Raw genomic sequence first — 53,482 nt, 5'->3', positions numbered from 1 at the left:
CGGTCTCGAACCACTCGACCAGCGTACCGGTCTGACGCACCGGGGCGCCGGCGTTGACGTCCCGGACCAGCCAGTCGCGTTCGGCAGGTGCAAGCCAGGGCAACTCGGCGATCGGCAGATCCGGCTGTTCCACCGCCGCCGCGACGATCCGGTGGAAGCGTTCGACCAGTGCCTTAGCGGCTTCCGGCTGGAAGAAACTTTCGTTGAAGTCGAAATCGACGGCGATGTCTTCGTGATCGTCGTAATCGCGGACGAATACCTGGAGCGGCTGGTTCTGGTGTCCGCTGGTCAGAACGGTCGTGCGGTTGGACCCTGTCTCGACCTGTTCGCCGTAATGATGGCGCTCATAGGACAGGCTGACTTCATGCAGCCGGTTGCGGGCGGAAGCCTCCGGCAAGCCGGGCAACTTCAGCTCCGACGTGGGAAAACGCTGATACCGGTAATCCCGGCGCAACTGACTGCGAAGATTTCCCGCCAGTTCACGCATGGTGGTGGCGTCGTCCGGGCGAAGCCTGACGGGAGACACGCTGGCATAGAGGCCGATGGTGCGCTTGTCGGCGGCGGTGCGCCGGTTCAGGATGGGGACCGCGACGATCAGGTCGCGCGTCGAGCATAGACGCGACAGGACGATCCCGAGCGCCCCCAGCAGAAAATGGAACGGCGAGGCCTTCTCGCGGTGGGCGAGTTCCCGGACGCGGCCGTACAGGGCGCCGTTCAGATGAAGCGTATGGCGAAATGCCCGTGTCGTATAGGTCCCGGTCTGGGCGAAGAGCGGCTCCGGCAGGGCCGGGAAGCGCTCCTGCCAATAGGCGCGGCCCGCTTCGAAAGCCGGTGACGCGCGGTATTGCTTCTCGTCTTCGAGCTGCTGAGCGACGCTGCCGAGATCCAGGGGCGGGAAGCTCCCGTCCGGCGATACGGCGTTGAAGCTCTTGATCAGGGCCGCATGGAAGAGGGACGTTCCCCAGCCGTCGGCGACGATATGATGGAACTTGCCGTACCAGAACAGGACGTTCGAAGCGCATTGGACAACGGCGAAGCGGGCGAGCGGCCCGGCTGGCCCGAACGGCAGCGGCACCGCCATGTCGCTCTCCATGAAGCGCTTTGCCGCAGCCTCCGGATCGTCCACTCCCCTGAGATCGATGTAGTCTGCCGCGCCGATGAACCGGTCGAGTGTCTTCTGGCGGGGACCTGCGTCCGTATCGATCATGACGGTCCGGAAAGCGGCTGCGCCATCGGCGACGTGCCGGATCACCGAAACCATCCGCCGAGGATCGGTTGTTCCTGCGATCCGGACGAAGGCCCCGATGTTGAAGAGGGGGCTGTCGGGGTTCAGCTTCTGCTCGATATAGATTTCCAGTTGTCCGCGCGTCAGCGGCAAAGCCGGACCACTGCCTTCGGTAAAGAACCGGGCATCTTCGCCGCATACGTCAGAATGATTCTCTTCAATCATGACCGGACTCTTCAAGCATAAATATTCCGATATTAATTAACCAAGCTTGTTTTGGGCAGATATTGGTAATCATGTGAACAAGTTGGTCTATTCTATTCCAATATCGATTAACCAACCATGCCTACAAATTTGTGGAATGGTCGATAATCAAGAAATAAAATAGGTGCGACGATCTGTCATCCGCTCGACATGGAACACTTAGTGTGTTAGCACAGTGAAAATCGACACACAATAGCGTCCTGCACTTAACTGTCAGTGATACGATGGTAATGCATCGCTATGTTCCATACACAAGTATGAACAAGATTTGAGGTACGTAATGTTCGATGATGATTCTGTCATATTTTTGGTTGTCATTAACGAAGAGGAACAGTATTCGGTCTGGCCTGAATTCAAGGCAATCCCGGACGGCTGGCGTGCCGCCGGTAAAACGGGCACTAAAACGGAATGCCTTGCCCATATCCGTGAGGTCTGGACCGACATGCGCCCCGCAAGTCTACGCCGGCAGCTCGACGGTACCGCCGCCTGACGGCCGGCCGTCGTCATCAGCTTGGCGGCTGACGTTCAAGCCTTAAGGGAATGGCGGCCCCGAATTTCCGGACGCCCGCGCGTTAACGGTGCTGCCCCCCGGGCAGCGCCGGCTTCCGGGACTCGCCGGATGCGTCGGACGGAGTGGGCCAACCCTCCACCGGGACGGGCGGAAGAGATCGCGCCGCGGGCGCTTGCGGACTCGGCGCGGTTTCATCCGGTGGTGTCGTCAGCCGCAGGGGCGGCGGCATCAATTCCGTCAGTCCGCTCGGCCGGGACGTGGCGCCGGTCGGCGCATTCAGGCTCACGCTCCCCGATCCGCCTTGGCCGGACGCACTGTCGAGGTTCCCCAGGATCAACGGCATGCCGGAACTGCCGGACCCGATTATCACGACCTTCGCGTTGTTCGATTGCGCTAGTTGCAGAGTGGCGTCGATGCCTTTCCACTGAAGATAGGCCTGGGTGATGCCTTCGCCGATGATCTCCTGGAACTGCCGGATGCCGTTCGCCTCGATTATCCGCCGCTCGGCTTCACTTCGCTCGCGGTTCAGCCGGTGCGTATATTCCAGCGACAGATGGTACTGCTCGACCTTGCGGACTATCGATGCCTGGATCTCGGGCGGAAGCCGGATCGACCTTATCAGCACGTCCTCGAGCTGGATGTATTCCACGTTGATCAGCGAATCGGGATTGAACTCGTTCGTCAGCGAGTCACGGACGGCGAACTCGATCTTCTCCTGTATTTCATCGCGTTTCGTATAGATCTGATCCGGCAAGTATTGTGAGAAGACGTTCCGCGCCTGCGAGCCGATTTCAGGCAGCATAAGGATTTCGGTATAGTTCATACCGACGTACTTATGCAGTATCGGCGTATTCTCCTTTATGATCCGGAAGCGGAAAGCGATGTTGACCGTCATGGTCAGGCCGTCGCTCGACAGAACGTCGAAGTCGTGCTCGACCTGGAGCAGTCTGGCGTCATAGATGACCAGTTCGTCGAAGGGTGCTATCAGGTGAATGCCTTCGTCCGATACCGTTGTCAGGTCGGTGCCGCCGGCGAACCGGCGCCACAGGACGCCGACGTTACCCGCAGGTATGGTTATCACCGACATGGGATAGAGCAAACCGGCTAGGAAAGTCGCGATCAAAAGAACCAGCGTCATCGTCATCAAGTGACGGGCAAAAAAAGCCTTGATGCTGTTAAGGACGACCCTCACGAATGCTCTCCTTCACTGGAAGAAAACCGGCCTTCCTCCATATGCAGCCGACGATCGGCGAGATGGAAATAGCGGTCGTCATGGGTGACGGCGACGACCGTCTTGCCCATCGCCTTGAATGCAGGCAGTAGTTCCTCATAAAATTTACGTCTGAAGATCGGGTCCTGATCCGCGGCCCATTCGTCCAGCACGATGATCGGACGGTCCTCCAGCAAGGCCACGATCAGCGCCACGCGCTTCTTCTGACCGGCGGAGAATTCCAGGCTATCGAAATCTCGGCCGGTCAGGCTGACCTTGTGATCGATTTCCATGGTCCGCAGAAGGGCCGAAAGGTCCGCCGCCGGCAGGCCGTAGAGCCGCCTGAACAAGTGGTAGTCGGTGAACACGGCGGCGATCAGGCTGCGGTAGGCGCCCTGGCGCCGCCGGTCGAGCAGTTTGCCGTCCAACAGGATGCGCCCGCCATCGGGCGTGTAGAGACCCGTGAAGAGCTTGAGGAAGGTCGATTTGCCGGCGCCGTTGCCGCCGGTGATGAAGATCAATTCGCCGGCCTCGAGCGTGATGTTGAAAGGCCCGACCGAGAACTTGTTGCCGAACTGCTGATCGACATAGGAGAAGGTGACGTCCTGGAACTCGATCTTCGAGAATTGGCCCAGGGTCTCTTCCGTGGCGCCGGGGTCGATCCGCTCGGACAGAAGCCGCGACAGCCGCTCGATATTGTCGGTGGCGGCATTGGCCATCGTGACGGCCGGAATCGACTGCACGAGGCTGGTGATCGGACCGATCAGGAACAGCACAGCGGCACTGGTCTTTAGCGCCACGTCGCTGAAGGTCGGGCTGAGCGCGGGGACCACGAACACCATCGCGGCCAGCATCAGGTAGAAGATCGACTGTGCGAACAGGAACTCGTTGCTGATGCCGAACTGGGTCGTGATCTTTGCCTGGGTCGTGGCGGTCGACACTTCGTCGAAATGATCCTGAAGCTCCCGGCTGCGCGCGATGTTCAGCTTGACTTCCTTGTAGCCGGAAAGAAGGTCGGTCAGCCGTTCGTAAAGCTGGTTTTCCAGCCGGAACGATAGTTCGACCTCCTGCCGGAGCTGGCCGATCCTCATCAGGTGGGCGGATGCCGCGATCGCCGTGATGGCGATGGTCAGCATGAAGGCCGTCGATGACAGGATGTAGATGTATCCCAGGGTGAACACCAGCAGGATGCCGGACTGGCAGCCGTTGACCAGCATCGGGACGCTGGAGGAAATCTGCTGGGTTTCCTTGGTGATCATCGCGTAGATCTCGGCCCGCCCGATACCCTCGAGCGACGCCAGGTCGGTCTGGCGGATCAGCGATATCAGCCGCACCCGCAGGCGGTGGATGATTTCCTCCACCTCCCGCGTGCTGGTGCGGGAGACGTATCGCTGCGAGATGACCTGGATGCCCATTGTCGCGGCGAACATGACCATGTCGGCGATGCGCACGCCGCCGGAACTGGCCATGTCGGCGGACCGGTTGATGATCGCCAGGATCATGGCGTTCCCCATGCCGGCAAGCATCGCCATCACGGCGACCTTGTACGGAGAGGTGCGGCTTTCCCGGAATACCAGCTTGATGAAAGTCATTCAGTCAAAATCCCGGCCCTGTCCCGGCCATAATCCTCATCGATCCAGCGTTCAGACCCGGTTCGCCAGCAATGCGGCGATCCTGGCGATCACGTCTGTCCTGGCCGCGGGAAGGTAGAAATGGCCTCCCGGAAAGAGGCTGACGGTACAGCCGCGCACGGTGTGCCGCTGCCAGTCGCCAAGCCGCTCCACGAGCACGTGGTCGTCATCCGCCCCGCTGAACACATGGATCGGGATGTCGAGCTGGAAGCCTGCCGTGGGCTGCCACGTCTCGCAGGCACGGAAATCGGCCCGCAGGATCGGCAGGAGAAGTTCCACCAGCTCCGGATGGTCCCAGACCTCCGCCGGCGTGCCGCCCATCGCCGCCATTTCCCGGACCAGCGCCGCGTCGTCCAGATGGGACACGGCGACCAGCCTGCTGGGATGATGCGGCGGTTGCCGCCCCGACACGATGAGAGCGGCGGGCTGGGGCATATCCCTGACCCGGATGCGGTGGGCCAGTTCGTAGGCCACCATCGCGCCCATGCTGTGGCCGAACAGCGCGTAGCGGCCGTCGATCCGGGAAATCACCTCGGTCTCGGCGAGACCGGCAAGCCTGGAAATATCCGGCACGGGGGCTTCGCCAAGGCGTTCCTCCCGTCCCGGATATTGGACCGGCACGACCCGGAACGGCGCCGAAGCGGTCCAGGGGCGATAGGCCGAGGCACCGGCCCCGGCATGGGCGAAGCAGAATAGAGTGATGGGAGCCTGATCGCTTGCGCGGCCCCCGATGGTCCCGTTCGTCATCGCCTGCCCAAGTAGCTGTTGGCCAGCGCCACCGAATACCAGGCGCCGAGCGCCGCCCCCAGTCCGATCATCACCAGTCCGCCACCGGCTAAGGCGGCAAGGCCGAATCCCCCGGCGACGCTGCCGAGAAGGCTTGCAGAAGCGAAAACGGCATCGTCGAGCCCCGCCGGGACGGCGGTGTTCGGGAGCGCCGGGACGGCGGTGTTCGGGAGCGCCGGGACGGCGGTGTTCGGGAGCGCCGGGACGGCGGCGTTCGGGAGCGCTGGAAGGACGGTCGCGGCGGCAGGCGCCTCGGCGGCCGGTTCGCACCGCGACTCGAGCTCGGGCTCGGGTTCGGTGGTTGCGATCGCGTCCGGAACCTGCTGTTGCGGAACGCCGATCCGCTCGTTGAAGGAAACGTCGCCCTCGGATTGCCCGCCGTCAGCTTCCTCGGCACGGGGCGTGTCCTGTGGGCGCCCGGCCGGCCGCCCTTGCTCGGACCGGGCAGGCTTGATGTAACCTATGCCTGCCGGCTCCGCCGGTCCTCCACGCCTTTTCGGGGCCATCGCGTACCTCGCGTCAATCGTGATGGACGAAGCCCGAACGGAGTCGTCACGGAAGTATCGTCCCTACCTCAATGCGCATAGACCCATGGATATATAACTACAATCAAAAAAGTTCTTCATGATAGCGTTTTCGCGGTTTTCGAGGAGACTGTTCTCGACGCGAACGTCGAATTGGGCCGGAGTGCCTGTGTCGGGATGGCATCGCAAGCAGTCGCCCCACGATACGGCTGATGCCGTTCAGTGGTATTCAACCCCGCGATCCTGTGCTTCATTGGCCGGCTCGCGTTCAGGCATCCGGCGATGTTCGCCAGCCGGTCCGTAGAGTAGAAGTTTACTCACGGTTTCTGTTTCACTTTTAATATACGCTTATACGTTACATAACATACCTGAATAAGCTTTTATGCAATAAGTTTCTCCAAATACGGGAAGAATCCGGAGTTTGCGCTTGCAGTCGCATTGGATTCGTTTATAGACTCCCGTCAGTTGCATTAGCGCATGGCGTGGCGCACGCCTGTTGAGTGCTACCCTGGGTTCTGCGCTGAAGCTTTTTACCATGCCACGGAGAATTTCATGAGCGACGCGCGTATTTCTGATGCCAACAAGCTTGTTTCCCGTTACGCGCTTTATGCGGCCGGCGGCGGTCTGATCCCGGTCCCGACGCTCGACATCGCCGCCATCGTCGGCGTGCAGATCAAGCTGGTCGCCGACCTTTCCAAGCTCTACGGAGTTCCCTTCAGCCAGGACCGTGCCAAGACCGTCGTGACCGCCCTGATCGGCGGCGTCCTGCCGGGTGCGCTCGCCGGCGGTTCGCTCGCCGCCCTCGGCACGGTGATCAAGCTGGTCCCGATCATCGGCACCGCCATCGGCGCCGTCACCACTTCGGCCTTCGCCTACGCGCTGACGCTGGCGATCGGCAAGGTCTTCACCCTGCACTTCGAGACCGGCGGTTCGCTGCTGAACTTCGAGCCGGAGAAGGTCCGCGGCCACTTCGAGAAGGAATTCAAAGGCGCCAAGACCGAGACCCCGGTTGCGGCTCCGGTCGAGACCCCCGCCGCCGCCTGATCCGCGACGCGTTCCGGACGGAAGCGGCGATGGGAATTCCCATCGCCGCTTCAGCCGTTTCCGCACCGATAACGCGATGCATCTTCCAGCTTACCAGGGCCAGGCATGCCAGCTCTTCTCTTTACCCTGATCTATCTATTGCTGTCGGTACTCGTCGGCTTCCTCGGAAGCTCGCGGCGCCTTCGCTTCTTCGGCACGTTCGCCCTTAGCATCCTGTTCACGCCACTGGCCGTCTTCGCCGTGCTTTATCTCACCGAACCGGTCCGGCAGGCACGCTCCAAAACACCCTGAAGCAGCGCTCCACCTGGATGCTTCGGAACTGCCGCGAACGACGACGCGGCCCGCGATGCGTGAAATAGGCGTGCCCATCCGAGCCAGTGTTTCGGCATTGTCGATGTCGAGGCGGGCCAGGACGGTGGCCGCCGGCTGATCCAGCCAGATTTTTCCCTGAAGACGCTTCTTGAAGCCCGATTCCGCGACGGGATCGGCGAAGGTAACCCCGGCTGTGGTTTCCAGCCGGGTGAAGGTCGGCTCGTTCAGCGCGACCTCCACGTCGATCACGAAGGGACCGGACGGTCCCGACGACGGCATCGTCGCGATCCGCAGGCGCCTGACGCGCCAGGGATGGCCGATACGTTCCTCGATGGCCGAGCTTATGTCCGCCCGGAGACGCGCGGGGTCTGCCGCTTTCCCGCCCGACAGCAGGAATGCCGTACCGATCGCGGAAATGGCGGCCGCTCCGATGCCGTACCGCGCCAGCCGCCCCACCAGCCTTGCCATGGGTATCCCGCCTCCGATAGCTCCCGCGCACGATAGCAGGCAAGGCGGCGGTCCCCATCGACGGTAAAGGCATTACTCTCGCGGCGCACCTTTCTCAGAAACTGGCTTGCAGGCCGAAGAAGTATTGCGGCCTCTTGGTCGCGACGTTCCCGGAAGTGTAATAGGCGCGCGTCAGGGGCTGCGCGAAAACCAGTTCGCCCGACAGCCACTCGGTCAGGAGCATCCTCACCCCTGCCACGACGGAAGCGGCGTCGTCCATCGGCTTCTCGCCCGGCAGCAGGTCGCGCTTCCACGCACGGCCGAAGTCGTAGCCGGTGTAAAGCTGGTAGCCCTGGAAATAGGGCAGGCCTACGGCGCCGCTGAACTGCAACTCGGTCTTGGTGGCGACCCCGTGGTCGCCCATGACGATCGTGTTGTTGTATCCCCTGCCATATTCCTTGCCGCCCACGCTGAACTGCTCCGGGCCCAGCAGTGGGTCGAGAGCGTACTGGCCGGTAACGCCGACGACCAGCGCCAAGCCCGATGCCCCCAGCGGCTGGGTGCGCGTCAACTCGGCATTGAACTTCTGGTAATCGCTGACGCCGTTCACCCGTGTCGAGTAGTCGGCGCCGGTGTCGCGGCTGCCGAAGATGTCGAGCCCCTGGCTGAACCGGGCCGTGAAGGCCGTTAGACCGTGAAGGCTGTCGATGAAGTTGTAGCGGCCGCTCAGACGCAGGCTGCGCGTCCGGCTGTTGGACAGGATGAAGGTCTGGCTGCCGAAGAAGGGATCCGTCAGCGGCGTCGCCTGCGCCAGACTGTTCAGATAATCGAACTGGGCGGTGACGCTGAAGTTCCGGATCGAGGAGCGGATCACCGGATATGTCAGGCCCGCCGTGAAGACGGAGCCGAAGCTTTCGCCCTGCTGCTCCTTCAGGTTGGCGCCGGGATGGCTGATCGTCCGGCTGAAATAGGTCGACAGCTTCAGCCCGTCCGATGTCAGCGGCTGATCGTAGCCCAGGCCCAGGATCCTTACTTCCTTGGGATCGATCATGGTGATATGCGACGCGGTCAACCGTTCGTTGAACCCGAGGACGCCGGCTTCCGCGATGCTTGCCATCCCTTCGAGGATGCCGGTCGGCTGGGAGCCGCGGTTGTCGATGCCGACGCTGCCGCTGAAGGTCTTCCGCGAGAGTTCGACGGTGGCGACTCCGCCGGGTTCCTTGGGCGGCGTGATCGACTGGATGCGGATACCGGGAATGTCGCCCAGCAGCAGCGCGTATCTGTTGAGCACGGCTATCGTCAGCGGGTGGATGTTGGCGACGCGGTTGGCGGTCCGGTAGATCAGGTCGCCCGGCGGCACTTCAGCGCCATCCAGCCGCACTGCGACGCGGGAGGCCCAGACTTCCGCGACGTCGAGGCGGACGACGCCGTCGGCGACCGACTGGCCCGGCACGACCACTTCGGGCGGAACGTAGCCCTCGGCCGCATAAAGCTCCCGCACCTTGGCGGTGACGGCGTAGAGATCGGCGACCGAGACCTCCTGCCCGATCAGTCCGCCGTAAACCGTCTCCAGCCTGTCTGCCGGAAAGGCCGAGGCGCCGGCGATCTCCAGGCGATCGAGCCGGAAGCGGATATGCTCGGCACCCGGCGGCGGCTTGTCTTCGGACAGGCTTGGGGGAACGTGGATAGCGGCGCGGTCGACCGGCGCCGGAGCATGCCGGCTCAACCCGACCTTGACCGTGATGCTGTGGTCGGGCTCCAGATCGCTATCCAGGGCCACGACGGAAAGCCCAAGCTCCCGCGTCAAACGGTCACGGGCACTCTCATAAACGGCGTAGGAGAGCGGGCGCTCGGCCTTGATGTCAGAGATGATGCGGTCGAGCACCGGGTCGGCGGGCGCCGCCTTGCCATCGATGGTGACCTCCAGACGGTCCACCACGAACTCGTCCACACGCAGGGTCACGGTACCGCCGGTGATCCGCTGTGGCGGCACGCTCACCTTCGGCCGAAAATAGCCTTGCGCCTCATAGCGCCGTGCCAGGTCCGCCGCCGCGCCGAACACTTCGGCCAGGGAAACCGTCTTGCCGGCCAAGGGCTTGGCGATCTCGTCCAGGTCGGACTGGGCAAGCGGCCGCGCCTCGTCCAGCTTGAAGCCGCTGAACGCGAAACGGATGGCGCCCGCATTCGGCGGCGGCTTGGTCTGGTCGAGCAGAACCGGCACTTCCGGTTCGGTCGTGGTCAGCGGCATATCCGGCTTGGCGAACCTGTCGTTGATCTTGTCGGTATCCGTTTCCCGGAGAAGGGTCGGGTTGTTGGTCAGGAACGATGGCGTGTTGACCTGTGCCAGGACCGGCGCCGCAAGCGCGGGGACGATCAGCGCCACTGCGGCGGAACCGCGCAGCAGTTCCCGCCAGTTCTGAATCTGGTTGTATTTATTGTTTGTTTTGCAAACCTCGATAGCTAACCTTTGGAATAAAAACGTCATGACGACCAGCTCCGGCCCAACAATTCAATTTATAGATCTTTTGTACTAACTCTTTCGGTCGAGAGGAACTGGTTTCTGGGTGAAGCGCAGCGCGATGACCGGATCTCGCGATGCACAAATCATTAACCAATATTTGGCATGCTCCGAGGACAAACAGGGCTTAGCCTCGCCATTGGGCATGGCCGGGCCGATCCAGGAAAATCCGCATGGCCAATTCGCAGCAGACCGAAGAAAAGCGCGAGTCCCTTTGGACGCTCGCCGCCGCCCTGGGCTTCATGGTCGGTGTCCTTGGCGTCGCCATGGCCCTGGACCACTCCGGCCTCCGTCTCGGCAAGCCGGCACGCGGTTCCACGGTTCACGATCCGTCGTTCCAGACGGCCCTGACGAACTTCGATTATGAAATGACCAGACCGCGGCCCGAGTTGTTCGGCAATTTCTCCGACGGCGATGTCCGCATCCGGAACTGCCTCGGTTTCCTGACCGCCACGATGCGGCCGGATCGCCGCCGTCACTTCTCCGAGCTTGCGGGAGGGGAGGATTACTCGGACTGCCTGCCTCTCCGGACCGCGAAGCTCAGCCCCGAGCCGGAATACCATCTGGCTCCGGCCTCCGGCCTTGGCCGGGTGCTGGCCGAACGGCTGGACCCGTCGGCCCTCAAGGGGGTGCTGCCGGCCTGGATGGCGCAGTCCCGCCGACTGGTGGACGCGAAGATCCAGGAAACGACCGTTTCGGCGCATTCCGTGACGCTGAACCACGGCGGACAGCGGATTGCCCTGGATATCCTGGCCTCCGCCGACGTCGTCGGCAGGAACCTGGAAGACCTGCTCGTCCGGGTCACCGGCACCGGGACACCTCGCTACGTCGTCCTGACCCAGGGCGCCGACGGCGCGCTACGGCCGATCGCCGAGCAGACCCTGATGGCGATGACCAATCCGACCTCCATGCCGACCGACTGACTTGGAACCGGCCTACCAGATCGACGACGTGGTCGTTCGGCGGAGAAGGCGCGGCAACCGTTCCGTTCCGACCGCGGCCCGGATGCGGTTCGAAGCGATCCATGCGGAGATCAGGGAACGCATCTGCTTGCTGCGCTACCCGCCCGGCCACAGGCTCGTCGAGTCCGAACTCGCGCGTGAATTCGGCATGAGCCGGACGCCTATGCGGCGCGTCCTTCAGCGGCTGGAATACGAAGGACTGGTCGAGAGCCGTCACGGCGTCGGCACCATCGTCACCCTGATCGACCGGCAGGCACTGCTGGAGATCGATACCCTGCGCATGAAGCTGGCCGAAATCAGCGGTGAGATGACCCTGCTGCCGTGCGACGGCGATGCGATCGGCCGGATGAGGCAACTGGCGGAGCGCTGCCGCTCGCTCGGCGAGCGGACCGGCACGAATGCGCAAATCGACACGGAAAAGTTCGACACGGAGAAGTTCGATGTGGAGCAGTTCGGGCTGCTCAGCATCGCGGTCCAGAAGGAGGTTTCCCGCTCGATCGGCAATGTGCCCCTGCGGGATATCAGCGACCGTCTGTTCTTCCAGACATCCCGGATGTGGCTGCAACTGCTGTCCCGGAAGAACTGGGCGGAAGAGGTGGAAGCCTTCGCGGGCGAGATCGGCGACCTGATCGAGGCATTGGAGCTCAACGACCTTAACAGCCTCCACTTCGTACGCCGCAACCACATCTCGATGAGCCGGCTGCGGATGCAGGGCTATTTCGCGAAATAGGGGAACGATGCGTCCCGGTCGTGGTTGCGGTCACTGTAAGTCCAGCAATCCCCAAGGTGGCGGACGTGGATTTCCCGACACGGAACCCGAAGTCCGGCGGCGTCGCGGTCGAATATTGCCATGCTTCCCGTGGCGATAGCGGCGGCCACGAAGCACTCACGCGCAGCGCGATCTCCCGCAAGCTCGGGATGCTCAGGGGATATGCCTTTTCCGGTCAGTACGATGCCGCCGCCGACTACGGCGGTCCCCTCTACTTCATTCCAGACGACACGATCGCCGGCCTGGACCATGCCCGGTCGCTCGGCATCTCCAGCGAGCACGACCTGTTCGGGGGCGTGGTGCCCCAGCCTTTCGTGGCGACCAAGGCGATCTCGCATTCGCTGGTCCATCCCGGCGCAGGCGCTCCCCAGGGCTGGTCGGCAGAGTTCGGCGACATGGTCAGGGACGCCGTTCTGCCGGGATACACCGTCTTCACCGCAGAAGATGCGCGGCAAGCCTGTTCCCGGCTGCTCGCGCGTGGTCCGGCGCGGCTGAAAGCGGTCCGCGCCAAGGGAGGGCACGGCCAGACCGTGGTATCCGGCATGGCGGAACTGGAAGCGGCGCTGGCCGATGTCGAGCCGGCGGAACTCGCCGGCCATGGCTTGGTCCTGGAGGAGAACCTGAGGGACGTGACGACCCACAGCGTCGGGCAGGTCCGGGTCGGCGATCTTGTTGCGACCTATTACGGTACACAGCGCCTCACCCGCGACAACGACGGCAAGCAGGTATACGGCGGCACCGATCTGGTTGCCGTGCCCGGCGGGTTCGACCGGCTGCTGACGCTTGGCCTGCCGCGGGCGGTCCATGACGCCGTCGTGCAGGCTTGCCATTTCGACGCGGCGGCGGAAGCCTGCTTTCCCGGCATCATCCTGTCGCGCCGGAACTACGACGTGGCGCAGGGCACCGGCCCCGACGGTCTCCGCCGCTCGGGCGTGTTGGAGCAGTCCTGGCGTCTTGGCGGCGCCACCGGCGCGGAAGTCGCCGCCCTGGAGATCTTCCGGACGGACCCAGGCGTGAAGACGGTCCACGCGGCCTGCTTCGAGATTTATGGCGACGGGTGCGAACCGCCTCCGGACGCCACCGTGTACTTCCAGGGGCATGATCCCAAGATCGGCCCCCTGACCAAATACACCGTGGCGAGGATCGACAGGAATGGCCGGGAGGGTCCATGACGACGCGTGAGGAACAGGTCTGCATCCAGGTCGACGAAGAAACCATCTCCGGCACCTTCGTCACGCCCGCCTCCGCCATGCCGGGCGTCCTGTTCGTCCATGGATGGGGCGGCACCCAGGAGCAATACCTGAACCGCGCGCGTGAGATCGCGGCGCTCGGCTGCGTCTGCCTGACCATCGACCTGCGCGGCCATGGACTGACCGAGGAACAGTACGAAACGGTCACCCGCGAGGATAACCTGCGCGACATGCTGGCCGCCTACGACAGGCTGGCAAGCCGACCGTCCGTCGACAAATCGGCCATCGCGGTGGTCGGCAGCAGCTATGGCGGCTATCTGGCGACGATCCTGAGCAGTCTGCGGCCGGTGCGATGGCTGGCCCTGCGGGCACCGGCGCTGTACCGGGACGAGGACTGGCACCTGCCGAAATGGCAGCTCAACAAGAAGGAGCTGGCGGCCTACCGCCAGACGCGCGTGACGCCCGGGCACAACAGGGCACTCGGCGCGTGCGACGCGTTCAGGGGCGACGCCCTGGTGGTCGAGTGCGAGCACGACAGCATCGTGCCGCATCCGGTCATCGCCAACTACCGCGCCGCCTTCGACAATGCCCATTCCCTGACCTACCGCGTCATCCAGGGGGCCGACCACGCGCTGTCGGAAGAGCAGTGGCAGCAGTCCTATACTTCCCTGCTGGTAAAATGGGCGACGGAGATGGTGATAGTAGCGCGGGAAAGCGAAAAGGCCTCCGGCGTCCAGACCCAGTCCGCTCCTTCGCCGCGGCGCCGGCCACCCGATCCGGCCTAGGACAAGCGCCATAAGAAATCTCTATCCCTGTCGGCTTTGACAGGATGGTGACAGGTTTCGCTGGTAAGGTCCCTGTCAAGCAAGGGACCGCCCACGGGCCGGTCCGACAATGAACGAGCCGGAGGAACCACCGATGAGCGCCTTTCAAAAGCCCCTCTGACCTTTTCTCCGGCATTCGGGACACCACGGCCATGACAGGGTCGCGGCAGGCGAAAGGCTTGTCCGCGCGGCGGGCCGAACATCCATAACCAACAAACTTCGACAGGGATCGAACGTCATGCTGCTGAACAAGCTGGGCTCCTTCCGCTACATGCTCGCCGCCGTGGCGCTGGCCACGGGCACGATGACAGCACTGCCGGCTCCCGCCCAGGTCAAGGGCCTGGAGCTGATCGCTCCGGCCAGCCCGGGCGGCGGCTGGGACCAGCACGCCCGCGCCGTGCAGCAGGTCCTCCAGAAGCTCGATCTCGCCAGCGGTGTCCAGGTCGCCAACATTCCAGGCGCCGGCGGCACCATCGGCCTCGCCCAGTTCGTCACCGCCAAGAAGCGCGCCCCGTCGATGCTGGTCGGCGGCCAGATCATGGTCGGCGCCATCGTCACCAACAAGTCGCCCGTGACGCTGGATCAGGTGACCCCGCTGGCCCGCCTGACCGGCGAGTACACCGCCATCGTCGTCCCGACCGACAGCCCGCTGACCTCGTTCGAACAGCTCGTCGAGAAGTTCAAGGCGGATCCCGGTTCGGTGTCGTGGGGCGGCGGTTCGGCCGGCGGCAGCGACCAGATCCTCGCGGGGCTGATCGCCAAGCAGCTCAAGATCGAGCCTTCCAAGATCAACTACGTCGCGACGGCCGGCGGCGGCGAGCTGATGTCGTCGATCCTCGGCGGCCATATCACGCTGGCGATGGGCGGCTACAACGAGTTCGCGCCGCAGATCCAGACCGGCAAGCTGCGTGCCCTCGCCGTCTCCGCGCCGGAGCGTCTGGCCGGCGTCGAGACCCCGACGCTGAAGGAACAGGGCGTCGATCTGGAATTCGTCAACTGGCGCGGGATCTTCGCCCAGAGCGGCATCAAGGCTTCCGAGAAGAAGCAGCTCGACGAGATGATCGGCAAGATGGCGAAGAGCGCCGAGTGGCAGGAAATCCTGACCCAGCGTGGCTGGATCGACCAGTACCAGCCGGCCGACCAGTTCGCCGGTTTCCTGAAGGAAGAGCGCGCCCAGATCGAAACCACGCTGACGGAACTCGGTCTCGTGAAGTAAGCTGGGCGTCGAGGTATAGAGAAGAACAAGATGGGAGCCGCTCCCAGAGCGGCTCCCCCTCAGGGAGGAAGACAATCCATGTGGGCAAAGTCCCTAGACATTTCCCGCCGCTTCGCCGCGGCGGCAGCTCTCGCCGCTTTGGCGGTGACGGCTTCGCCGGCCCTGGCCCAGTTGAAGAGCGTCGAGATCATGGCGCCGGCCAACCCAGGCGGCGGCTATGACCAGCACGCGCGGGCCATGCAGCAGGTCATGCAGGAACTCAATCTGGCCACGGGCGTCCAGGTGGTGAACGTCCCCGGCGCGGGCGGAACCATCGGGCTCAGCCAGTTCGTAACCGGTAAGAAGCGTGGCAACGGCCTGATGATCACCGGCCTCGGCATGATCGGCGCCACCCTGATCAATAAGTCGCCGGTCAGCCTGGAGCAGGTGACGCCGCTGGCCCGCCTGACCGGCGAGTATCAGCCGATCATCGTCTCGGCGGAATCGCCGTTGAAGACGATGGACGACCTGGTCGCCAAGTTCAAGGCGGACCCCGGATCGGTGTCGTGGGGTGGCTTCGCCGTCGGCAGTCCGGACCACATCCTCTACGCCCTGATCGTCAAGGCGGTCGGCGGGGACGTCAGCAAGATGAACTACATCGCCGCCGGCGCCGGCGGGGAAATGCTCGCCGCCGTGATGGGCGGCCACATCACCGTCGTAACCGGCGGCTACAACGAGTTCGCGGCTCAGCTCAAGGAAGGCAAGCTGCGGGCTCTCGCCATCTCCTCGCCGGAGCGTCTGCCGGGGATCGACGTCCCGACGCTGAAGGAACAGGGCGTCGATGTCGAGCTGGTCAACTGGCGCGCCGTCGTGGCTTCGGGCGACATCAAGCAGGCCGACCTGAAGACGCTGGACGGGGCCATGGGCAAGATGGTCGCAAGCCCGCAATGGAAAGCCATAGCGGCCGAACGCGGCTGGGTCGACAGCTACCTGCCCGCCAAGGACTTCGCCGGCTTCCTCCAGGACGAGCAGACGCGGATCAAGTCTGTGCTCGACGAACTGGGCCTGCTGAAGAAATAGCGCGCATTCCCTGAAGACCGCCCCCTGAAGACCGCCCTCTGAAGACCGCCCCCTGAAGACCGGGAGAACGACAGATGACAACCGGACGCAGCCTTAAGATCGGCGAAGCGGGACTGGGCGCCGCCGTGCTTGCCTTGGGAGCCTTCATCGCCTTCGAGACCTCGCAAGCCCCCGGTGCGGCCAATGCCGTGGTCGGGCCGGCCCTGTTCCCCTACCTGATCTCCGCCGGCTTGATCCTGGTCGGCCTGGCATTGCTGCGCGAAGCGGTCACCGGCCATATCGCCCATGCGCAGGGGTTGGAGCTGGACGGCACCGCCGTCGTGCTGGTGGCGGTCGGGCTGATAATCCAGATGCTTCTGCTGGAAACGCTGGGCTGGATACCGGCCAGCACCATCCTGTTCATGGTGGTGGCGCGCGCCTTCGGCAGCCGGAGGATCGTCATGGACGCGATCCTCGGACTGGCGCTGACCGCGGCGTCCTTCGGTCTCTTCAACTATGGTCTCGACCTCAACCTGCCGGTCGGCTCCGTCTTCGAGGAGTTGATGGCCGAGCCTGACGATGCGGCCGAGTAACGATCGCGCCGCCCAGGAACGCCTCATCTAGGAACGCGTCGTGCAGAAACGCGCCAGATATCTCAGCCGGCCAGCCGGAAAGGTACCAGATACATGGAAACTCTAGTCGCTCTCTCCAGTGGCTTCGCCGTCGCGATGACACCCTACAACCTGATGTGGTCGGCGCTTGGCGTGACCATCGGGACGGCCATCGGCGTTCTGCCCGGCATCGGTCCGGCGCTGACCTTGGCGCTGCTGCTGCCGGTGACCTACGGGCTGGAGCCGGTCTCGGCCTTCATCATGTTCGCCGGCATCTATTACGGGGCGATGTACGGTGGTTCGACCACGGCGATCCTGCTGAACACGCCGGGCGAGTCCGGCAGCATCGTCACCGCCATCGACGGTCACGCCATGGCGCGGCAGGGCAGGGGCGCGCAGGCGCTCGCCACCGCCGCCATCGGGTCCTTCATCGCGGGCACCATCGCGACGCTGGCCCTGACCTTCGTCGCTCCGCTGATGGTCAAGCTGGCGCTGCTGTTCGGCCCGGCCGAGTATTTCGCGCTGATGGTGCTGGCGCTGACCACGGTGACGGCCGTGCTGGGAGCCTCGCTGTCGCGCGGCCTCGCCAGCCTTTTCTTCGGACTTGCGCTGGGGCTGGTCGGCATCGACCTCCAGACGGGTCAGGCACGCCTGACCTTCGGCATCCTCGAATTGCTGGACGGCATCGACACCGTCATCGTCGCGGTCGGGCTGTTCGCGATCGGCGAGACGCTTTACAACGCCGCCCGCTACCGCTTCGAGAAAGAAGAGATCTATGCCCTCAAGGGTTCGAAGTGGATGGGCAAGGAGGACTGGAAGCGGTCGTGGAAGCCGTGGCTGCGCGGCACGGCGCTTGGCTTCCCGATCGGCGCCTTGCCGGCCGGCGGCAGCGAGATCCCGACCTTCCTGTCGTATCTGGTCGAGAAGCGCCTGAGCAAGCATCCGGAGGAATTCGGCAAGGGCGCCATCGAGGCCGTCGCCGGTCCCGAAGCCGCCAACAACGCGTCCGCCGCCGGCACGCTGGCCCCGCTGCTTTCGCTGGGCCTGCCGACCTCCGCCACCGCCGCGATCATGCTGGCCGCCTTCCAGCAGTACGGCCTGCAACCAGGCCCGCTGCTGTTCGACAACAACCCCGATCTCGTCTGGGGCATGATCGCCAGCCTCTATATCGGCAATGCCCTGCTGCTGCTGCTCAACTTGCCGCTGGTCGGATTGTGGGTGAAGCTGCTGGTCATCCCGCGCCCCTGGCTCTATGCCGGTATCCTGGTGTTCGCGACGCTCGGCGCCTATACGCTGAACAACAACGTCGTGGATCTTATCATCCTCTGGATCATCGGGCTGATCGGCTTCGGCATGCGCGTGCTCGACGTACCCGTGGCTCCCTGCGTCGTCGGTCTGATCCTCGGGCCGCTGGCCGAACAGCAATTCCGCCGGGCGCTGGCGATCAGCCAGGGCGATCCGACGGTGTTCTTCACCCATCCGCTTTCCCTTGGACTACTGATCACGGCCGCATTGCTTGTTCTGGTGCCGGTGGTATTAAAGGCCCGGCAAAATCGTCGGGAACAAGACGCTCAAGCGCAAATCTGAACTATCGGCGGCGTATGTCATTGATGAACATGCGCCGCGATCCAGGACACGGGGACATACGGGGACAATGGAAAACTTCGATTTATGGCCACAGCTCATAGCACTGGGGCAGGTCATCGCGATCGACCTGGTGCTGGCGGGGGACAACGCCATCGTGGTCGGCATGGCCGCCGCCGGAGTTCCGGTGGAACAGCGCCGCAAGGTGATTTTCTGGGGTATCGGCGCCGCCATCGTGCTGCGTATCTTCTTCGCGCTGATCACGACCCAGCTGCTGGCGATCATCGGGCTCACCCTGGCCGGCGGCGTGCTGCTGCTGTGGGTGTGCTGGAAGATGTACCGCGAACTGCGCTCCCACGGCCAGGACGAGGTGGCACCCGACGAGGCCATCGCCCAGGCTCAGGCAAATCCGGGGCAGACCAAAAGCTTCGGCGCCGCCGTCTGGCAGATCCTGGTCGCCGACGTTTCGATGTCGCTCGACAACGTGCTGGCGGTAGCCGGCGCCGCCAAGGACCATCCGAACATCCTGATCATCGGCCTGCTGCTGTCGGTCGTCCTGATGGGCGTCGCCGCCAACATGGTGGCCCACCTGCTGCACAAGCATCGGTGGATCGGCTGGGTCGGCCTTCTGATCATCACCTACGTGGCGCTCGACATGATCTGGCGCGGCGGCGAGGAAGTCCTCAAGCACACGGCGGGGCTCGGAGTATTCTAAACCGGGATCGTCTTTCAGGTACGTCGAAAGGGCCGCAGCCGGAACGCTGCGGTCCTTTTCTCATTTCCGGGCCACGAACGGCGTAGAAGCGGCTTCCAGCAGCTTTCAGCGTCCTGAACGGCAACTACCGGGAATAGGAAAGCGGCTGGAAGCCGCTTCTACGCGACCTCAGGTATACCGCACCAGCAGCACCAGACGCGGGCTGGAGATCGGCTGCATGGCGCGGTGGAAGGTGTTGGGGTCCTCGGCGAAGCCGTCGCCCGGTTCGCCGGTCGCGATGACGACCTGCCCCGGACCGTAATAGCTGATCAGTTCGGCTTCGCTGATCGTCGTGCTGGGCCGGAACAGCATCGAGATCTTCTTCTTGCGGTGCGATTTGAGGATCGTCGCATGGGCGCCGTCGAGATCGCTGTCGCCTTTCAGGATATAAAAGAACAGCGACATCGAGTTCTTGCCGATCACGTCGTAGTGCCAGCGGCTCGCCAGATCGACGTTGCAGTGTTCCGTCAGCGACAGATGGGTCGGGAACGACCAGCGCAGCGACACTTCGATGTTGCGCGGGTTGTAGCCGAGCACCCGCTTGGCCAGCAGGAGCATCTTGGGATCGCGGATGACCTTGGCCGCTTCCGGGCAGCCGTCGATGCCGGCCGATTCGGCGACCGCGACCGGCTCGCCGGTCGGCAGCTTGCCGCCCATGACGGCTTCGAGCGGCAGGGGCTCCTTGGCGCCCCAGGGCTTGACCGGCGCGGTGGTCCCGAATTGGGCCATGCCCTGGCGTAGGGATTCCGGCAGTCTCAGTCCCAGCGCAAGACCGTCCGTCCTGATCTGGTGAGCCATCTTTTCGACATCCAGGCTGCCGAACACGGAAGATGCCTGACCCTTGGGGTCAAGGTGGTCCTGGTCGTTCGACGCGATCTGATGAAGCGTCGATACCAGCCCATGAAGCCGCCTGACGGAGCTGAAGCGCCCCAGCGTCCGCTGGAGTCGCTTTTCCTTGATGACGGAGTTCAATCTCAAAGGTTTCACTGTCTACACCAGAGTATTGCGGTTTCAGATGAAAGTACGGGAACTGACTGGCACCGATAAGTGGCGCTAACGCGCTACACCAATAAATTTTTAGCTAAATACAAATTTGGAACCTATGTGGCTTGCGGCCGTGACTCCATGGTCCCGCCGCATCTTCCGGTACGCATCGACGACGATCCCGGACGGTCCGTCGCCCGCCATGTCGCTCAAGGCATCGCCGGCCGCTTTTTCCGCTTCCCTGACTGCTTCCGCCGGCACGTCCACCAGCAGGCCCGCCTGGGCCAGGGCGTCCGTCCACAACGCCTCTTCCTGTGCCGCTTCCAGGGTGAAGACACCGGCTTCCTCGGCACAGGCTTCGGCGACGGCCGCCGCTTGCGCCGCCGGCAGATCGGCCATGGCCTCGGCCTTTATCAGCAGCTCGGTCGCCAGACCGGGCGTGAAGCCGCCGAACCGCGCATAGCCGAGACCGGCGTTGGCCAGACGCCGCACCGGCCCCGCCAACAGCGGCGGCACCTCCGCCGCGACGGCTCTGCCGCTTGTCAGGGCATGGAATCCAAGGTCGGGTTCGGTCGTCGCAACGTCGAACCCGACGTTCTCCCACATCGGCGCCGATCCAGGAGCGCAGGCCATCTTCCCCGAGGACGACCAGACGCCGTCGCATACCAGCACGCCGCCCGCTCCTATGTCGCCGGTGAACCACGACGCCAGCCCGGCCTTGCGGGCCAACTCGTCGCGCAGGTTCATGCCCGGCGACGTGTTGCGCCATACCCGCAGTTCGCGTGCCGTCATGCCGAACATCTGCATGCCGAATAGCGACCAAACCGGCGGCGCGTCCGGCCACATGTGGGCCGAAGCGTGCCATCCGTCGAGCGGCGCCGTGTGGATGTCATCGAGCGACGGCAACGCCATCGCACTGGTGTCCGTCAGCTCGACGCTGAGCGCGCCTCCCGTCCGCCACCGAATTCTTTGCGCCAGCCGCCGGCTCGACAGGCCGAGCAGGTTGCCGTGCAGCGGCCAGGCCGTACCGACGCGCAGGCGTCGTTGCGGCTCCAGTTGCGACGCGTACGACACGACGGGGCCGAAGCAGGCGAGACCGCCGCCGAACCTGAGGAAGGCCCGGCGGCCGATCCCCGGCGAACGGATATCCTGGGACATCAGGAACCGACCGCGACCGGCTGGCCGCCGACGCTTCGCAGGCTCCGCCAGCTTCGGTAACCCTCGATCCTGCCGCGCAGGGTCGCTCGCCAGCGATCCGCCGCCAACCCGGGATTGGCGCGCGCTTCCAGCGCCAGCCCGACGAGGCCGGGTGCCGCCCGTGTCCCGCAGGCCAGCGACCACGCCATCATCGCCAAGCGGCGCGGCGCCGTCAGGTGCCGGAGCAGCAGGACCGTCTCGTTATGGACGGCATCGCTGACCGCCCGCGGGTTGAAGCTGTTGCGCTTGTCGTAGTCCTGCCGGGGAGCGGGAAAGTGATCGACCAGGATGGCCGGATCGTAGACCAGCGACCAGCCACGCGCGATCAGGTCGAGTCCGATGCCGAGTTCGAAATGGACCTGCGCGCCCGCGCCCTTCAGGCCGCGGCCGAAGCCGACCTGACGCAGCAGAGCCGTGCGGTAGGCACAGTTTACGCCCTTCAGGACATGGACCTTGCGCGGGCCGCCGCATCCCAGATGATGGTTGCCGACGACGCGGCCCCACCACTGGACGACGCCGACGCGCTCGTGCAGTTCACCCGGACCGCCCAGCTCGCCGGGGATCAGGTCGCGCCCGCCGACGCCTGCGGTCTTCAGGGAGCCGGCGAAAGCCGCCTCGATCCGCTCCAGCCAGTCGGCATGGGGTATGGCGTCGTCGTCGGTGATCGCGACCACCTCGCCGGTGACGCGGTCCAGGCCGGACGACATGGCATGGATCACGCCGGGCCGGTCGACCAGCACGATGTCGGGCGCTTTGCCGGGAGAGAACAGCGGGGCGAAGCGCTTGACGGTGTCGATGGTGTCGGCATCGGTCCGCCGTGCCACGACGACGACCTGATCGGCCGCCCTCTTCTGGCGCGCCAGCCCGGCGAGGCAGCGGGCAAGGTCCTGCGGCCGCTTATAGGAAGGAACCAGGACGCTCATTCTCATCGGGAAGGTACCCCCCTGGCGGAACCGGAAACTCGGTCGGCCCTATCGGCCTGATCGGCCTTGTCGGCCCAATGGCGCTCGGCGGCGATGGCGAAGCCGATGAAGCTCCAGAACATCGTTCCGATGAAGCCGGTCAGCGTGTTGGTGAAGATCATCTGGACCAGGACCGACAGCGCCACGGCGTTGGCGACCGTCGCGAAGCCGTCGTGCTTGCTCCACTTCCTTGTGAAAGCCGACCGCACCAGCAAGGCGACGCCGGAGATGTAGAGGATGCCACCCAGCCAGCCGAGGACGAAGGGAACCTCCAGCAACCCGCTGTCGACGACGCCGTGTTCGCCCATCTGGCCGTTGTTGGCGAACTTGGTGGCGACGCCGGTGGCCCCGATCCCCATGCCGAAGGGATTGGACAGGGCGTCCACGATGAAGGTCTGGAAGAAGTGGACGCGGTCCTTGTAGCTCTGGTCCTCCTTGGCCTCGGAACCGACCATGGTTTCGAGCCGGGTGGTGACCGTGTTCGAGACCTGTTCGATCGACAGCAGGGGCAATGCCGACACGATGGTCAGCACGACGGCGGCGACAAGCTTGGCGCGCTTCGACATGTCCATCTTGGCGAGCAGCAGGAACAGGCCCGCGGCGAAACCGACCCAGGCGGCGCGCACCAGCGACAGCAGCAGCGCCACGACAGCCGGCATCCCCGCAAGCCACGGCAGGCGGCCGGCTGCTCCAAGGGCCACCAGCAGCGATGCCGCCAGCATGTCGGCATAGGGACCGGGCGAGTTGAGCGTGCCGAAGATGCGGACTTCATAGGGAGCCGGCTTGCCGATGCTGTCCATCTGGACGACGCGCATCCAGAAGGCGTCCCAGGGGGCCAGGAAGAAGAACTGGTAGATGCCGTAGCCGCCGACCACGGCGGCGCCCAGCAGGAACACCTGCTCGGTCGAGATCTTCAGCTTCTCGTAGCTTCTCCAGCTGAAGGCGACATGGATGCCCATGATGACCGGCAGGAACCAGTTCAGCGCGTCGAAGGTCGCCGGACTGAAACCGGCGTTCATGATGCCGATCGGGTAGGCCAGTCCCAGGCCGACCAGGATGGGCGCGAAGGGAAACATGTCGCGTTGGTTCAGCCTGGGCAGGAACCGGATCAGCGTCACGATCATCAGCAGGCTCGCCACATAGGGCGCCAGCATGATCGGACTGAATTCGGTCCAGCCGGAATGGAAATCGACGACGCGGCGGACGAACGGCGTGAGGAACCAAAGCCACCAGACATGCACCAGATAGGCCGCCGGGAACCGGACGAAAAGCACGGCCGCCACCATGAAAGCCAGCGGCGTATAGAAATAGCGTGCCGGCCCCGTCAATCCGGCCGAGCACGACAGCAGCACGATAGCCCAGAACCCGCCGACGAAGAAAAGACTGACCGGAACGGCCAGCTTGATCTGTCGGCGGCGTCCGGCAATAGGGTGATCCATACTATGCGCCGTCATCAAATGCTTCCTGATCTGTTATCCGGAACCAATTGGCTCGCCGACGCCAGTTGCCCGTGGCGGAGCCGTTCCTGGACTTGGTGTTACCACAGCCTGGAACTATTCAAATAACCGGCAAGCAGGTTAGTCCAAAGAAGAACCGGATTTAGAAAGTCCTACCGTCTTCGGGACGCGGCTTTGAAACAGGGTGAGCACTTCGAAATTCTTGACAGCTGAAGAACTCGGATACGACGGTCTGGCCATCCGCCAAAAAATAGATACCCTTTCGCTCCGCTCGAAGCCCCGAAGAGCGCGGCATGGCATCCACGAATCTCCCTCCAATGAGGATCTTCCGGCATTTTACGCGATTGCCGTAGCATCCGCGCCCGGTGCCTGGGCCCAGTGTTTGGGATTGGGATTGGGGTTGGCCTGGAGCGATCGATGTCGGGCTGAAGAGGCCCGACCTACGAGAGCGTGCTTTTTGTAGGTCGGGCCTCTTCAGCCCGACATGGCGGCAGAAGCGCCGGTCAAGGTCTTCGGCTTCGGATACTTCCCTACCAGCTCGCCTCACCAGTTTGATTGAACCGCACTGCGAAAACCGGGTGATATTCTTTATGACCTTGCCGAAACAAGTAGCCCGCGCGCCGCAAAACCGGCCGCCGCTTTCCCTGGTTTCTTCCAGGCGCATCACCGCCCTCCAGATCGGTATCGGCTGGTTCCCCGAAACGCCCGGTGGACTGGACTGCGTCTATTATAACCTGACGCGGCACCTGCCGGAGAAGGGCGTCGACGTCGTCGGTCTGGTTGCCGGATCGGATAAGGTGATCCTGGACAGCCAGGGATGCGTCGCCAGCTTCGCCCGGCACGAGGACGGCTGGAAATCGAGGCTCCGCGCCATCCGGCGCTATGCGACGGAAGAACTCAACTCCGGCCGGGTCGATCTGATCGCCAGCCATTTCGGCCTCTACAGCCTGCCGCTGCTCGATCACCTGCGCAAACGCCCTTTCGTGTTCCACTTCCATGGTCCATGGGCGTTCGAATGCGAAGCCGAAGGGGGCGACTTCCTTGCCACCCGCAGCCGGTGGCTGGTCGAGAAGGCCGTCTACCACCATGCCGACCGCTTCGTCGTGCTGTCGGACGCCTTCGCCACTTTGCTGGAAACCCGCTACGGCGTCGCGCGCGACCGGATCGACATCGTCCCCGGCGGCGTCGCTGACAGCTTCTTCAAGGCGTCGGCGTCGCCCGAAGACGCCCGCCTGGCCCTGGGGCTGCCGGAAGACAGACCGATCCTGCTGACGGTCCGGCGGCTGTGCCGGCGCATGGGGCTGGAAAGCCTGATCGACTCCATTGCCGAAGTTCGTAGGCATGTCCCCGACGTGCTTCTCCTGATCGGCGGCAAGGGACCGATCGAGGCGGACCTGAAGCGCCAGATCGACGAGCGCGGCCTGGGGCGGCATGTCCGCATGCTGGGCTTCATTCCCGACGACGACCTGCCGCTCTACTACAGGGCCGCCGACCTGTCGGTCGTCCCGACCGTGGCGCTCGAAGGTTTCGGCCTCGTCGCCGCCGAGTCCCTGGCCGCCGGCTGCCCGACGCTGGTGACGCCGGTCGGCGGGTTGCCGTCGGTCGTGGCGGAGCTTTCGTCCAGCCTCGTGCTGCCGGACGCGACGGCGGAAGCGCTGGCCGACAGCCTGACCGGAGCACTGAAAGGCACGCTGAAACTGCCGAGCCGGGCCGCCTGCCGCCGCTATGCGCTGGACCGTTTCCAATGGTCGCTCGTCGCCGAACGGACCGAGCGGGTCTACCGCAAGGTGCTCGGAGGGCGGTCATGACGCGCTCGCTCAACATCGGGATGATCAGCTTCGCCTTCCACCGGGCCAACGGGCAGGGGCTGGTCAACTGCGAGATCGCCGCCGCCGCCCTGGCGCGCGGTCACCGGATTACTGTCTTCTGCGAGGATGTCGATCCCGTCCTGGCAGCTCACCCTGGCGTCGACGTGGTGAAACTCGGCGGCGCCAAGCTGCCGACCCAACTGCTCCGCGACCAGGCGATGGCGCTCCAGGCGACGATGGCCGTCGCGAAGCGGCGCCGTGACCTGGACATCGTCGCGACCAACGGCTTCTGCATGTGGGGCCGGAGCGACGTCAATGCCGTGCATTTCCTCCACCGCACCTGGGCTCAGTCGCCGAACCACCCGTGGCGTCTGAAGAAGACGCCGGACAGCGCCTATCGCCGGCTGTACAGCTTGGCTAACTGCTGGTTCGAGCGCCATTCCTTCGAGCGGTCCCGGCACATCGTCGCCGTCTCCGAACCGCTCCGTCAGGAAGTGATCGGACTGGGTCTGCCGGCCGCCCAGGTCAGCACGATCTACAACGGCGTCGATCTCGCGCGCTTCCGCCCCGGCCCGCCGGAGCGTGCCCGCTTCGGTCTGCCCGACGGCGTACCGATGGGTATCTTCGTCGGCGACATCCAGACCAGCCGGAAGAACCTCGACAGCGTGCTGAAGGCGCTGGTCGATGTCCCCGGCGTCCATCTCGCCATCGTCGGCACGGCGGAGGGCAGCCTGTTCCCGGCCATGGCGGAGCGGCTGGGCGTTGCGGACCGCTGCCATTTCATTGGGTTCATGACCCAGGACGACGTCGCGGCGGCTTTCCGCTCCACCGATTTCTTCATCTTCCCGTCCCGCTACGAAACCAGCGGCCTCGTCCTGCTGGAAGCGGCCGCCACCGGCCTGCCGCTGATCACGGCCCGCTCCGTCGGCGGCGCCGGCATCTTCGCACCCGGCGCGGCGTTGATCGCAGACGATCCGGAAGATGTAGTCTTCCTGACGAAATCGATGCTCCGGTTGCGCGACGATCCGCAACTTGCGGGAGATCTCTCCGGGGCCGCGCAGGCGATTGCGGAGCGCCAGACATGGTCAGCGGCGACGCAGCACTACCTCGACCTTTTCGAGCGTCTCGCCGACGACGGCTCTCCGATGAATGTTCCTGGCGACCTAAGGCTGTCCAAAGGCGCGTGAAGACGCCGCCGGATTATTCAACGGCGAGATGCATTCCGGGCTTTGCAGCCACTGAGGAGTAATACAAATCCCGGACTGAGCAGGCGCGATAAATTTTGATAAAAAATTTTATAACTTATTTATCACAGGGCAGCGCTTAGCCAGATGAGTCCATCCATACTCTTCGTCGATCACGCCTCGGACGTGGGTGGGGCCGAGCTGTCGTTGTTCGACACCGCGATGCATTGGCAATCGCCCTTGCACGTGGCGCTCATGCAGAAAGGTCCCTTCGCGGATCTCCTGCGCTCCCATGCCGTCCCGGCCACGGTGGTCGAAGCCGGCAGCGCCGTCTTGGGTGTCCGGCGCGGCGGCGGCTGGAGCCAGGGACTGCGGGCCGTCGCCGGCATCCCCGCGCTGTCCTGGCAACTCGCCCAGCTGGCCCGCCGCCATGACGTCGTCTATGCCAATACGCAGAAGTCGCTGATCGTCGGCGGCCCGGCGGCGTGGCTGGCGGGCAAGCCGCTGGTCTGGCACCTGCACGATATCCTGTCGCCGGAACACTTCTCGGCCATGAACCGGCGCCTGCCGGTCGCGGTCGCGAATCGTTTCTGCTCCCGCGTCATCGCCAACTCCTCCGCCACCGCCGATGCCTTCATCAAAGAGGGCGGCAACCCTCGGCTGGTCGGCATCGTGCCCAACGGCATCTCGTCCGAGCCGTTCAAGCGCGACAGTGCCGAAGAAATCGCGGCCCTGCGCCGCAGCCTCGGCCTGGAGGGCAGGAAGCTGGCCGGCATGTTCGGCCGTCTGGCCGCCTGGAAGGGCCAGCACGTCTTCATCCGCGCCGTGGCGGACATTCCCGGCCTGCACGCCGTCATCGTCGGCGGCGCGCTGTTCGGGGAGGAAGCCTACGAGGCGGACCTGAAGCGCCTGTGCGCCGAGCTGGGCATCGCCCACCGGGTCCATTTCCTGGGCTTCCAAAGCGACATCCCCCGCCTGATGCGGATGATGGACCTGATCGTCCATGCCTCCACCGCCCCCGAACCCTTCGGGCGCGTCCTGGTGGAAGCGATGCTGGCCCAGACCCCGCTGATCGCCAGCCGGGCCGGCGGTGCGCTCGAAATCGTCCAGGACCGGGTATCCGGCCGCCTCGTGGCTCCTGACGACGCAGCCGATCTTCGCGACGCCATCGCCGAGACACTGGCATGGCCGACGGCGACATCGGCGATGGTCGCGAACGCCTACGGCGTCGCGACGACAAGGTTTTCCACCGAGGTCATGATCGACGGCATCCGCCGCGAGATCGCCCTCGCCCTGCCCGCCGGGGCATACACCGCCCCGGCGTCTTCGCAGCCATTTCCGGCTGAATTCATCAACACCACCAAACTTTGATTGAGGCGATAATGAGCGTCGAGATGCTCTCTTCCCCCATCAGCGAGCCGGCACCGGCCCAGCCCCGCCCGGCCAAAGGCGATGAAATCGACCTTGGCGCCATCGTCGCGGCGATCAAGCGCCGCCGTGGCACGATCCTGGGGCTGGCCGTGCTCTGCACCTCGATCGGGATCGGCGCCAGTTATGCCGTCAAGCCGTCCTATTGGGCCGAAGCGGTCGTTTCGCTGAACGTCCGGAATGCCGTCGTCACCGACAACCAGAGCGTGGTCGGCGACCTCAAGGTCGACAGCTCGGTCATCCGGGGTGAGATCGACATCATCACCTCGCGGGTCGCGGCGGGCCGTGTCGTCGATGCGCTGGCACTGAAGCCGGAGCCGGCGGTAGAGGACGGCGCACTGAAGACCGGTCTTCAGCGGCTGGGCAACCAGATCGTGGAATCCGGCCTGTTCGACAGTGTCGCAGGACTGATCGGCCCCAACGACACCGTCGCATCGCTGCGCCAGACGCTGGCCGCAACCCCGGCCCCCGTCGTCCCCATGGTCAGCGACCCGCGCGAGCAGATGATCAATACGCTGCTGGGCAATGTCAGCGCCAGCAACGACGGCCGGTCCTACAGCATCCGGATCGGATATTCGGCGGCGTCTTCCGATCAGGCGGCCCTGATCGCCAACGGCTTCGCCAAAGAATACCTGGACATGCAGCGGGACGAGAAGGTCCGCGAGACGCTGAACGCTAACGATTGGCTGAAGCGTCAGGTCCAGACCCTGCGCGAAGACGTCCTGACCGCCGAAAGCCGGGTCCAGAAGCTTCAGGAAAATGCCGGCCTGGGCGATGCGACGCGCGGCGGGTCCGCCGTCAACCAGCAGATGACCCAGTTGAACGTCCAGCTCGTCGCCGCCCGGGCGGCAACGACCCAGGCCGAAGCCAAGCTGCGCTCCGCCCAGGACCTCCTGCGCGGCGGCAGCGTGGAAAGCGCCGCCGGCGTTCTGGCGAGCCCGATGCTCCAGCTTCTCGCCCGCGACCAGACGGAGATCAAGCGCAAGCTGGCCGACATGTCGAGCCAGTACGGCGACCGCCATCCCACCATCATCGGCATGCGCAGCGAACTGGGTTCGGTCGAAGCCCGCATCAAGGACGAGATCCAGCGCGCCGTCCAGACCCTGAACACCGATGTCGCGGTCGCCCGCGCCAGCGAGCAGAGCCTTCAGAGCCGGATGCGCCAGCTCGAATCCAACTATGCCGACGGCGCCAAGGTCGAGATCCAGGTCCGTCAGTTCCAGCGCGAAGCCGACGCCGCCCGCGAGCTGTACCAGAACTTCCTCCAGCGCATGAAGGAAACCGGCGCCCAGGCCGAACTGGCCCGTCCGGATGCCCGGATCATCTCCGAAGCGGTCGAGTCGCCGTTCCCCGCCTTCCCTAACCGCAAGCTGTTCGCGGTCATCGGCCTGGTGTTCGGCCTGTTCCTGGGACTGTTCATCGCCTTCGTCGCCGAGAACCTCCAGCGCGGCTTCAACGACCTGGACGAAGTGGAAGGCGAGACCGGCATCGCCGGCTTCGGCACCATCCCGCTGGTCCGCGGCCGCCGCAAGAACAACCCGGTCGATTACCTGATCGAGAAGCCGATCTCGTCCTACTCGGAAGCGCTGCGTACCGTCCAGAGCCTGATCCACAGCGTCAGCCACAGCCGCACCGCCCGGGTCATCCTGGTGACCTCGTCGGTGGCCGGCGAAGGCAAGTCCACCTTCTGCGCCTCCCTCACCCGGCAGCTCGCCCTGGGTCACCAGAAGGTCCTGCTGATCGACGGCGACCTGCGCCGCTCCCATCTGCTGGAAGTGCTGCCGGCCAACTCTTCCCTCAACAAGGGCGTGGCTCCGGCCGACCTGATCGAAGTGCTTGAAGGCAAGCGCGACTTCGGCGACGCCATCCGCGTCGACGAGGCGACCGGCCTGCACTACCTGGCGACCGCCCGGCACGAGGATAACCCGCAGCGCCTGCTGATGGGCCGCGAGATGCAGAACGTCATCACCCAGGCGCTCCGCCACTACGACCTGATCGTGATCGACGCTCCGCCCGTGATGGCCGTGTCCGACGCCCTGGTCCTGGCCCGCTATGCCGATGCCAGCCTGCTGATGGTCCGCTGGAACAAGACTTCCCGCAAGCTGGTCCAGGACGCCATCAAGCGCCTGCGCGTCAGCGGCGTAAAGGTCTCCGGCGCCGTCATGACCATGGTCGATCAGAAGAAGAAAGCCCGCGGCGGCTACGAAGACTACAGCTACCGCAATCCCTATTACACCGACTGATCCATAAATCCGGGCCGGCATTTCGCCGGCCCGGCCACTTCTTTGATCTCCTTGTATCAGGAATTTCATTCATGAAGGCGTGGCGATTCATGTTCAGCGGCGGCACGGTTGCCGCTGCGGTTCAGACATTCGGCGCCCGGCTCATCATTCTCGCGATGAACCTTGCCACCGGAATTCTGACGGCCAACCTGCTCGGGGCCGAGGGGCGGGGAGAGCAGGGGGCCATGGCCGTGTGGCCGTCGGTCCTGCTGCCGATCCTGATCGTCGGCCTGCCGATGTCACTCGTCTACAACTCCAGGAAATCCAAGCGCTTCGCAGCCGACTATTTCTATGGTTCGATCGGGATTGCGCTGGTGCTCGGCACCGCCGGCGGCATCGTAGCCGCCCTGGCGATGCCGCTGATCCTGACCGGCTACAGCCCTGATGTGGTGCTGGGCGCGCAGGGTCTGGTCCTGATGCTGCCGCTGACGCTCTGCAACACGCTGGTCTACAGCGTCTACGAGTCGCGGGGCGAGTTCGGCTACATCAACATCGCGATGCTTGGCCAGACGCTGGCGACGCTGGTGCTGCTGCTGGTGCTGGGATTGATGGGCGAACTGACCTCCGTCCGCAGCGCCTTCTGCTACGTCATCCCGCCGCTCTGCTTCGCCCTTGTCTTCGGCATCCGGGTCATCCGGAAGATGCCGTTCTCGCTTCGCCGGGCCAAGGTCGCAGCGCGGCGCATGGTCGGCTACGGCCTGCGGTCCTACGGGATCGACGTCATGGGCGTGGTCTCCGGCTACGTCGATCAGATCGTCCTGGTGGCCCTGCTGGCCCCGGCGGAACTGGGCATGTATGTCGTCGCGGCCAGCCTGGCGCGGATGCTCCACATGATCAGCGGCGCCACGTCCCAGGTGCTGTTCCCCAAGGTCGCGGCGCAGCCGCTGGACCAGGTGATGAAGTACGTCTCGCTCAGCTCGCGGGTGACGACGACCGTTACCGGCCTGATAGCCTTGGCCCTGGGACTTGCGGCGCCGATCCTGCTGCCGGCGGTCTACGGGCCGGACTTCGCGGCGGCCGCCTATATCTTCCCGATCCTGCTGGCCGAAGCCGTCCTGGCCGGAACGGTTAAGATCATCGGTCAGGGGCTGATGGGCGCCGGCCGCCCCGGCACCATCACCCTGGTCCAGGGAGTGGGACTGGCCGCCGTAATTCCCCTGATGGCCCTGCTGGTTCCGACCTACGGCGTCATGGGTGCCGCGGGCGCGATGCTCCTGAGCACCATGCTTCGCCTGGCCTTCATCGCGGCCAGCTACGAGATCCTGCTGCGCCGCCGGATGCCGGGACTGCTGATCCACCGCAGCGATGTCAGCTTCCTCTACCGCCGGATCATGGGCTGAGCGGTGCCTGAGCCGGTGGAGCTGAAGACTGTTGGGCTACGGCCCAACCTACGAAACAGGAGCCGGTAGGTTGGGCCGTGGCCCAACAGCTCCCGCAATGCGGCTGAAGCGAAAGGGTATTCGGCGCCCCATACAGGCCACCCGTTTGTTCCTCCTCTCCAGCCAAAACTACCGGAAATAAATAGGTATGCGGAATAGAACGCTTTTTACTCTTCCTGTTCCGAGACCTGGACCTGTAACAAAGTTAAGATAAATAATTGCCAGACAGCTAGAAAGGCGAGTTCGTCATGCCGTTCGATAGTAGCGGTTTCCTGTCGGAAAAAGCGCGCGTCGCTGTGATCCATGACTGGCTCTACACCTTTGGCGGTGCTGAGCGGGTACTGGAACAGATACTCGCCGTATTTCCCAATGCCGATGTCTTCAGCCTCTTCGACGTCCTGCCGGAAGACCAGCGCGGTTTCCTCGGCGGCCGCAAGGTGAAGACGTCCTTCCTTCAGAAGCTGGTGAGGCCCAACAGCAATCACCGCAACTTCCTTCCCTTGATGCCGATCGCGGTCGAGCAGTTCGACCTGTCCGACTACGACCTCGTGATCTCCAGCTCCTACGCCGTCGCCAAGGGCGTGATCACGGGTCCCCGGCAGTTCCATGTCAGCTACGTCCACTCGCCGATGCGCTACGCCTGGGACCTCCAGCACGAGTATCTGCGGAATTCCAAGCTGACCAAGGGCGTGAAAGCGTGGATGGCGAAGCTGCTGCTTCATAAGATGCGGCTGTGGGACATGCGCACCAGCAACAGCGTGGATGCCTATATCTCCAACTCCAACTTCGTTTCCCAGCGGATCTGGAAGCTGTACCGTCGTCCGGCCAAGGTGATCTCCCCGCCGGTCAACCTGGATCGCTTCCGCCTGGGTGAGCGAAAGGGCGACTTCTACTTCACGGCGTCCAGGCTGGTTCAGTACAAGCGGATCGACATCATCGCCGAGGCCTTCTCGAAGATGCCGGACCGCCGCCTGATCATCGCCGGCGAAGGGCCGGAGATGAACAAGATCAAGGCGCTGGCCGGTCCCAACGTCGAGATCGTCGGCCATGTCGATGCGTCCCGCATGACCGAGCTGATGCAGCAGGCGAAAGCCTTCGTCTTCGCGGCTGAAGAAGACTTCGGCATCGTGCCGCTGGAAGCCCAGGCTTGCGGCACGCCCGTCATCGCCTATGGCCGGGGCGGCGCCCTGGAAACCGTGCGCGGACTGGTCAACTCGCCCAATCCGACCGGCATGTTCTTCAGCCGGCAGACGGCTGACAGCATCGCCGAGGCGGTCGACCTGTTCGAGCAGATGGCCCATCGGATCACGCCCCAGGCGTGCCGAGCCAATGCGCTCCGCTTCAGCGAGGAGCGCTTCCGCAACGACCTCCTGACCTTCGTGACGGAAGAATACGACCGCTACTTCCAGCATCAGGACGGCCCGCAGCCGGATGTCACGCCTGAGATCGAGTGGCTGGAAAAGCGGCTTTCCTCCCAGCCCAGCCACGCCGCGTAACCAACCCGCGTAACCAAGCAGAACAGCTCGCCGAGAGCCGACACCATTTACCTACCCTGGATTTGCAACCTAAAAACGTAACAACTACTGACTGGGCATCCACTGTCATGCCCGAGAGGACGATCATGAACTTGGGTGAAGCAATCAATGGCGCCGTAGCACAACCGGTCCGGCGTCGCACCCCTGCCTCCGCCAGACCTGCTCTCGACAGCCGCCTGATGGAGCCGGTCGGCCCGGTACCGTTCAACCGCATCTTCCTGACCGGCGAAGAGCGGTCCAGCCTTGCCTCCGTATGCGAGGGCGGCAACGTCGCGACCGACGGCCGCGCCTCGGCCCGTGCCATCGAAGTCCTCAAGTCCCGGCTGGGATTGCGCCACGTCCTGCTGACCCCGTCCTGCACGCTGGCGCTGGAAGCGATGCCGCGCGTGCTGGGCATCGGGTACGGCGACGAAGTGATCATGCCGTCGTTCACCTTCTGCTCGACCGCCAACGCCTTCCTGCTGGCCGGCGCCACACCGGTCTTCGTCGACGTCAGGCCCGATACCCTGACCATGGACGAGGAAGCGATCGAGGCCGCGATCACGCCGAAGACCAAGGCGATCTGCGTCGTGCATTACGCCGGCGTCTGTTCCGACCTGGACCGGATCGCGGAGATTGCGGCTCGCCACGGCATTCCCATGGTGGAGGACGCCGCACAGGGTGTCGGCGCCTACTACAAGGACCGGCCGCTCGGCGGCATCGGCGACCTCGGGGCCTACAGCTTCCACCATACCAAGAACCTGGTCGCGGGGGAGGGCGGAGCCCTTACCATCAACAACCCCGCCCTTGACGACCTTGCCTGCAATTACCGCGACAAGGGCACCAACCGCCGCCAGTTCTTCCGCGGACAGGTCGACAAATACACCTGGGTCAGCCCCGGTTCCTCTCTCGCCATGAGCGAGATCGTGGCGGCATACCTGGCGCCGCAGCTCGAGGCGATGGACCTGATCACGGCGTTGCGCGGCGCCGCCTACAACTACTATGCCCAGGGCCTCCGCCGGCTGGCGCGCAAGGGCTGGCTGACGCTCCCGACCATCCCGAGCTACGCCCGCAGCAACTACCACATCTTCCACATCATGCTGGAAAGCCAGGAGACCCGCGACCGGCTGCTGGACTTCCTGCGGGCCTGCAACGTCCAGGCGACCACGCATTTCGTCCCGCTGCACTCCGCCCCGATGGGCGTCGCCCATTGCCGGACCGCCGGCGCGCTGCCGGTGACCGAGAATTCGGCCAACTGCATGCTTCGCCTGCCGCTGTTCGCCGACATTTCGCGCGGCGAACAGGACAAGGTTGTCGAAGCGATACGCACCTTCTTTCTGGGTTGATGGCGGCCGACATGAAAAAGCTGATCAGCGTCTGCATACCGACTTTCGGCCGCTCGGTCTATCTCCAGGCCGCCGTCAAGTCGGTCCTGGAGCAGGACCACCGGCCCTTGGAGATTCTGGTCGGCGACGACTCGCCTAACGAGGAGAACGACACCTTCGTCGCATCGCTTCCCCGCGACGAAGGCCTGACGGTGCGCTACCTTCCCAACCCTGTCAGGCTGGGGCAGGCGGACAACGTCAACCGGCTGCTCAAGTCCAGCCGGGGAGACTGGGTCGTCATCCTTCACGATGACGACTACCTTCTCCGCGGTGCGCTGGGCCGGCTGTTCGATGCCGTGCAGAGGTATCCGGACGCGATCGCGGCTTTCGGGTTGCAGGCCGTGGTCGATCAGGACGGCAACTTCGACTGGAAGGCCTCCGCCGCGTCCAACCGCGACTTCGGGCGGACGGCGGAGCTTGCCGGACCCCAGACCTCCCGCCTGGCCAGCGCCGTCAGCGGCCAGTTCCCGAACAACGCCTTCCTGCTGAGGGGCGAGATCGCCCGGCATGTGCTGTACGACAGCTATGGCGAGGTCAAGGATGCCTGCGACTACGATTTCGGCATCCGGGTCGCCCTGTCTCCCGCGGTCGGGAGCTTCGTCCTCGTGGACGACTATGTTTCCACCTATCGTGTCTGGGGCGCTCAGATTTCGAAGGACAGCAGCACCGGCATCGCTGCCCTGCGCATCCTGAAAGCCCTTCAGCCGCGCACGCCGGAGGAAACCGAGGCGATCCGGCGAGCGATCGCCCGGCACGTCCCGATCGCGGTAAGCGAGCATGCCCGAGTCCACCAGCGTCTCGCCTCGCTGAAGCTTCTGTTCTCGTCCTCGTACTGGGAAAGCCCGAAGCTGGCCCAGGCGCTTTACCACATCATGCTGATCGCTTCCCCCGGCATGGTGCGGTCCCTGAAATCCCGGCTGCGATCCTGATCCAGTCATCTCGTATTTCAACCACTGGAGCATTCCATGCCGAGCGTGTATTTTCACACTCCGCCCATCGAGACCGATCCTCAGGCAACGACATATCCGCACGTCGCCATAGCCCTCTGCGAGGGCTTGGCTGCGCTCGGCTTTTCCCTTTATGCCCCGCGTCCCTATTGGAGGACCTCGGCGCAGACCAACGAGACCCTGTTCAAATACGACCCGCGGGTTGGGCCCGACGATTGCGACATCATGCTGGTCGAGTCGGGACTGGTTCAATACTACGACGGCCTCGAGCTGATCCGGAAACTGAAGCCCAATCCGAATCAGGTCAGGATCTTCATGCATCACACCGATCACAGCAGCGCCGACCAGCGCCGGCTGTCGACGCTCTTCGCCGAAAAGTTCGATCTGGTCCTCAGCGCCCACCGGTCGGTGGACCAGGCGCTGCCGTCCAACGTCAAGCCGTGGGCGCTGGGGCTGGCGCAGCGCCAGATCCGCGAGCTGACCAACGTGCCGCCATTCGCCAGCCGTGAACGGACGCTGCGCTACAACTTCCGCCACATCGGCAAGATGCAATCGGTCCGGCAGGCCGCCCAGGACGTCTTCTACCCGATCTCGGACGCCGCACTTCCCGCCACGTTCTCCGCGATGGGGACTCCGGAAGAAGCCTACCACAACATGATGTGGAAGCAGACCGGCCGGCGCCACACTCCGGTCTTCTACGAGGAGCTGATGTCGGTTACGGCGACCTCGTCGTTCTGCGGCTGGTTCATCCCGTCCTGGCCGCACGATCAGTCGAGCCCGCTGTTCGTCCTGCTGTGGCGCCTGATGCGCCGGTTCGACACCCGCAGCACCCGCATCACCATGTGGGACAGCTGGCGCTTCTGGGAAGCGATGGCGGCCGGCTGCGTCAGCATCCATGCCGATTTCGACAAGTACGGCATGGCGCTGCCGGTCAAGCCGGTCAACTGGGAACACTATATCGGCATCGACTTCGACCGTCCCCAGGACGCGGTGGACCGGATCATCGCCGAACCGGAGGTGCTGGAGCGGATTTCGGCCCAGGGCCGCGCCTTCGCGCTCAAGCACTATAGCCCGGTTCCCGTGGCCGAGCGCTTCCTCGGCCTGATCGGGCGCGAAGTACCGCGCGCCGACAACATCCGCGCGATGGCCGGGTAAGCCCGTCCCACAGCGTCGGAGTCAGCGCTGCAACCCCGCCGGCCATCAGGCCGGCGGGGTTGCAGCGCTTTGCCTTCCAGTGCCTGCTGACCTTGACGGACCCTAGTTATAGTTCGATCGGGCGATTTTATCGCTTACGTCTTATACGGAATCTCACTATCGTTGAAACATTTTCACATGGATATCCAATTTGAACGAGAGCAAAGACTATACTGATTGTTCTGTTTGTTACATTGTATGACTTAGATCAGTACGCAGGCACATGATGAAAATAGTTCGCCATCGAACAAATAGTTATCTTCCGAATGAATCCGGAAGGCAGCCATATTCATGAAATTGCCGCATCGCCTTCTCATTGTGGTCAGTCTGGCGCTTGTCCCGATATCTGCATTGCAGATTTATTCAGCTTTTCGCCTCGAAAATCAGCAAATGCTTGCGACGTTTGCGGAAGCGCAGCGGCTGCTGCAACTGACCGAGGACGAGCAAGCCAGTACCATTGCCGGGATCAGGCGCCTTATGGTGACGGTAAGGCAGACCCCAGTGATCATCGCTCAGGACTGGACGCAGTGCCAGGCGATGATGATCCGCCTGAAAAGAGAATACCCGCCCAACCTTGATCTCTATGTCACCGATGCAGCGGGCACGATTACGTGTTCGACGAACTCGTCGGCAGTCGGCATAGACATATCCATGCGGGAGCATGTCAAGGCCGCCTTGGCAGGAACCGAGTTCTTCATCGGCGGACAAATACTTCCTCGAACCAAACAAGATTTGGCGCTGCCATTTTCAATCCCCTACTGGAATTCAGAAAGCGGTGCCGTTTCGGGTGCCGTGACGGCCCTGCTCAATCTCGAATGGCTTGACGACTATCTGGCTGCCAAACCGTTGCCGCCATCTTTCACGATGACCGTGGCTGACCGGGATGGACAGATAATCACTCAGATCCCACACGTATCCAACGGGATGGGCAGCAAGCTTCCGGATTCGTTCATGTCTCTACTGGGCCGGAACAGCCAAGGTATCGACAACATAATGTATCCGGACGGCACGGAACGGCTGGTAGCCTATTCGCCCGCTTCCGTCGGGCAGCAGGGCCTGTTCACCGCCCTGACCGTCGACAACTCCATCGCACTGCATCAGATAAAGAACGATCGCAACATCGCGTTGCTGATACTGCTTACCCTGACGGCCGGAACGGCGATCGCCATAATGTGGGTCGGTGAACGATACGTCAAAGAACCGGCAGCGAGGCTTGCCGACGTGGCCCTCCGGCTGCGGGCCGGCGATCTTGCCGCCCGCGCGGACATCGCCCCTTCCGCCGGCGAGTTCGCGGCCTTGGCGGATGATTTCAACGCCATGGCCTCGGCGCTGGATATGCGTGAACGAGCCCTGCAAGCCAGCGAAAGCCAGCACCGGGCGATCTTCGAAACGGCGGTGGACGCCATGGTGGTGATCGACGTTGCCGGCATCATTCAGGCCGTCAATCCCGCCGCAGCCAAAACCTTCGGCTATACCATGGACGAACTGATCGGCGACAACGTCTCTCTCCTGACAGGCGACGAACATCGCGATCTTCATGACGGCTACATCGCAAACTACCTCCGGACGGGAACCAAGCGGATCATCGGCATCGGCCGCGAAGTCCAGGGGTGCCGCAAGGACGGGTCGCTGTTTCCGCTGGAGCTGTCGATCGCCGAATGGCGTGGGCCAAACGGGAAGAAGTTCTTCACGGGCATCATGCGCAATATCTCCGCGCGTCGCGCCGCCGAGCACGAAGTCGAGGAGGAGCGCGACCGTCTGCGCCGGATCGTGGAGGGAGCTCCCTTCCCCGTGATCGTGCATGCCGAGGACGGGGAAGTCCTGCACATCAGCCGAACATGGCTGGACATCACCGGCTACAGCCGGGAAGAACTCGCCACCATGGATGACTGGGTCGAGCGCGCCTATGGCTCGGGAAAAAGCGAGCAGAGAAAAAGCGTCAAGTCGGACGTCGACCGGCTCTTCCTGCTGGACAAGCCGGTCGACGAGGGCGAGTACCTTATCCGTACAGCCGAAGGGAAGGCCCGCACCTGGGCATTCCGCTCCGCTCCGGTCGGCGAGGACAGGAGCGGCCGCCGGCTGGTGATGAGCATGGCTGCGGATATCACCGAACGGCGGGACGGAGAGGAGCGCATCAAGCTGCTGATGCGGGAAGTCGATCACCGCGCCAAGAACGCTCTCATGGTCGTCCAGTCCATCGTCCACCTGTCGCGTTCCGATGACCCGGTCAAGTTCTCACAAGCGGTCGATGGACGCATCCAGGCGATGGCGCGTGCCCACTCCCTGCTGGCGGACGCCAAATGGTCCGGAGCGGACCTCCAGCGCCTGCTGACCGACGAGCTTGTGGCCTATGCCGACGAAAGGGTGGATCTTTCGGGTCCGCCGATCTCGTTGCGCCCCGAAGCGACGCAGGCGGTTTCGCTGGCGCTGCACGAGCTGACGACAAACGCACTCAAGCATGGTGCCCTGTCGGTGGAGGAGGGCAGGCTGAGCATCGCCTGGTCCTATGTGACGCCTGGAGAGTCGCTGTCGCTGGAATGGCAGGAATACGGCGGTCCTCCGATCACCGGAGAGCCGGAGCGCCATGGTTTCGGCACCGTCCTGCTTCGTCAGGTCGTGGAGTCGCAGCTGGGCGGAACGCTCGATCTGCTCTGGCCTCCGGACGGGCTGTTCTGCCAGCTGTCCATTCCGGGCGACACCTGGCAGGCCAGCGGCGTGACGGAGATCCCGGCCATGAGCGTCATCAAGCCCCCGGTCCAGTTGCCGGCGCATGTCGGCCGCCGGGTTCTCGTGGTGGAAGACGAGGCGCTGACCGCGATGGCGCTCCAGCAGTTGCTGGAAGACGCCGGATATATCGTCCTCGGTCCCGTCGGCCGGGTCGAAGATGCGCTCGACCTTCTCAGGTCCGGTCCCCCCGATGCCGCCATCCTCGACGTCAACCTGTTCGGCGCCACGGTGGATCCGGTGGCCGCGGTGCTGAAGGGCATGGGCGTGCCCTTCCTGTTCTGTACCGGCTATCACAGCGGCGCTACCGCCGGAGCGCTCCACCCGGAGGCGCCCGTGCTGGGCAAGCCGGTCAACGCCAACAACCTGCTCAATGCCGTGAGCGGACTGATAGCGCAGCCGGCCGCCGGCTGACGGGACCCCGGCGGGGAGCGGGGCTGCCCGTCAAGATCCTCGGGTCTTCAACTGGTAGGTGCCGCTCCCGCTGTCACGACGCGCGGGGCAACCACCAGTTCGCTGTAGACCATGTCCACGTTCCGGATCATGTGCTCCAGCCGGAAGCGGTCCAGGTCTTCCATGGCGCCCCGGCTCAGTTCCGCCGCCTTTTCCCGGTCGGTCAAGGCGGTGACCAGGGCGTCGCCCAACGCATTCACGTCCATCGGCGGCACCAGCAGTCCGGCCTTGCCGTAGTTAAGCAGCTCCGGAACGCCGCCGACTTCGGTGCCGACGATCGTGCAGCCCATCTCGCGCGCCTCGATCAGGACCAGCGGAAAGCTGTCCAGCCGCGACGCCAGGACGAAGACGCTGCCTTGCCGCATATAGGCTTGGAAATCGCTGCGGAAGCCCAGGAAATGAACGCGGTCGCGGCTGTTCAGAGCCGACGCCTGCCGCTTGAACTCCTCCATGTCCGGCCCGTCGCCGATCAGGTACAGGCTGGCCTTGGGAACCGTGCGCGTCACCGCTTCGAAAGCGCCCAACAGTTCGGTGATGCCCTTGCGCTGGAACATGCCGGCGACGGTGACGATGGACGGCTGGTCCAGTTGCGGCGGCACGGCGGTCCCATAGGCCTTGTAGCGGGGGCTGCCGATCACCGCGTTCTCGACGAAGCGCATCTTGTGGGCCGGAAGGCCCAGCTTGATGAACTCGTTGCCGACTTCGCGACTGACCGCGATGGTCCGGTCGGCTATCCGCATCACCTTCGAACTGCGCTGATGCAGGCTGTGAAGATGGCCGACCACCGAATAGGAGTGGAACGGCTTCAGCATCGTCGCCAGCACGGTGCCGGTCATGTTGTGGCAATGGACGATATCGGGCTTCTGGGCCGACACGATCTCGTTGAAGCGGTAAAGCGCCTTCAGCACGGTGCCGGGAGACCGCTTCTGATCCAGGAACAGATGGCGGATACCCATCGTGCGAAGCAGTTCCTCATATTCTCCACCGCCCGACACCACGGTCACGTCGTGGCCCGCCATGGCCTGACCGCATGCTATATCCAATGCCGCGTTGATGATGCCGTTGCCGAGATTGCGGACGTCGTTCAGCACGTGAATTATGCGATACATATATTGTGTCCCGGTATGTTGGTCGTCGACGATTTTGCCAAGGGGGTGCCACGAGGGCTTGAAAGTTAGGGCTTGGAAGCGCGGGCTAGTAGGCGTTGCGGTCTCCGAAGACGCAGCCGACCGTCCGCAGGAGGATCTTGATGTCCAGGGCCAGCGACCAGCTGCCGAGATAGCGCAGGTCGTTGTCGAGCCGACCCTGGGCATGCTCCATGCTGTCGACTTCACCCCGGAAGCCGTTGATCTGGGCAAGCCCCGTGATCCCCGGCTTGACGCGGTGACGCTGGGCGTAGTGGGCGACCGCTTCATGGTAGAGCTGGTCGCCGACCTTCATAGCCGTGGCGTGGGGCCGGGGGCCGACCAGCGACATCGTCCCCATGAAGACGTTGAAGAGCTGCGGGATCTCGTCCAGGCTGGTGCGGCGCAGGATGCGGCCGACCTTGGTGACGCGGGGATCGCCGCGCGTCGTCCGCTGTGCCCCGCTGACGTCCTGCTTGTGGACATACATCGAGCGGAACTTCAGGACGCTGATCTCCTCGTTCTGGAAACCGAAGCGGCGCTGGCGGAACAGGACGCCGCCGGGGCTTTCCAGGGATATCGCCGCGGCGATCAGGCCGAACAGCGGCAGCAGCGTCAGGATCAGGGCTCCAGATCCCAGGATGTCCAGCGTCCGCTTGGCCAGTTCGTCCCAGTTCCGGACCGGCTTGTCCCGGACCTGCACCGCCACCCAGCCGCCGAACCGGCTGATCAGCGCCTGTTCCGGCTTCTCCGGGATGGAGGCGCGGCCCAGCAGCCGGACGTCGGCCGCCAGCCCGTCGATCAGGGTCAGGATGCGTTCGGACGCCGCGGGGTTGGCCGGCGCGTTCTCGATCAGGACGGTCCTGATGCGATGGCGGACGCACCAATGGCGGAGGTTGCCCATGCCGCCGATGTAAGGTGTAGCACTGTCGCGATCGACCTCGCTGGCGGTGTCGAACGTCCCGACGAGGTCGTATCCGGTATCGGTCCGGCCGCCGAAATATGCCGACATCTCCCGCAGGAACGGCGCCGATCCGATCACCACCGTCCGCTTGGCGAGCAGCGAGCGGAAGCTGCGCTTGCCGGCGAACCAGAGGACCAGGCAGCGCCAGCTCACGATCAGCCAGGCGGCGGCAAGGAACCACCAGCCGAGCATCGGCAGCGTGACATGGCCGGGTTCGGCGAGCGCGCTGAGCAGGCCGAATGTGACCACCAAGCTGGCGCAAAGCGCCGCCAGGGTCCGCAGGATATGGCCGGGCAGGGCCTTCAATGCACTCTCGGCATGGGAGCGGAACATCCGGGCGCACAGCATGAAGACGAGCATGCTGATCGCCAGCATGGAAAGGTTGGCGGTCCAGGGCGAGCCTTGGCCGGGATGCAGTGCCGCCAATACGAAGGACCCGGCGATCGCGAGCGCCAGATAATCGCAGACGGCAACCACTTCCGTGCTGAAGGACCTGTGGTCGACCAGGAAGGAGGGTCGGTTCACGACGCTGATTTGGTCTAGTTCAACGTTGCCGTGAGGAAACTGGAGTGACATGTGGGCTCCGCAATCGCTTGGGGCGGGTTCACGTCACATTTACATTAAGAATTCCTGAAAAGAATGAGAGCGAATGGAGCGCCGGTGAATAGTCCCGAGGGGCCACCGGATTAATACCGCCGAAGAGCCTGTCGCGTCGAAACTTGCCGGAAGAAACATCTATCCGGACGGGAACTGACACCGAAAAATTCCGAAGAGAGCAGGAACCTCCAGGCGCCATCATGATTTTGGCTACGACCTTCGATTACCTGTCCGATCGGCACCGGGCAGGATTTACCCCGTCCTCTCCCGGCTCACCGGGAGCCATCCCTCCAAAGAAGATAAAATTTGACATATCTCTATACAAAAGGGCCGTGGCGCACCGGCGCGGCGAAGCATAAGCTTGTGTGAAATTTGTGATTTGGTTGCGCCGGAAAATGGTATCCTGGTATCCGGCGGAGACCACGACATCGGGACGCATTGAATGGAAATCGCCGCGATCATTGCACTTGCGCTGACTTATCTAGCCGGCATCGTCTGGTTCTCGCTGGCCCAATGGATCGCGATCGAGCTGGATGGCGAACGCCGCGTCGGCGTCTCCATCAGGATCGTTCTGGCTGCAGTCTGGCCGCTGACGATCCTGGTCGCGACCTGCGCCGTCCTGGCGCGGCAGATCGCGGACCATCACTCCGGAGGGACGCCCATGTCGGCAGGCGGGGCCCTGGAGCGCGGCGGCGCCGTCACCAAGAGCGGCTCCGACGCCCTGCTGAGGATCCTCCCCTCCAAGGATGCCGCCGGCTGAAAGCCGGACGGCCTATCGGGCGGAGGACAGATCCGCCGCCTGTACCACGCCCCTCTTCCCACCGGAACGCAGGACTTCGGCGAACGCTTCCGGCGGAAGCGGACGATAGAACAGGAAGCCCTGGATCATATCGCAGCCTTCCTCAGTCAGGACGCCGAGCTGGTCTTCCGTTTCGACGCCTTCGGCCACGACACGCATGCCCAGGGCGCGTGACATGTCGATGATGGCGATCGCGATGGAACGGTCGTCGCGATCGGTGGCGATCCCATCGACGAAGCTCCGGTCGATCTTGAGCTCGTGGATGGGCAGCTTCTTCAGGTAGCTGAGCGACGAGTATCCCGTGCCGAAATCGTCGATGCTGATCTTCACGCCCATATGGTCAAACCGGACCAGCATCTCCTTGACCACCTCGATACGCTCCATCAGGGCGCTTTCCGTCAGTTCGATACCGATGGCGTCGGCGCTCTGCCCGCTCTCCTTCAACCACGACCCGACCTTGTCGACGAAACCGGCATCGCGCAGCTGATGGGCGGAAACGTTGATCGCGATGCGCGGCACGTTCAGTCCGCTGCGGCGCCACTCGGCGATCTGCCCCAGCGCCATCCGGAAGACCACCTCGCCGATCTGTCCGATCAGCCCGCAGCTCTCCGCGATGGGAATGAACTGGTTGGGCGACACGTCGCCCAGGTTGGGATCGGTCCAGCGCAACAGCGCCTCGGCGCCGACCACGGCGCCGGTCCGGATGTCGATCTGAGGCTGATAGCACAGGCGCAAGGTCCTGGACTCGATAGCCAGCCTCAACCCGGTTTCAAGGGTCAGGCGCTGAAGCGCCACGACCTTCATTTCCTCGGCGAAGAACTGGTATTGATTGCGGCCTCGTTCCTTGGCCCGGTACATCGCGGTATCGGCATGCTTGAGCAGTGAAACGCTGTCCTCGCCGTCGTCGGGGAAGACGCTGATGCCGATGCTTGCGGACACGAACAGGGTTTTGCCCGCAATGTCGAACGAGCCGCCGATGAAGTCGACGATGCGGCCGGCTATCGAGTTGATCTTCTTCAGCTCGACATCCATCAAAACGAGCACGAACTCGTCGCCACCCAAGCGCGCCAGGGTGTCGCAGTCGCGCACGCAGCTCCGGAGCCGCCCGGTCGCCTGCTTCAGCAACTGGTCCCCGATGTCGTGGCCCAGGCTGTCGTTGATGACCTTGAAGTTGTCCAGGTCGATGAACAGCACGGCCAGCTTGGCATTCCGCCGCTTCGCCTGGGCGACGTCGTGCTTCAGGCGGTCCATCAGCAGGCTGCGGTTCGGGATGCCGGTCAGTTCGTCGTGGGTGGCAAGGAACTCGATCCGCCGCTGGGAACTCTTGATGGCCGTGATGTCGCTGAAGATGGCGACGTAGTTGACGACCACGTTGTTGTCGTCCCTGACCGAATCGACGGTCAGCCATTCCGGATAGATCTCTCCGTTCTTCCGGCGATTGTAGATCTCGCCCTGCCAGCATCCCTGCTCCGACAGGCTGCGCCACATCAGCTCGTAGAACTCTTTGCCGTGCTTGCCGGATTGCAGGATGCGGGTGTTCTGGCCGATCACCTCGCTGTGGGAATAGCCCGTGATCCGGCAGAAGGCATCGTTGACGGTGACGATCTTGCCCGATGCGTCGGTGATCGAGATCGCCTCGCCCGCGCGGTCGAACACCTTGGCGGCCAGCCTCAGCTGCTCCTCCGCCTGCCGTTTCAGCGTCACGTCGTTCGACTGGATGCAGATCGCCCGCACGGCGCCGCCGCTGTCGAAGATGGGAAAGCGGATCGAGTCCAGCCAAATGGTGGCGGAACCCAGCTCGAGCTTGTCCACCACCTCGATGGCGGAGAGCTTCCCCATCACGTCCAGTTCGCGGCTTCGCAGGGTGCTGGCGATTTCGCGGCTGAACAGTTGCTGATCCGTCATGCCGATCACATCGGCTCCCTTGACGCCGAAGACCTCCTCGAACTTGAGATTGACGAACTCGTAGTATCCGGCGGCGTCCTTGAGCGAGACTGCCGAGGTCGAGTGGTTCATAATCGACAGCAGCCGCTCCTGGCTTTCCCGAATACGCTCCTGGGCCTCGACCATGTCCGTATGATCGACCACCACCAGCACGACGCTCTTGGGGCTTCCGGTCGGGTTGAGCGCCGGCGTGACGAATATCTGGTAGGTCCGCTTTCCCGACAGGATCTGAAAACTGTCCTTGCGCTGGGTTGACAGCGCGGTGGAAAGATTCCGGTCGATCGTGTCGAGGAAGTCCGGCAGCTTCAGCCGGCCGATGTGAAGCCCCGACGTGGCCGACGGCAGATCGTAGGTGCGGACGGCGGCGCCATTGGCCCGTTTCAGGAAAAGCTCCGGATCGAACACCATGATCGGAAAATCGATGGTGTTGTAGACGCTTTCGAAGTCGCTGTTGATGGCCGAGAGTTCCGCCGACTTGATCAGGCTTTCCTCGTTGACGCTGACCAGCTCCTCATTGGTCGCCTGCAACTCCTCGTTGGAGGCCTCCAGTTCCTCGTTGGTGGCCTGAAGCTCTTCGTTGGACGCCTGGACCTCCTCGTTCAGCGCCTGCATCTCTTCGTTGGACGCGGCCATCTCCTCCATCAGGGTCTGGAGATGTTCCCGCGTCGAGGCGAGTTCGTCCTCGATGAAGGGGTCCGCGTGGTCGTGTGCGCCGGCGTCGCCGGACAGGGGCGCCGGGCCGCTGCGGTCCCGGTGTTCGAACACCACCAGATAGGCGCTGTTTTCCGGCTGCTCGTCGACGGGATGGATCGCCAGACGCCAAAGCTCCCGGCCGAGGGAGGCGATCCTGCGGTTGCGGCTATAGGCACTGGACTGCTTGCGCCGCGCGCGGTTGAGGGTGGTCAGGATCTCGTTGGACAGTTCCGGCACGATCAGCTGGGCAAGGTTCATTTCCGGCGCGCCGGACGGAAAACTGATGAACCGCGACACGGCCCCGTGGCTGTGCAGTATCCGGCAGCCGGCGTCGATCAGCATCGCCGGTTCGGAATGGTCGGCGAGGGCGCGCAGGAAAATCCGCTCGCTGGTCTTCTCCGAGCTTTTGTAATCGGTCTTCGGCACCTTGAGCTGACCCCGGACCAGCCTGCCGATATTGATGGGACGGCTCTGGCCGCGCGGGCGGAAAATGCGGGCGCGGCGGTCGACCGAAGCGAACAGGGCCTCCTGCTGGCTGACCGTTTCCGACCGGCCGAGGAAAAGCAGCCCGTCGTCGCGCAGCGAATAGCGCAGGATCGACAGGACCTTGGCCTGGAGATCGTTGTTGAAGTAGATCATGACGTTGCGGCACGTCACGAGGTCGAGCCGCAGGAAAGGCGGATCGACGGTGATGTCCTGGCGGGCGAAGGTGACGGAATCCCGCAGTTCCTTGGTCGGCTCGAAGCCGTTGCCGCTGGGAACGAAGTATGCGGCGGCATATTCGGGCGTCATCTCGGCCATGGCGGCCTGATTGTAGATGCCGCGCCGTGCGACGCTGAGGGCGTTGTTGTCGATGTCGGTGGCGAAGACCTGGAGCCGGCAGGCGACACCTTTCTCGGCGATGAGTTCCGAGAAGACGATCGCCAGCGAATAGGCTTCCTCGCCGGTGGCGCAGCCGACTACCCAGACGCGGATCTCCTCGCCGGGCTGCTTTCGCGCGACGATTTCGCGGGCGAAGCGTTCCAGTGTCCGGAAAGCGTCCTTGTCACGGAAGAACTCGGTGACCGAGATCAGGGTTTCCTTAGCCAAGGCGTCGAGTTCTTCTGGGTAACGCTGGGTCCTGCCAAGATATTCAGCCAGCGTCGCCGTTTCGGTAGCGACCATCCGGCGTTGCAGGCGGCGTTGGACGGTGGCTATCTTATAGCTCGAAAAGTCGATCTTGGTGCGCTGCCGGACCTGCTCGAACAACTCGGCAAGTTCGCTCGACCTTTGCTCGCCGCTGTTCAGGTCGGGCAAGGTCCCGGGAAAGCGCACCAGCCGTTCGAGTTCCCGGCCGATCTGGTCCGGGGTCACGATTCGGTCGGCCACGCAAGCGTCGATGGCCGAGCGCGGCATGCCGTCGTACTTGGCGGTTTCGGGCACCTGGACGAAGGTGATGCCTCCCGAGGATTTGATTGCCCGCAGCCCGCGGGTGCCGTCCGTTCCCGTGCCGGACAGGATGATCCCGATAGCCCGCTCCTCGTACTCTTCCGCGATCGATTGGAACAGCAGGTTGACCGATGGCTTCGGCGCCACTTCCGGCGACGGGATGCTGAGAACGAAGCGGCCCGCCTTGAAGACGAGGTTGTTGCCGGGCGGGATTATATAGATGACGTCGAGGTCGGGCAGTTCCCCGTCCGTCAGTTCGCGCACCGGCAGACGCGTCTCCCGCGACAGGATTTCGGCCATCAGGCTGCGATGCGTCGGGGACATGTGCTGGGCGACGACATAGATGCAGCCAAGGTCGGGGAGCAATCCGGCGACGAGCTGACTGAGCGCTTCCAATCCGCCCGCGGAAGCTCCGATGCCTACCACATGGGGTTTATTGTCGAACTTGCTGTCCACGTCGATCCTGTCGGGCGGCGGCACGGCGGCATGATCGATCTGATCGGCGCGCAATCCTCGTTACCGTCTGAGCGGGATCATGTCATAGCCAATCATGCAGAGTCGAATTAACTTGGCCGAATGGACATCCTGACGCATCCTGTCCCGACAGGATCGGCCCCGATCAGATAAAGAAGTTCTATTTATACAACTTATGATTTATACGGCGGGAGCTGCCGCACTCAGGATCGCAGGATGCCCGCGTCCCGATATCACAGCCACTCCAGCAGCATGGTCCGGAATTTTCCGGCTGCGATCTTTTCCTCGACGGTCCATGGACGGCTGTAGCCCGCCTTGACCTCGATCCACTTCTCGAAGGAACGGCGCGGCGATAGCATCGCGACGCCGGCCTTCTCGACTATGTGCTTGTTGGGATTGCCGGCCCAGACGACCTCCTGGGGCTGCGCCGGCCGGAACCAGTAGAAACGAACCCAGCCCGAACGCGGCGACCGGGCCTTGACGGCGGCCATTCCGCTGATCACGGCCAGAAGCAACGGCTGGTCATGGAAGATATCGCCGAGATGATCGGTAATCACCACCGCAGCGCGGCTTTCGTTCAGGAACCAGTCGTCGACGATCCCCATGCCGTCCAGATCGGGGCCGTCGCCGGCAATGACCACGTCGTCACCCGCCGCCATCGCGAAGGCCTGGGCGCTCATTATCTTCCTCAGTTGCTCCGCCACGCTTGCGATGCCGTCCAGGGGATCGTCATGCTCCGCCAGGACGTCCAGGATCTTCGCGATCCGGCGTCCCAGGCTGTCCATCGATTGGAAGCGCCGGCTGGCAAGATGGGATGTCAGCCCGAGGCTATAGGCATTGGCCAGGGACACGCACGCCGCGCGGTGTTCCGGCGACAGCATGCGGGCGGTGAGATGGTGACAGGCGACCAGCCCCCACAGGCGGCCCGCTACCCGGATCGCAACCGAGAACGAAGCTCCGGCGCCCATATGGCCGAGATATTCCAGATGGACCGGCGACACGCTCCGCAGGCCGGACCATGTCAAATCGGGTGGTGCCGGGTCCACTCCCAGTACGGGAACCGGCTTCGACGCGGCGTCCGGAATTATCCGTGACGGATTGAGCATATAAAGGTCGCGCGCTATCGCCGGGATATCGCTGGCGGGAAACCGCAGTCCGAGATATCCGCCGAGTTTCTCGGTGGTTGCCTCCGCGATCACCTCGCCCGACCAATCGTCGTGAAAACGGTAGATCATGACCCGGTCGTAGCCGGTCACTTCGCGGAACGCCTGGGTCAGCAGCTCATGATGGCGGGCGAGTTCGTCTTCATCGTAAGGGACCCTCAGCAGGGGCGTCTGAAGGCGCTGCGCCGAAACGGTTCCGAAGCCGCGGCTGCTTCTCTCCAGTTCCACGAGAATACAGCCGGTCCCTTGGATGGCCAGTCCGTCCACCTTGATGCCGCCGCGATCGATGATGTTGCGGATCACGACGCTTTTGCCCAGCTGACCGGACAAAGTCCCAAAAGCATCCCCTTGTAGCCAGGAAAGGCAGCCGCGCGAACGTCCCAGTACCGCGTCCGCCTCCACCCCGACGATGTCGGCAAGGTTGGCGGAGACATGGGTGATAGTTCCGGACACGGTACCGATCCGGATCAAGGCACCGAATGACTGGATGGCACCGGAGAGGTGAAGCTGCTCGGCCTCGCAGCGCTGCACCAGTGCTTCCAGTGAAGTCGTCATGCTCGTTCAAGTCCTTTGAGCACCGGCGATCAGCGCCCGATGCATGTGGTGCGACAGCGACAAGCCCTGGGAGGGGCCGCTGTCCGGACCTTCGGGGAAGGCCTGTCGCCGAGGCCGCACCCTGCCTTTCGGCTTGGCCCCGGTGACAGGTTGATCATGGCTCTTCATCCTCCGCTTGAACAGGGCACTGCGCGGACGTGCCGCTGGCAGAACGCCTTTCGCCCTACTTGACGCCGGCGAACTGGAGGAGGTCGCCGATCGTCGCGATCGTGCCGCCGCCGGGAAGTGTCAGCGGACCGCCGGCACCGGGGACGATCTTCGACGGGTCCCAGGATGGATCGCGCGTCAGATACGACGTGTGATCGGTCAGCAGCACGCCGATGATCGTGTTCGCGACGATCCGGCTGCCGAGTTCGCCAAGCCGTTCCCCGCCGGTCTTCACCTCCGCCTCCTTGAGGATGTAGAACCACAGCGGCGTGCGGTCGAAGAAGCCGCCCATGTCCATCGCATCGTTCATGGCCTTGGTGTTGCCCTTGGCCAGTTCGTCGCGCGTCAGGGCAGGGACTTCGGCAATCCGCGCCAGTGCCTGTCCGGTGGGCAGCGACAGCTGATAGCCCCGGCGAAGGTTCCGGCGGGCCAGATGCTTGAGCAGCGCGCTGATCCGCTTCATGTCCTCGGACGGGGCGGAGTTCGTGCCGAGCGAACCTTCGTTGGCGAGCGTCGCGAGACTCGGGGCGATATGGGTGTCGATCCGGCGCGCCACCCTGGCGGGCGTGTCCGCGGTCTCCGGCTTGAAGGCGGTACCGTCGAAATGGTCCCACTCGATGATCCAGTTGTGCGGCAGATGCTCGGGTCCGGGTACCTTGCCGGCCGGGTCCATCGGCGCCGCCGACTTGCCGGTGAACTGGAAGAACTGGTTGAGAGAAGCCTTCGGAATCAGGAAGCCGGCGGTATCGTCCGGCTTGCGTCCGAAGTTGCGGTTATAGTCGTAGGAGTCCCGGATCATGGAATGGCCGAAGCGGTAGCACGCCACCGAGAACTCGACCGGCATATAGGGCTCGGCCATCCCGAAGAAGGGTGCTCCGGCGCTGCGCAGCCGGCGGCGGTACAGCTTGGCGCCGCTTCCAAGCACGTCGTCCACGACCTCGGGCATGGCAAGCCGCTTCAGGAAATCGTGGACCACAAGATACTGGTGGGTCCAGGTCACGATCCTGCGGGCGTCGCTGAACAACTCGTCGGTCGACCGGCGTTCCCGGCGCGGGTCCTTGAACATGAGCCAGTCCACGACGGCATTGTGGAAGCGGAGCAGCGCCGTATGGAACTGGGCCACCGCGAGGTTTTCGTCGTTCCTGGGATCGCCGATGAAGGCGCGGTGGCGGAATGTCGGGCTGGCGGCAAGCTCAGGCGGAAAATCCCCCGGTGAAACGACGCCCAGATCGAGCATGGCGCCGATGCGGGGCAGATCCCGGTGCAGGTCGTCTCCCCGTCCCGGCAAGGCACCGACCGGCAAGCCGTCGGGACCCGATACCACCACGGCGGTACCGATGCGCATCCTGGCGCCATCGCGCAGCTTGGAGGCAAGGCGCAGGTTCGTGTCGACCTGCTTGCGGTTATGGTCGGTCAGCTTGCGCGGCGGGCGATCGCCATAGATGCAGTCGAGTTCGATCGCCGGTGTCCGCCGGTTGAAGAGACTGTCCTCGACCATAGTGCGGGGAGCCGGCTTCAGGCTATCCGAGTTGAGCGTGATGTCGCTTACCTCGGTCGTCCGGTCCGTCCGCGCGGTCAGTTCATGATCGATGAACTGACTCCAATACGTGTAGATCGGTGGAATGGTGGAGTCCGGGTTTCCCTTGTCGTCCTGATCGACCATGGCCTCGCCCAGGGCGTCGAGCGCCTGGACCGTCTTCGTGCCGGGGACCAGCTTGTCGCCGGGGCGGTCGTCCTCGGACAGGAAGCGGAACCGGGTCATGGCGTCGGTATCGAAATCCTCGCCCGTCTCCGGCTGCGACACGGTCTTGAGCAAAGTTTTTCCGGCAGGATCGGTCCCGGCGGGCGCGGCCTTCTCGGGAATCGCGTGGCCGCCATGCGAGAAATCGAGCAGCATGTTCGTTCTTCCTTGCTGTGGACCGCCGGTTTCCGGACCGGCCGGTTCGGGGACGTGACGACGATGGAATCCAAGGCTGTACGGTTTGCCGAGCCGGGTTCCCGATGCGGAATTCTGCGCAATCCGGTGCGGACATATCGCAGCGCCATCCTGGGAAAGGAATATCGCGATCGGCGGCCTACCACTTTCAATACCAGCGCCGTCAAGGTATCGGCAAACCTTGCAACTCAAAACAATTCATAAGATTAGTGCATTCGTAATCGCCATAGGTAACGCCTTGTAGATTTTCTTTCAGAATCATGATGTAAATCATCAATATATAACGAGTGCGAATGCAACCATCTACTTAGAGGTATTGGGATTTTCTCTTTTTCCTTCTCTCCTATGGCTGATCCTCGATGGAGAAGGACACGACGTTTTCCTGACCGTATGTTTGACGGCGGCACGCTACGAGACACACTGGGTACCGGACGAAAGCGGCGAGGGGGAACTGAAGAACGTTGTCGATCGACGCTTGACACCGTTCGCGACCGGCTCTATATACCCGCCACGTTCGGCGGAGACGCCAAGCAACGCGACGAAATCGCAAGTAAAAATTACATCATCTCTTGACGATGTCCTGAGCTTAAACTATATAGGACAGAGTTAAAGATGAAACGGCCCCAGCGAATACAAAAAATGTTCAACGGGGTCTTGCGAAATCGGAAACGACAGGTTATATAGAGATCATCAACAACGGGCCGCTTCGGTCCGTACGGATATCTCCCCCGGAAGCTGCGGCGCACGACCCGACAAGGGTAGGGCGGCGCGCTGTTCCGGGTTTCGACACCGAATTTGCCGGATAGTCGGGCCGCCTCCCCAGGGAAGCGGTGGCTTGCGGCGCGGATCTTTTACAATTGAAGAGTTTCGAGAAGGGATGCGCAGGCGGCGGCGTTTGATGATCCGGTTCGGGTCACAAAATTGGGTCCGTCAGTCAGCACATCCTGGAAACTACGCAAGAATCACATGGTTCAAGCTTGGGTTTTGGGACTGTCTTGGATGACGGGTCCCGTTGAGCGGTTGCTTTGGGCCGGCTTTGCCGGTCTGCTGTGATCGTCTTCAACCTGAGAGTTTGATCCTGGCTCAGAACGAACGCTGGCGGCATGCCTAACACATGCAAGTCGAACGAGGGCTTCGGCCCTAGTGGCGCACGGGTGAGTAACGCGTGGGAACCTGCCCTGTGGTACGGAATAACTCCGGGAAACTGGAGCTAATACCGTATGTGTCTTGAGGGACAAAGATTTATCGCCATGGGATGGGCCCGCGTAGGATTAGCTTGT

38 protein-coding genes, 1 rRNA gene and 1 pseudogene are annotated in these 53,482 nt (G+C 63.7%); 24 read left to right on the top strand and 16 right to left on the bottom strand.

Translation table 11 applies throughout. From position 1 onward, the window contains the following. Window positions 1–1,450, bottom strand: a 1,450-nt coding sequence (locus tag N826_RS31595) for a condensation domain-containing protein (protein ID WP_044435623.1), incomplete at its 3' end; no start/stop codon positions are given. Window positions 1,451–1,769: 319 nt separating this feature from the next. Here N826_RS31595 and N826_RS31590 point away from each other — a divergent pair. Next, window positions 1,770–1,979, top strand: a complete 210-nt coding sequence (locus tag N826_RS31590; protein ID WP_044435621.1) for an MbtH family protein — start codon at window positions 1,770–1,772, stop codon at window positions 1,977–1,979. Between the two features lie 82 nt (window positions 1,980–2,061). Here the strand turns inward: N826_RS31590 and N826_RS31585 are convergent, their stop codons facing one another. The 4 genes from N826_RS31585 to N826_RS31570 are packed head-to-tail and all read right to left on the bottom strand — an operon-like array spanning window position 2,062 to window position 6,133. Continuing rightward, the gene (locus N826_RS31585) at window positions 2,062–3,192 is read right to left on the bottom strand and encodes a prohibitin family protein (RefSeq protein WP_052832390.1); all 1,131 of its coding nucleotides are present in this window, start codon (window positions 3,190–3,192) and stop codon (window positions 2,062–2,064) included. Then, entirely contained in the window at window positions 3,189–4,802 is a 1,614-nt protein-coding gene (locus N826_RS31580) for a cyclic peptide export ABC transporter (protein WP_052832388.1), read from the bottom strand. The genes N826_RS31585 and N826_RS31580 overlap by 4 nt, the downstream gene beginning before the upstream one ends. A 51-nt stretch (window positions 4,803–4,853) precedes the next feature. Continuing rightward, on the bottom strand, window positions 4,854–5,588 hold the full coding sequence (locus N826_RS31575) for a thioesterase II family protein (protein WP_044435619.1): 735 nt from the start codon (window positions 5,586–5,588) through the stop codon (window positions 4,854–4,856). Continuing rightward, window positions 5,585–6,133 (bottom strand): hypothetical protein, encoded by a 549-nt coding sequence (locus N826_RS31570; RefSeq protein ID WP_044435616.1) that lies wholly within the window; start codon window positions 6,131–6,133, stop codon window positions 5,585–5,587. Before N826_RS31570 ends, N826_RS31575 begins: the two co-directional genes overlap by 4 nt. Before the next feature lie 570 nt (window positions 6,134–6,703). On the opposite strand from N826_RS31570, the gene N826_RS31565 reads away from it, so the two are divergent. Further along, window positions 6,704–7,195, top strand: coding sequence for a YcjF family protein (locus N826_RS31565; protein WP_044435615.1), 492 nt, complete (start codon window positions 6,704–6,706; stop codon window positions 7,193–7,195). Window positions 7,196–7,330: 135 nt separating this feature from the next. Here the strand turns inward: N826_RS31565 and N826_RS43545 are convergent, their stop codons facing one another. Together N826_RS43545 and N826_RS31555 are read right to left on the bottom strand one after the other, a co-directional pair. Then, the gene (locus N826_RS43545) at window positions 7,331–7,975 is read right to left on the bottom strand and encodes a hypothetical protein (protein ID WP_044435613.1); all 645 of its coding nucleotides are present in this window, start codon (window positions 7,973–7,975) and stop codon (window positions 7,331–7,333) included. 94 nt (window positions 7,976–8,069) lie between these two features. Then, the gene (locus tag N826_RS31555; RefSeq protein WP_084721340.1) at window positions 8,070–10,439 is read right to left on the bottom strand and encodes a POTRA domain-containing protein; all 2,370 of its coding nucleotides are present in this window, start codon (window positions 10,437–10,439) and stop codon (window positions 8,070–8,072) included. Between the two features lie 206 nt (window positions 10,440–10,645). Between N826_RS31555 and N826_RS31550 the strand changes: the two genes are divergently transcribed. The 9 genes from N826_RS31550 to N826_RS31510 all read left to right on the top strand — a co-directional run bounded on the left by N826_RS31550 (window position 10,646) and on the right by N826_RS31510 (window position 19,381). Beyond that, window positions 10,646–11,395: a hypothetical protein gene (locus N826_RS31550; RefSeq protein WP_044435608.1), complete on the top strand. Its 750-nt coding sequence runs from the start codon at window positions 10,646–10,648 to the stop codon at window positions 11,393–11,395. Window position 11,396: 1 nt separating this feature from the next. Beyond that, window positions 11,397–12,164 (top strand): GntR family transcriptional regulator, encoded by a 768-nt coding sequence (locus N826_RS31545; RefSeq protein ID WP_147041122.1) that lies wholly within the window; start codon window positions 11,397–11,399, stop codon window positions 12,162–12,164. A 65-nt stretch (window positions 12,165–12,229) separates the two neighbouring features. Beyond that, on the top strand, window positions 12,230–13,375 hold the full coding sequence (locus N826_RS31540) for a DUF3182 family protein (protein ID WP_044435637.1): 1,146 nt from the start codon (window positions 12,230–12,232) through the stop codon (window positions 13,373–13,375). Beyond that, the gene (locus N826_RS31535) at window positions 13,372–14,178 is read left to right on the top strand and encodes an alpha/beta hydrolase family protein (RefSeq protein WP_044435606.1); all 807 of its coding nucleotides are present in this window, start codon (window positions 13,372–13,374) and stop codon (window positions 14,176–14,178) included. Before N826_RS31540 ends, N826_RS31535 begins: the two co-directional genes overlap by 4 nt. Window positions 14,179–14,455: 277 nt before the next feature. Continuing rightward, window positions 14,456–15,433 carry a Bug family tripartite tricarboxylate transporter substrate binding protein gene (locus N826_RS31530; protein WP_044435604.1) on the top strand — a complete coding sequence of 326 codons (978 nt, stop codon included), beginning with the start codon at window positions 14,456–14,458 and terminating at the stop codon, window positions 15,431–15,433. 78 nt (window positions 15,434–15,511) lie between these two features. Next, window positions 15,512–16,492, top strand: coding sequence for a Bug family tripartite tricarboxylate transporter substrate binding protein (locus N826_RS31525; protein WP_044435602.1), 981 nt, complete (start codon window positions 15,512–15,514; stop codon window positions 16,490–16,492). A gap of 74 nt (window positions 16,493–16,566) precedes the next feature. Continuing rightward, window positions 16,567–17,064 (top strand): tripartite tricarboxylate transporter TctB family protein, encoded by a 498-nt coding sequence (locus tag N826_RS31520; protein ID WP_044435600.1) that lies wholly within the window; start codon window positions 16,567–16,569, stop codon window positions 17,062–17,064. Between the two features lie 93 nt (window positions 17,065–17,157). Continuing rightward, the gene (locus tag N826_RS31515) at window positions 17,158–18,669 is read left to right on the top strand and encodes a tripartite tricarboxylate transporter permease (protein ID WP_044435598.1); all 1,512 of its coding nucleotides are present in this window, start codon (window positions 17,158–17,160) and stop codon (window positions 18,667–18,669) included. A 67-nt stretch (window positions 18,670–18,736) separates the two neighbouring features. After that, window positions 18,737–19,381: a TerC family protein gene (locus tag N826_RS31510; protein ID WP_044435595.1), complete on the top strand. Its 645-nt coding sequence runs from the start codon at window positions 18,737–18,739 to the stop codon at window positions 19,379–19,381. A gap of 168 nt (window positions 19,382–19,549) precedes the next feature. Here the strand turns inward: N826_RS31510 and N826_RS31505 are convergent, their stop codons facing one another. The 4 genes from N826_RS31505 to N826_RS31490 all read right to left on the bottom strand — a co-directional run bounded on the left by N826_RS31505 (window position 19,550) and on the right by N826_RS31490 (window position 24,017). Next, window positions 19,550–20,392, bottom strand: coding sequence for a phytanoyl-CoA dioxygenase family protein (locus tag N826_RS31505; protein WP_044435592.1), 843 nt, complete (start codon window positions 20,390–20,392; stop codon window positions 19,550–19,552). Between the two features lie 105 nt (window positions 20,393–20,497). Further along, window positions 20,498–21,562 (bottom strand): hypothetical protein, encoded by a 1,065-nt coding sequence (locus N826_RS31500; protein WP_044435590.1) that lies wholly within the window; start codon window positions 21,560–21,562, stop codon window positions 20,498–20,500. Next, window positions 21,562–22,530: a glycosyltransferase family 2 protein gene (locus N826_RS31495; protein ID WP_044435588.1), complete on the bottom strand. Its 969-nt coding sequence runs from the start codon at window positions 22,528–22,530 to the stop codon at window positions 21,562–21,564. The genes N826_RS31500 and N826_RS31495 overlap by 1 nt, the downstream gene beginning before the upstream one ends. Next, window positions 22,527–24,017: an O-antigen ligase family protein gene (locus tag N826_RS31490; RefSeq protein WP_147041120.1), complete on the bottom strand. Its 1,491-nt coding sequence runs from the start codon at window positions 24,015–24,017 to the stop codon at window positions 22,527–22,529. The genes N826_RS31495 and N826_RS31490 overlap by 4 nt, the downstream gene beginning before the upstream one ends. Before the next feature lie 593 nt (window positions 24,018–24,610). Between N826_RS31490 and N826_RS31485 the strand changes: the two genes are divergently transcribed. The 11 genes and pseudogenes from N826_RS31485 (at window position 24,611) to N826_RS40735 (ending at window position 40,279) form a co-directional block, all read left to right on the top strand. Next, window positions 24,611–25,828 carry a glycosyltransferase family 4 protein gene (locus N826_RS31485; protein ID WP_044435586.1) on the top strand — a complete coding sequence of 406 codons (1,218 nt, stop codon included), beginning with the start codon at window positions 24,611–24,613 and terminating at the stop codon, window positions 25,826–25,828. Continuing rightward, window positions 25,825–27,015, top strand: coding sequence for a glycosyltransferase family 4 protein (locus N826_RS31480; protein ID WP_044435583.1), 1,191 nt, complete (start codon window positions 25,825–25,827; stop codon window positions 27,013–27,015). The genes N826_RS31485 and N826_RS31480 overlap by 4 nt, the downstream gene beginning before the upstream one ends. A gap of 144 nt (window positions 27,016–27,159) precedes the next feature. Continuing rightward, window positions 27,160–28,383 (top strand): glycosyltransferase family 4 protein, encoded by a 1,224-nt coding sequence (locus N826_RS31475; protein WP_052832383.1) that lies wholly within the window; start codon window positions 27,160–27,162, stop codon window positions 28,381–28,383. A gap of 11 nt (window positions 28,384–28,394) precedes the next feature. After that, window positions 28,395–30,683 (top strand): GumC family protein, encoded by a 2,289-nt coding sequence (locus N826_RS31470; protein ID WP_044435581.1) that lies wholly within the window; start codon window positions 28,395–28,397, stop codon window positions 30,681–30,683. 71 nt (window positions 30,684–30,754) lie between these two features. Next, window positions 30,755–32,062: an oligosaccharide flippase family protein gene (locus tag N826_RS31465; protein ID WP_044435579.1), complete on the top strand. Its 1,308-nt coding sequence runs from the start codon at window positions 30,755–30,757 to the stop codon at window positions 32,060–32,062. A 287-nt stretch (window positions 32,063–32,349) separates the two neighbouring features. Then, the gene (locus N826_RS31460) at window positions 32,350–33,597 is read left to right on the top strand and encodes a glycosyltransferase family 4 protein (protein WP_063772346.1); all 1,248 of its coding nucleotides are present in this window, start codon (window positions 32,350–32,352) and stop codon (window positions 33,595–33,597) included. 125 nt (window positions 33,598–33,722) lie between these two features. Beyond that, entirely contained in the window at window positions 33,723–34,961 is a 1,239-nt protein-coding gene (rffA, locus tag N826_RS31455; protein WP_169789446.1) for a dTDP-4-amino-4,6-dideoxygalactose transaminase, read from the top strand. Between the two features lie 11 nt (window positions 34,962–34,972). Beyond that, window positions 34,973–35,929: a glycosyltransferase family 2 protein gene (locus N826_RS31450; RefSeq protein ID WP_169789445.1), complete on the top strand. Its 957-nt coding sequence runs from the start codon at window positions 34,973–34,975 to the stop codon at window positions 35,927–35,929. Window positions 35,930–35,965: 36 nt separating this feature from the next. Beyond that, a complete protein-coding gene (locus N826_RS31445; RefSeq protein WP_044435572.1) occupies window positions 35,966–37,102 on the top strand; it encodes a glycosyltransferase in 1,137 nt (378 codons plus the stop codon). A gap of 330 nt (window positions 37,103–37,432) precedes the next feature. After that, a pseudogene (locus N826_RS46045) lies at window positions 37,433–37,981 on the top strand (PDC sensor domain-containing protein); the annotation flags it as partial. Window positions 37,982–38,092: 111 nt separating this feature from the next. After that, window positions 38,093–40,279 carry a PAS domain S-box protein gene (locus N826_RS40735; protein WP_169789443.1) on the top strand — a complete coding sequence of 729 codons (2,187 nt, stop codon included), beginning with the start codon at window positions 38,093–38,095 and terminating at the stop codon, window positions 40,277–40,279. A 47-nt stretch (window positions 40,280–40,326) separates the two neighbouring features. Here N826_RS40735 and N826_RS31435 read toward each other — a convergent pair whose 3' ends face one another. Both N826_RS31435 and N826_RS31430 read right to left on the bottom strand, forming a co-directional pair. After that, window positions 40,327–41,427, bottom strand: a complete 1,101-nt coding sequence (locus tag N826_RS31435) for a glycosyltransferase family 4 protein (RefSeq protein ID WP_044435570.1) — start codon at window positions 41,425–41,427, stop codon at window positions 40,327–40,329. An 85-nt stretch (window positions 41,428–41,512) separates the two neighbouring features. Beyond that, window positions 41,513–42,931 (bottom strand): exopolysaccharide biosynthesis polyprenyl glycosylphosphotransferase, encoded by a 1,419-nt coding sequence (locus N826_RS31430; RefSeq protein WP_169789442.1) that lies wholly within the window; start codon window positions 42,929–42,931, stop codon window positions 41,513–41,515. Window positions 42,932–43,445: 514 nt separating this feature from the next. Between N826_RS31430 and N826_RS31425 the strand changes: the two genes are divergently transcribed. Then, a complete protein-coding gene (locus tag N826_RS31425; RefSeq protein ID WP_044435568.1) occupies window positions 43,446–43,763 on the top strand; it encodes a hypothetical protein in 318 nt (105 codons plus the stop codon). 12 nt (window positions 43,764–43,775) lie between these two features. Here N826_RS31425 and N826_RS31420 read toward each other — a convergent pair whose 3' ends face one another. The 3 genes from N826_RS31420 to N826_RS31410 all read right to left on the bottom strand — a co-directional run bounded on the left by N826_RS31420 (window position 43,776) and on the right by N826_RS31410 (window position 52,163). After that, complete coding sequence (locus N826_RS31420; protein ID WP_244619731.1) at window positions 43,776–48,377, bottom strand: EAL domain-containing protein; 4,602 nt, start codon at window positions 48,375–48,377, stop codon at window positions 43,776–43,778. Window positions 48,378–48,574: 197 nt separating this feature from the next. Next, on the bottom strand, window positions 48,575–50,059 hold the full coding sequence (locus N826_RS31415) for a GAF domain-containing protein (RefSeq protein WP_044435565.1): 1,485 nt from the start codon (window positions 50,057–50,059) through the stop codon (window positions 48,575–48,577). Between the two features lie 223 nt (window positions 50,060–50,282). Next, window positions 50,283–52,163: a peroxidase family protein gene (locus tag N826_RS31410; RefSeq protein WP_044435563.1), complete on the bottom strand. Its 1,881-nt coding sequence runs from the start codon at window positions 52,161–52,163 to the stop codon at window positions 50,283–50,285. A 1,099-nt stretch (window positions 52,164–53,262) separates the two neighbouring features. On the opposite strand from N826_RS31410, the gene N826_RS31405 reads away from it, so the two are divergent. Beyond that, a 16S ribosomal RNA gene (locus N826_RS31405) occupies window positions 53,263–53,482 on the top strand; the annotation flags it as partial.

It is taken from the genome of Skermanella aerolata KACC 11604 (genome assembly GCF_000936425.1).
GTDB classification, from domain to species: domain Bacteria; phylum Pseudomonadota; class Alphaproteobacteria; order Azospirillales; family Azospirillaceae; genus Skermanella; species Skermanella aerolata.
Note: the sequence above shows the minus strand (reverse complement) of the source record. Positions and strands in the feature narration are given on the sequence as shown.

What these genes read in the sequence shown, in the direction of transcription:
- N826_RS31590 (WP_044435621.1), top strand. Translation starts at nt 1,770, where the DNA reads ATGTTCGATGATGATTCTGTCATATTTTTGGTTGTCATTAACGAAGAG.
- N826_RS31580 (WP_052832388.1), bottom strand. Translation starts at nt 4,802, where the DNA reads ATGACTTTCATCAAGCTGGTATTCCGGGAAAGCCGCACCTCTCCGTAC.
- N826_RS31575 (WP_044435619.1), bottom strand. Translation starts at nt 5,588, where the DNA reads ATGACGAACGGGACCATCGGGGGCCGCGCAAGCGATCAGGCTCCCATC.
- N826_RS31570 (WP_044435616.1), bottom strand. Translation starts at nt 6,133, where the DNA reads ATGGCCCCGAAAAGGCGTGGAGGACCGGCGGAGCCGGCAGGCATAGGT.
- N826_RS31565 (WP_044435615.1), top strand. Translation starts at nt 6,704, where the DNA reads ATGAGCGACGCGCGTATTTCTGATGCCAACAAGCTTGTTTCCCGTTAC.
- N826_RS43545 (WP_044435613.1), bottom strand. Translation starts at nt 7,975, where the DNA reads ATGGCAAGGCTGGTGGGGCGGCTGGCGCGGTACGGCATCGGAGCGGCC.
- N826_RS31555 (WP_084721340.1), bottom strand. Translation starts at nt 10,439, where the DNA reads ATGACGTTTTTATTCCAAAGGTTAGCTATCGAGGTTTGCAAAACAAAC.
- N826_RS31550 (WP_044435608.1), top strand. Translation starts at nt 10,646, where the DNA reads ATGGCCAATTCGCAGCAGACCGAAGAAAAGCGCGAGTCCCTTTGGACG.
- N826_RS31535 (WP_044435606.1), top strand. Translation starts at nt 13,372, where the DNA reads ATGACGACGCGTGAGGAACAGGTCTGCATCCAGGTCGACGAAGAAACC.
- N826_RS31530 (WP_044435604.1), top strand. Translation starts at nt 14,456, where the DNA reads ATGCTGCTGAACAAGCTGGGCTCCTTCCGCTACATGCTCGCCGCCGTG.
- N826_RS31525 (WP_044435602.1), top strand. Translation starts at nt 15,512, where the DNA reads ATGTGGGCAAAGTCCCTAGACATTTCCCGCCGCTTCGCCGCGGCGGCA.
- N826_RS31520 (WP_044435600.1), top strand. Translation starts at nt 16,567, where the DNA reads ATGACAACCGGACGCAGCCTTAAGATCGGCGAAGCGGGACTGGGCGCC.
- N826_RS31515 (WP_044435598.1), top strand. Translation starts at nt 17,158, where the DNA reads ATGGAAACTCTAGTCGCTCTCTCCAGTGGCTTCGCCGTCGCGATGACA.
- N826_RS31510 (WP_044435595.1), top strand. Translation starts at nt 18,737, where the DNA reads ATGGAAAACTTCGATTTATGGCCACAGCTCATAGCACTGGGGCAGGTC.
- N826_RS31500 (WP_044435590.1), bottom strand. Translation starts at nt 21,562, where the DNA reads ATGTCCCAGGATATCCGTTCGCCGGGGATCGGCCGCCGGGCCTTCCTC.
- N826_RS31495 (WP_044435588.1), bottom strand. Translation starts at nt 22,530, where the DNA reads ATGAGAATGAGCGTCCTGGTTCCTTCCTATAAGCGGCCGCAGGACCTT.
- N826_RS31490 (WP_147041120.1), bottom strand. Translation starts at nt 24,017, where the DNA reads ATGACGGCGCATAGTATGGATCACCCTATTGCCGGACGCCGCCGACAG.
- N826_RS31485 (WP_044435586.1), top strand. Translation starts at nt 24,611, where the DNA reads ATGACCTTGCCGAAACAAGTAGCCCGCGCGCCGCAAAACCGGCCGCCG.
- N826_RS31480 (WP_044435583.1), top strand. Translation starts at nt 25,825, where the DNA reads ATGACGCGCTCGCTCAACATCGGGATGATCAGCTTCGCCTTCCACCGG.
- N826_RS31475 (WP_052832383.1), top strand. Translation starts at nt 27,160, where the DNA reads ATGAGTCCATCCATACTCTTCGTCGATCACGCCTCGGACGTGGGTGGG.
- N826_RS31470 (WP_044435581.1), top strand. Translation starts at nt 28,395, where the DNA reads ATGAGCGTCGAGATGCTCTCTTCCCCCATCAGCGAGCCGGCACCGGCC.
- N826_RS31465 (WP_044435579.1), top strand. Translation starts at nt 30,755, where the DNA reads ATGAAGGCGTGGCGATTCATGTTCAGCGGCGGCACGGTTGCCGCTGCG.
- N826_RS31460 (WP_063772346.1), top strand. Translation starts at nt 32,350, where the DNA reads ATGCCGTTCGATAGTAGCGGTTTCCTGTCGGAAAAAGCGCGCGTCGCT.
- rffA (WP_169789446.1), top strand. Translation starts at nt 33,723, where the DNA reads ATGAACTTGGGTGAAGCAATCAATGGCGCCGTAGCACAACCGGTCCGG.
- N826_RS31450 (WP_169789445.1), top strand. Translation starts at nt 34,973, where the DNA reads ATGAAAAAGCTGATCAGCGTCTGCATACCGACTTTCGGCCGCTCGGTC.
- N826_RS31445 (WP_044435572.1), top strand. Translation starts at nt 35,966, where the DNA reads ATGCCGAGCGTGTATTTTCACACTCCGCCCATCGAGACCGATCCTCAG.
- N826_RS40735 (WP_169789443.1), top strand. Translation starts at nt 38,093, where the DNA reads ATGTCTCTACTGGGCCGGAACAGCCAAGGTATCGACAACATAATGTAT.
- N826_RS31435 (WP_044435570.1), bottom strand. Translation starts at nt 41,427, where the DNA reads ATGTATCGCATAATTCACGTGCTGAACGACGTCCGCAATCTCGGCAAC.
- N826_RS31425 (WP_044435568.1), top strand. Translation starts at nt 43,446, where the DNA reads ATGGAAATCGCCGCGATCATTGCACTTGCGCTGACTTATCTAGCCGGC.
- N826_RS31415 (WP_044435565.1), bottom strand. Translation starts at nt 50,059, where the DNA reads ATGACGACTTCACTGGAAGCACTGGTGCAGCGCTGCGAGGCCGAGCAG.
- N826_RS31410 (WP_044435563.1), bottom strand. Translation starts at nt 52,163, where the DNA reads ATGCTGCTCGATTTCTCGCATGGCGGCCACGCGATTCCCGAGAAGGCC.